52 protein-coding genes (2 of these 52 cut by a window edge) are annotated in these 57002 nt (G+C 70.5%); 22 read left to right on the forward strand and 30 right to left on the reverse strand.

Translation table 11 applies throughout. From position 1 onward, the window contains the following. From ftsH to dacB, 5 genes are all read right to left on the reverse strand, one after another. Positions 1 to 140: the 5' end (the start) of an ATP-dependent zinc metalloprotease FtsH gene (gene ftsH, locus ABZ027_RS07810; protein WP_356765763.1), read on the reverse strand. The gene continues 1900 nt to the left of window position 1, outside the view; 140 of the gene's 2040 nt are visible here — the first part of the coding sequence; its start codon is at positions 138 to 140; its stop codon lies beyond the left edge, outside the window. Between the two features lie 208 nt (positions 141 to 348). Continuing rightward, positions 349 to 909 (reverse strand): hypoxanthine phosphoribosyltransferase, encoded by a 561-nt coding sequence (hpt, locus tag ABZ027_RS07815; RefSeq protein ID WP_356765765.1) that lies wholly within the window; start codon positions 907 to 909, stop codon positions 349 to 351. 60 nt (positions 910 to 969) lie between these two features. Beyond that, positions 970 to 2001, reverse strand: a complete 1032-nt coding sequence (gene tilS / locus ABZ027_RS07820) for a tRNA lysidine(34) synthetase TilS (protein WP_356765485.1) — start codon at positions 1999 to 2001, stop codon at positions 970 to 972. Positions 2002 to 2194: 193 nt separating this feature from the next. Next, positions 2195 to 3322, reverse strand: coding sequence for a zinc-dependent metalloprotease (locus tag ABZ027_RS07825; protein WP_356765487.1), 1128 nt, complete (start codon positions 3320 to 3322; stop codon positions 2195 to 2197). Between the two features lie 80 nt (positions 3323 to 3402). Next, the gene (gene dacB, locus ABZ027_RS07830) at positions 3403 to 5064 is read right to left on the reverse strand and encodes a D-alanyl-D-alanine carboxypeptidase/D-alanyl-D-alanine-endopeptidase (RefSeq protein WP_356765489.1); all 1662 of its coding nucleotides are present in this window, start codon (positions 5062 to 5064) and stop codon (positions 3403 to 3405) included. 79 nt (positions 5065 to 5143) lie between these two features. On the opposite strand from dacB, the gene ABZ027_RS07835 reads away from it, so the two are divergent. Further along, a complete protein-coding gene (locus ABZ027_RS07835; protein ID WP_355780971.1) occupies positions 5144 to 5635 on the forward strand; it encodes an inorganic diphosphatase in 492 nt (163 codons plus the stop codon). Between the two features lie 112 nt (positions 5636 to 5747). Then, a complete protein-coding gene (locus ABZ027_RS07840) occupies positions 5748 to 7421 on the forward strand; it encodes a threonine/serine exporter family protein (RefSeq protein ID WP_356765767.1) in 1674 nt (557 codons plus the stop codon). Positions 7422 to 7458: 37 nt separating this feature from the next. Here the strand turns inward: ABZ027_RS07840 and ABZ027_RS07845 are convergent, their stop codons facing one another. Further along, the gene (locus tag ABZ027_RS07845; protein ID WP_356765491.1) at positions 7459 to 8436 is read right to left on the reverse strand and encodes a VTT domain-containing protein; all 978 of its coding nucleotides are present in this window, start codon (positions 8434 to 8436) and stop codon (positions 7459 to 7461) included. Positions 8437 to 8577: 141 nt separating this feature from the next. Between ABZ027_RS07845 and ABZ027_RS07850 the strand changes: the two genes are divergently transcribed. Further along, positions 8578 to 8943, forward strand: a complete 366-nt coding sequence (locus ABZ027_RS07850; RefSeq protein ID WP_356765493.1) for a YbjQ family protein — start codon at positions 8578 to 8580, stop codon at positions 8941 to 8943. 19 nt (positions 8944 to 8962) lie between these two features. Here the strand turns inward: ABZ027_RS07850 and ABZ027_RS07855 are convergent, their stop codons facing one another. After that, a complete protein-coding gene (locus ABZ027_RS07855) occupies positions 8963 to 9724 on the reverse strand; it encodes a MerR family transcriptional regulator (protein WP_356765495.1) in 762 nt (253 codons plus the stop codon). 368 nt (positions 9725 to 10092) lie between these two features. Between ABZ027_RS07855 and ABZ027_RS07860 the strand changes: the two genes are divergently transcribed. After that, complete coding sequence (locus tag ABZ027_RS07860; protein WP_356765497.1) at positions 10093 to 11373, forward strand: ion channel protein; 1281 nt, start codon at positions 10093 to 10095, stop codon at positions 11371 to 11373. A gap of 30 nt (positions 11374 to 11403) precedes the next feature. After that, positions 11404 to 12816 (forward strand): glutamate decarboxylase, encoded by a 1413-nt coding sequence (locus ABZ027_RS07865; protein ID WP_356765499.1) that lies wholly within the window; start codon positions 11404 to 11406, stop codon positions 12814 to 12816. Positions 12817 to 12883: 67 nt separating this feature from the next. On the opposite strand, the gene ABZ027_RS07870 is transcribed toward ABZ027_RS07865, so the two are convergent. From ABZ027_RS07870 to ABZ027_RS07885, 4 genes are all read right to left on the reverse strand, one after another. After that, a complete protein-coding gene (locus ABZ027_RS07870) occupies positions 12884 to 13645 on the reverse strand; it encodes an ABC transporter permease (RefSeq protein ID WP_356765500.1) in 762 nt (253 codons plus the stop codon). Continuing rightward, positions 13642 to 14595 (reverse strand): ATP-binding cassette domain-containing protein, encoded by a 954-nt coding sequence (locus ABZ027_RS07875; RefSeq protein WP_356765502.1) that lies wholly within the window; start codon positions 14593 to 14595, stop codon positions 13642 to 13644. The genes ABZ027_RS07870 and ABZ027_RS07875 overlap by 4 nt, the downstream gene beginning before the upstream one ends. 94 nt (positions 14596 to 14689) lie before the next feature. After that, positions 14690 to 15331, reverse strand: coding sequence for a PadR family transcriptional regulator (locus ABZ027_RS07880; protein WP_356765504.1), 642 nt, complete (start codon positions 15329 to 15331; stop codon positions 14690 to 14692). Positions 15332 to 15369: 38 nt separating this feature from the next. Beyond that, complete coding sequence (locus tag ABZ027_RS07885; protein WP_356765506.1) at positions 15370 to 15918, reverse strand: DinB family protein; 549 nt, start codon at positions 15916 to 15918, stop codon at positions 15370 to 15372. Positions 15919 to 16132: 214 nt separating this feature from the next. On the opposite strand from ABZ027_RS07885, the gene ABZ027_RS07890 reads away from it, so the two are divergent. Continuing rightward, a complete protein-coding gene (locus ABZ027_RS07890; protein ID WP_356765508.1) occupies positions 16133 to 16786 on the forward strand; it encodes a class I SAM-dependent methyltransferase in 654 nt (217 codons plus the stop codon). A gap of 34 nt (positions 16787 to 16820) precedes the next feature. Here the strand turns inward: ABZ027_RS07890 and ABZ027_RS07895 are convergent, their stop codons facing one another. Further along, positions 16821 to 18281, reverse strand: a complete 1461-nt coding sequence (locus tag ABZ027_RS07895) for an aldehyde dehydrogenase family protein (protein ID WP_356765510.1) — start codon at positions 18279 to 18281, stop codon at positions 16821 to 16823. 111 nt (positions 18282 to 18392) lie between these two features. After that, positions 18393 to 19217 carry a helix-turn-helix transcriptional regulator gene (locus ABZ027_RS07900; RefSeq protein ID WP_356765769.1) on the reverse strand — a complete coding sequence of 275 codons (825 nt, stop codon included), beginning with the start codon at positions 19215 to 19217 and terminating at the stop codon, positions 18393 to 18395. 345 nt (positions 19218 to 19562) lie between these two features. Here ABZ027_RS07900 and ABZ027_RS07905 point away from each other — a divergent pair, with 345 nt between their 5' ends. Beyond that, positions 19563 to 20057 carry an ATP-binding protein gene (locus ABZ027_RS07905; RefSeq protein ID WP_356765512.1) on the forward strand — a complete coding sequence of 165 codons (495 nt, stop codon included), beginning with the start codon at positions 19563 to 19565 and terminating at the stop codon, positions 20055 to 20057. A gap of 92 nt (positions 20058 to 20149) precedes the next feature. Here the strand turns inward: ABZ027_RS07905 and ABZ027_RS07910 are convergent, their stop codons facing one another. Continuing rightward, positions 20150 to 20416, reverse strand: coding sequence for a DUF397 domain-containing protein (locus tag ABZ027_RS07910; RefSeq protein ID WP_356765514.1), 267 nt, complete (start codon positions 20414 to 20416; stop codon positions 20150 to 20152). Between the two features lie 423 nt (positions 20417 to 20839). Here ABZ027_RS07910 and ABZ027_RS07915 point away from each other — a divergent pair, with 423 nt between their 5' ends. After that, on the forward strand, positions 20840 to 21355 hold the full coding sequence (locus tag ABZ027_RS07915) for a hypothetical protein (protein ID WP_356765516.1): 516 nt from the start codon (positions 20840 to 20842) through the stop codon (positions 21353 to 21355). A 121-nt stretch (positions 21356 to 21476) separates the two neighbouring features. Then, a complete protein-coding gene (locus tag ABZ027_RS07920) occupies positions 21477 to 22007 on the forward strand; it encodes a DUF4232 domain-containing protein (RefSeq protein ID WP_356765518.1) in 531 nt (176 codons plus the stop codon). A 32-nt stretch (positions 22008 to 22039) separates the two neighbouring features. On the opposite strand, the gene ABZ027_RS07925 is transcribed toward ABZ027_RS07920, so the two are convergent. Next, positions 22040 to 23236, reverse strand: a complete 1197-nt coding sequence (locus ABZ027_RS07925; RefSeq protein WP_356765520.1) for a DUF2786 domain-containing protein — start codon at positions 23234 to 23236, stop codon at positions 22040 to 22042. 79 nt (positions 23237 to 23315) lie between these two features. Here ABZ027_RS07925 and ABZ027_RS07930 point away from each other — a divergent pair, with 79 nt between their 5' ends. Both ABZ027_RS07930 and ABZ027_RS07935 read left to right on the forward strand, forming a co-directional pair. Then, complete coding sequence (locus ABZ027_RS07930) at positions 23316 to 24116, forward strand: Clp protease N-terminal domain-containing protein (RefSeq protein WP_356765522.1); 801 nt, start codon at positions 23316 to 23318, stop codon at positions 24114 to 24116. Positions 24117 to 24169: 53 nt separating this feature from the next. Then, positions 24170 to 25855: a bifunctional 3'-5' exonuclease/DNA polymerase gene (locus tag ABZ027_RS07935; RefSeq protein ID WP_356765524.1), complete on the forward strand. Its 1686-nt coding sequence runs from the start codon at positions 24170 to 24172 to the stop codon at positions 25853 to 25855. Positions 25856 to 25955: 100 nt separating this feature from the next. On the opposite strand, the gene ABZ027_RS07940 is transcribed toward ABZ027_RS07935, so the two are convergent. From ABZ027_RS07940 to ABZ027_RS07950, 3 genes are all read right to left on the reverse strand, one after another. Next, positions 25956 to 27989, reverse strand: coding sequence for a BTAD domain-containing putative transcriptional regulator (locus tag ABZ027_RS07940; protein WP_356765771.1), 2034 nt, complete (start codon positions 27987 to 27989; stop codon positions 25956 to 25958). A gap of 369 nt (positions 27990 to 28358) precedes the next feature. Next, the gene (locus ABZ027_RS07945; protein WP_356765526.1) at positions 28359 to 29252 is read right to left on the reverse strand and encodes a glycosyltransferase; all 894 of its coding nucleotides are present in this window, start codon (positions 29250 to 29252) and stop codon (positions 28359 to 28361) included. Between the two features lie 9 nt (positions 29253 to 29261). Next, a complete protein-coding gene (locus tag ABZ027_RS07950) occupies positions 29262 to 29615 on the reverse strand; it encodes a hypothetical protein (RefSeq protein ID WP_356765528.1) in 354 nt (117 codons plus the stop codon). Positions 29616 to 29748: 133 nt separating this feature from the next. Between ABZ027_RS07950 and ABZ027_RS07955 the strand changes: the two genes are divergently transcribed. The 6 genes from ABZ027_RS07955 (at position 29749) to ABZ027_RS07980 (ending at position 38253) form a co-directional block, all read left to right on the forward strand. Then, a complete protein-coding gene (locus ABZ027_RS07955) occupies positions 29749 to 30786 on the forward strand; it encodes a LacI family DNA-binding transcriptional regulator (protein ID WP_356765530.1) in 1038 nt (345 codons plus the stop codon). Between the two features lie 98 nt (positions 30787 to 30884). Continuing rightward, entirely contained in the window at positions 30885 to 32192 is a 1308-nt protein-coding gene (locus ABZ027_RS07960) for a sugar ABC transporter substrate-binding protein (protein ID WP_356765532.1), read from the forward strand. A 96-nt stretch (positions 32193 to 32288) separates the two neighbouring features. Further along, complete coding sequence (locus ABZ027_RS07965) at positions 32289 to 33221, forward strand: sugar ABC transporter permease (RefSeq protein ID WP_356765534.1); 933 nt, start codon at positions 32289 to 32291, stop codon at positions 33219 to 33221. A gap of 1 nt (position 33222) precedes the next feature. After that, positions 33223 to 34137 (forward strand): carbohydrate ABC transporter permease, encoded by a 915-nt coding sequence (locus tag ABZ027_RS07970; protein WP_356765536.1) that lies wholly within the window; start codon positions 33223 to 33225, stop codon positions 34135 to 34137. A 70-nt stretch (positions 34138 to 34207) separates the two neighbouring features. Then, positions 34208 to 35749, forward strand: a complete 1542-nt coding sequence (locus ABZ027_RS07975) for a glycoside hydrolase family 32 protein (protein ID WP_356765538.1) — start codon at positions 34208 to 34210, stop codon at positions 35747 to 35749. Continuing rightward, positions 35704 to 38253: a GH32 C-terminal domain-containing protein gene (locus ABZ027_RS07980; RefSeq protein WP_356765540.1), complete on the forward strand. Its 2550-nt coding sequence runs from the start codon at positions 35704 to 35706 to the stop codon at positions 38251 to 38253. The genes ABZ027_RS07975 and ABZ027_RS07980 overlap by 46 nt, the downstream gene beginning before the upstream one ends. A 168-nt stretch (positions 38254 to 38421) precedes the next feature. On the opposite strand, the gene ABZ027_RS07985 is transcribed toward ABZ027_RS07980, so the two are convergent. After that, positions 38422 to 39480 carry a LacI family DNA-binding transcriptional regulator gene (locus ABZ027_RS07985; RefSeq protein ID WP_356765542.1) on the reverse strand — a complete coding sequence of 353 codons (1059 nt, stop codon included), beginning with the start codon at positions 39478 to 39480 and terminating at the stop codon, positions 38422 to 38424. A gap of 148 nt (positions 39481 to 39628) precedes the next feature. Here ABZ027_RS07985 and ABZ027_RS07990 point away from each other — a divergent pair, with 148 nt between their 5' ends. From ABZ027_RS07990 to ABZ027_RS08005, 4 genes are all read left to right on the forward strand, one after another. Further along, the gene (locus ABZ027_RS07990; RefSeq protein WP_356765544.1) at positions 39629 to 40759 is read left to right on the forward strand and encodes a substrate-binding domain-containing protein; all 1131 of its coding nucleotides are present in this window, start codon (positions 39629 to 39631) and stop codon (positions 40757 to 40759) included. A gap of 95 nt (positions 40760 to 40854) precedes the next feature. Continuing rightward, a complete protein-coding gene (locus tag ABZ027_RS07995) occupies positions 40855 to 41889 on the forward strand; it encodes an ABC transporter permease (protein WP_356765546.1) in 1035 nt (344 codons plus the stop codon). Continuing rightward, complete coding sequence (locus ABZ027_RS08000; RefSeq protein ID WP_356765548.1) at positions 41886 to 42668, forward strand: ATP-binding cassette domain-containing protein; 783 nt, start codon at positions 41886 to 41888, stop codon at positions 42666 to 42668. The genes ABZ027_RS07995 and ABZ027_RS08000 overlap by 4 nt, the downstream gene beginning before the upstream one ends. 16 nt (positions 42669 to 42684) lie before the next feature. Continuing rightward, positions 42685 to 43713, forward strand: a complete 1029-nt coding sequence (locus ABZ027_RS08005) for an aldose 1-epimerase (protein WP_356765550.1) — start codon at positions 42685 to 42687, stop codon at positions 43711 to 43713. Between the two features lie 97 nt (positions 43714 to 43810). On the opposite strand, the gene ABZ027_RS08010 is transcribed toward ABZ027_RS08005, so the two are convergent. The 5 genes from ABZ027_RS08010 to ABZ027_RS08030 form a co-directional block, all read right to left on the reverse strand. Further along, positions 43811 to 45856: an RICIN domain-containing protein gene (locus ABZ027_RS08010; RefSeq protein WP_356765552.1), complete on the reverse strand. Its 2046-nt coding sequence runs from the start codon at positions 45854 to 45856 to the stop codon at positions 43811 to 43813. Positions 45857 to 45946: 90 nt separating this feature from the next. Then, positions 45947 to 47467, reverse strand: a complete 1521-nt coding sequence (locus ABZ027_RS08015) for an alpha-N-arabinofuranosidase (protein ID WP_356765554.1) — start codon at positions 47465 to 47467, stop codon at positions 45947 to 45949. A 105-nt stretch (positions 47468 to 47572) separates the two neighbouring features. After that, complete coding sequence (locus tag ABZ027_RS08020; RefSeq protein WP_356765556.1) at positions 47573 to 48469, reverse strand: carbohydrate ABC transporter permease; 897 nt, start codon at positions 48467 to 48469, stop codon at positions 47573 to 47575. Then, positions 48466 to 49467, reverse strand: a complete 1002-nt coding sequence (locus tag ABZ027_RS08025) for a sugar ABC transporter permease (protein ID WP_356765558.1) — start codon at positions 49465 to 49467, stop codon at positions 48466 to 48468. Before ABZ027_RS08025 ends, ABZ027_RS08020 begins: the two co-directional genes overlap by 4 nt. 105 nt (positions 49468 to 49572) lie before the next feature. Continuing rightward, positions 49573 to 50952 carry an extracellular solute-binding protein gene (locus ABZ027_RS08030; protein WP_356765560.1) on the reverse strand — a complete coding sequence of 460 codons (1380 nt, stop codon included), beginning with the start codon at positions 50950 to 50952 and terminating at the stop codon, positions 49573 to 49575. Between the two features lie 468 nt (positions 50953 to 51420). On the opposite strand from ABZ027_RS08030, the gene ABZ027_RS08035 reads away from it, so the two are divergent. Beyond that, on the forward strand, positions 51421 to 52461 hold the full coding sequence (locus ABZ027_RS08035; RefSeq protein WP_356765562.1) for a LacI family DNA-binding transcriptional regulator: 1041 nt from the start codon (positions 51421 to 51423) through the stop codon (positions 52459 to 52461). A gap of 100 nt (positions 52462 to 52561) precedes the next feature. Here the strand turns inward: ABZ027_RS08035 and ABZ027_RS08040 are convergent, their stop codons facing one another. The 6 genes in view from ABZ027_RS08040 to ABZ027_RS08065 are tightly spaced (at most 15 nt apart) and all read right to left on the reverse strand, a layout consistent with a single transcriptional unit that may run on beyond the window. Beyond that, on the reverse strand, positions 52562 to 53257 hold the full coding sequence (locus ABZ027_RS08040; protein WP_356765564.1) for a 4'-phosphopantetheinyl transferase superfamily protein: 696 nt from the start codon (positions 53255 to 53257) through the stop codon (positions 52562 to 52564). A gap of 15 nt (positions 53258 to 53272) precedes the next feature. After that, a complete protein-coding gene (locus ABZ027_RS08045) occupies positions 53273 to 54319 on the reverse strand; it encodes a C45 family peptidase (protein ID WP_356765566.1) in 1047 nt (348 codons plus the stop codon). After that, positions 54316 to 54930, reverse strand: a complete 615-nt coding sequence (locus ABZ027_RS08050; protein WP_356765568.1) for a GNAT family N-acetyltransferase — start codon at positions 54928 to 54930, stop codon at positions 54316 to 54318. The genes ABZ027_RS08045 and ABZ027_RS08050 overlap by 4 nt, the downstream gene beginning before the upstream one ends. 2 nt (positions 54931 to 54932) lie before the next feature. Further along, entirely contained in the window at positions 54933 to 55196 is a 264-nt protein-coding gene (locus ABZ027_RS08055; RefSeq protein WP_356765570.1) for an acyl carrier protein, read from the reverse strand. Beyond that, positions 55186 to 56715 (reverse strand): AMP-binding protein, encoded by a 1530-nt coding sequence (locus ABZ027_RS08060; RefSeq protein WP_356765572.1) that lies wholly within the window; start codon positions 56713 to 56715, stop codon positions 55186 to 55188. Before ABZ027_RS08060 ends, ABZ027_RS08055 begins: the two co-directional genes overlap by 11 nt. Next, positions 56712 to 57002 carry the 3' end of an amino acid adenylation domain-containing protein gene (locus tag ABZ027_RS08065; RefSeq protein WP_356765574.1) on the reverse strand. It continues 3039 nt past the right edge of the window, so only the last 291 of its 3330 coding nucleotides appear in the window; the start codon falls outside the window, past its right edge; its stop codon occupies positions 56712 to 56714. Before ABZ027_RS08065 ends, ABZ027_RS08060 begins: the two co-directional genes overlap by 4 nt.

Below are 57002 nucleotides of genomic sequence, written 5' to 3' on the forward strand. Positions count from 1 at the left end.
TTGATCGCCTGGATCACCTGGCCGGTGTCCACCGTCTTGTAGCCACCGGACGAGCCGACGACCTGCATCAACACGACCACGGCAAGGACGGCCAGCACGATCCACATGACCGGCCCACGGAAGTATCGCTTCACGTCCATCCATACGGAGCGGTGCCGCCCCGTCCCTCCTGCCATAGTGAGTTTGATAAAGACAGTTCTTCTGACGGTACCCCAGCATTGTGGACCGAAGCCGCACGGGAGGGCTGTCGAACCCGTCTGCATGCTCCAACGGCGCGAAACCCGCTGGGGTTCCCGATCGTCTTACAGGGCTTGGGCCGTCTGGCTCAGCCGCTGTCCACGCGCCGGCTCAACCGCCGTACACGTGGGGCGCGAGCGTACCGACGAACGGGAGATTGCGGTACTTCTCGGCGTAGTCGAGTCCGTAACCGACGACGAACTCGTTGGGAATGTCGAAGCCGACCCACTCCACGTCGATGGCGACCTTCGCGGCGTCCGGCTTGCGCAGCAGGGTGCACACCTTGAGGGACGCGGGCTCACGCGAGCCGAGGTTGGAGATCAGCCAGGACAGGGTCAGGCCGGAGTCGATGATGTCCTCGACGATCAGCACGTCCCGGCCCTTGATGTCGGTGTCGAGGTCCTTGAGGATCCGCACCACACCGGAGGACTGGGTGCCCGCGCCGTAGGACGACACGGCCATCCAGTCCATGGTGACGGGGGTGGACAGCGCCCGTGCGAGGTCGGCCATGACCATCACCGCGCCCTTGAGGACACCGACGATGAGCAGGTCCTTGCCCGCGTACTCCGCGTCGATCTTCGCGGCCAGCTCGGCCAGCTTCGCGTCGATCTCTTCCTTGGTGATGAGCACCGACTGGAGGTCGGAACCCATGTCTTTCGCGTCCACCCGCATCACTTTCGGTCGTCCAACCGGCTGAGCGGCCCCTCCACGACGTCCTCACGGAGGACGGGATCAGCCTTGCCGAATCACCAGTCTGCCACCCTGCCGCCGGGCGACGACCTTGCCGGGGAGATTGATGGCTCCCTGGCCTCGCCAGCCGGTGATCAGACGGTCGACTTCCTCGACGTGGCGGGCGAAGAGCGACCCCGCGGGGGCGCCGGCCTCGATGGCCGCGCGGCGCAGGACCCGGCGGCGCACGGCGGGCGGCAGGGCGTAGAGCTTGGCGCACTCCAGGCCGCCGGCGGCGTCCCGTACGGAGGCTTCGGCCTGACCGGCCCACGCGTCGAGGGCGTCGGCGTCGTCGCGGGAGAGCTGGGCCGTGCGCGCGAGAGCCTCCACGACGCCTTTGCCGAGCGCCTTCTCCAGGGCGGGCAGACCCTCGTGACGCAGCCGGGAGCGGGTGTAGGCCGGGTCGGCGTTGTGCGGGTCGTCCCAGACCGGCAGGGACTGGACCATGCAGGCCTTGCGGACGGTCTGCCGGTCGAGTTGCAGGAAGGGGCGGCGGTAACGGCGGGCCGCCCCCGGCCCCCCGGACACCGCCGCCATCCCGGACAGCGAGCGGATGCCGGAGCCGCGGGCGAGGCCGAGCAGGACGGTTTCGGCCTGGTCGTCGCGGGTGTGGCCGAGCAGGATCGCGGTGGCACCGTGGCGTTCGGCGGCGGCGTCCAGGGCGGCGTAGCGGGCGTCTCGGGCAGCCGCCTCGGGGCCGCCTTCGCGGCCGACGGTCACGGCGGTGGCGTCGACAGGGTCCAGGCCGAGTTCGCGCAGCCGTAGGACGACCTCGTCGGCGCGCTGGTCGGAGCCGGGCTGGAGGCCGTGGTCGACGGTGACACCACCGGCTCGGATGTCGAGCTTGGGGGCCTCGAACGCCAGGGCGGAGGCGAGGGCCATGGAGTCGGCGCCGCCCGAGCACGCCACGAGCACGAGCGGCGACGGCGGGCGCTCGTGCGAGCTGTGCTCGGAGGTCTGGTGGTCGTTGAGGATGTCGTGGAGGACGCGGCGGACCGCCAGGCGTATCGCCGCGACCGCAGGATGGGGACCCATGTCCGGTTCCCTTCATGAAGTTTTCGGGGGGTGAGCTCGAGCTCGGTCACTCAGAGTGTGTAGATGGTGACAGAACCGGGCCGTTCCCCGAGCATTGCACGCCTACCCTTCGCTCACGGTCCCTCGGACGGGTGATTGAAGGGGCGTTCGCCTGCCGTCGGCCGGATTCGTTTCACGACCGCGGTGCCCGGGTTCACGACTCGGCCTTGCGGTGCACCCGCGCGACCCAGTCCGCCGGTTTGGCGATCTCCGCCTTCGTCGGGAGGGTGTTCGGGGAGGTCCACACCCGGTTGAAGCCGTCCACGCCGACCTGGTCGACGACGGCCCGCACGAAGCGTTCGCCGTCGCGGTACTGCCGGAGTTTGGCGTCCAGGCCCAGGAGCTTGCGCAGCGCGAGGTCCAGTCGGGAGGCGCCCTTGGCGCGCCGCTGCTGGAACTTCTCGCGGATCTCCGCGACGGTCGGGACGACCTGGGGGCCCACTCCGTCCATGACGAAGTCGGCGTGGCCCTCCAGGAGGGACATCACCGCGGTGAGGCGGCCGAGGATCTCCCGCTGGGCGGGTGTCTGCACGATCTCCACGAGGGACCTGCCGCCCTCGTCCTCCTCGCCCTCCGGGCGCCCGCCCGCGAGGGACTGGGCGGCGTCCCGGACGCGTTCCAGCACGGTCATGGGGTCGACCTCGGTCTCCCCCAGGAACGACTGGATCTCTCCCTCAAGGTGGTCGCGCAGCCAGGGCACGGCCGTGAACTGCGTGCGGTGGGTCTCCTCGTGGAGGCACACCCACAGCCGGAAGTCGTGCGGCTCCACGTCGAGTTCGCGCTCCACGTGGACGATGTTCGGGGCGACCAGGAGCAGTCGGCCGCCGCCGGGGGCGCCGCCGGCCGGGAGGTCCCGGGTGGCCGGGGCGAAGGTCTCGTACTGGCCGAGGACACGGGAGGACAGGAAGGACAGGAGCATGCCGAGTTCGACGCCGGTCACCTTGCCGCCGACGGCGCCCAGGACCACACCGCCGGGGGTGCTGCCCCGTCGTTCCTGCATCTTGTCGAGAAGCGGCTTGAGGATCTCCCGGAACCCGGCGACGTTCGCCCTCACCCAGCCGGGGCGGTCGACGACGAGGACCGGGGTGTCGTGCGACTCCTCCGTCGCCATACGAGTGAAGCCCCGGACGTGTTCCTCCGAGGCCTTGGCATGCCGGCGCAGTTCCGCGACGACGGCCCTGGCCTCGTCGCGGCTCACGTCGGGGCCCGGCCGTACGAGCCGGGTCGCGGTCGCGACCGCGAGATTCCAGTCGACCATCTCGGCACCACCGATGCTCGTCATGCGTCAACCGTACGTGAGCGGCCCCTGTTGGGGCAGGCCGTGAGGTGGCCGGACCGGTCTTTGTGCGCGCGGGCGCCCGGTCACCGGCAACCGCATGCGGCCAGGGCGGTGGCCGCCCGGTCCAGCGCCGCCTGGGCCGCCGCCGGATCGGTCGTGCCCGACGCCAGGAACGCGAAGGCCAGCAGCCGGCCGTCCTGGTCGACCACCGTTCCGGCCAGGGTGTTCACGCCGGTCAGGGTGCCTGTCTTCGCTCGTACGAGGCCGGCCGCGCCGTTCGCGTAACGGCTGCTCAGGGTGCCGCTGAAGCCCGCCACGGGCAGGCCGGTGAGGACCGGGCGCAGGTCGGGGCGGGACGGGTCGCCGGCCTTGGCGAGCAGGGAGGTGAGCAGGTCGGCCGTGAGCCGGTCGGCGCGGTCGAGGCCGCTGCCGTCCTGGAAGTCGGCGCCCGACAGCGGGAGCCGGAGTTTTTTCAGCTGGGCGGTGATCGCGCGGTCGGCGCCGTCGAAGTCGGCGCGTTCGCCGGTCGCGAGGGCGGTCTGCCGGGCGAGGGCCTCGGCGATGTCGTTGTCGCTGTTGGTCAGCATCCGTTCGACGAGGGCGGACAGCGGGGGTGAGGAGACCGTGGCGAGGGACTGTGCGCGGGCCGTCGCTCTGCCGGGGGCGGGGGCGGTCGTCCTGATCCCGTGGTCCTCGAGGAACGCGGCGAACGTGCGGCTCGCGTCCTTCTGCGGGTCGGTCACGCGGAGCACGGGGCCCCTGGTGGAGTCGTCCGTGCGGGCCTCGTCGGCCATCAGGGCGGTGACGGGGGCGAGGTTCTCGTTGACTCCGATGGGGTGAAGTACGGGGCCGGTGTACAGGGTGGTGTCGTACGACAGCGTCACCGCGCGGATGTCCCGCTTCTTCAGGGCGGCGGCGGTCTCGGCGGCGAGGGTGCGCAGGCTCGCCCAGCCCTCGGCGTCCTGGCGGGCGGTGAGGGTGGGGTCGCCGCCGCCGACGAGGACGAGGTTCTTGCCGCCGGGTTCGAGGGCGGCCCGGGTGGTGAGGCGGTGGTCGGCGCCCAGCGCGGACAGCGCGGCCACGGCGGTGGCGATCTTCGTGGTCGAGGCGGGGGTCAGGGCCAGGTCGGCGCCCACGCCGTAGAGCCGCTTTCCGGAGGTGACGTCCACGACCACGCCCGCCTGGCGGTCGCCGAGCGCGGCGTCCTTCAGGAGCGGGGCCAGGGTGGCGGACAGGCCCTGCCCGGTGGGCTCGGACCTGACGGTGTTCGAGGCGCGGCCGAGGGCGGCCAGTACGGAGGCGGCGCTGGGGGCGGGCCGCGGCGCCCCGCCCGGCACACCGGACGCCTCGTCGTGATCTGCGCCACCCGTGTGTTCCTGGGCCGCCGCCCGGTCCCGCTCGGCCGTACGCTGACCGGTGGAGTCCCAGGGTCCGGCCACGGTCACCACCGAGGCGGCCAGCGCCAGCCCGGCGGTGGCGGCTGTCGCGGTGTACTGCCAGGTCTTGGCGGTCTTCGGCCCCGGGATCCGGGCGAGCTGTGGACCCGCGGCCCGTGCCAGCCGCACGACCTGCGGTTTCGCGGCCTTCGCGGCGCGGGCGAGGCGGGGTCGTAGGGTGTCCGCGGTTCGCGGAACTCGGGACCGTACGGCTTTCTTGGCACCTGCCAGACGGGGTCGGACGGCGTTCGCGACCCGCGTCACATGCGGTTTCGCGGCACGCCAAGGCCTCAGCTCTGGCACGACCACCAGCCCCTTTCGCGATCACACACCTGCGTGAGGGACACTTAACCACCAGAACTATGTGTTGATCATGGAGGAGCCACCGGTGGAGTTCGACGTCACGATCGAGATTCCGAAGGGTTCACGGAACAAGTACGAGGTGGACCACGAGACCGGTCGGATCCGCCTGGACCGTCGCCTCTTCACCTCGACCAGCTACCCGGCCGACTACGGCTTCGTCGAGAACACCCTCGGCGAGGACGGCGACCCGCTGGACGCGCTGGTCATCCTGGACGAGCCGACCTTCCCCGGCTGCCTCATCCAGTGCCGCACGATCGGCATGTTCCGGATGACGGACGAGGCCGGCGGCGACGACAAGCTGCTGTGCGTGCCCGCGCACGACCCGCGCGTGGAGCACCTGCGGGACATCCACCACGTCTCCGAGTTCGACCGCCTGGAGATCCAGCACTTCTTCGAGGTCTACAAGGACCTGGAGCCCGGCAAGTCCGTCGAGGGTGCCAACTGGGTGGGCCGTACGGACGCCGAGGCCGAGATCGAGCGGTCGTACAAGCGGTTCAAGGAGTCCGGCGGCCACTGATCGCCGATGCGCCCCGCGGGCCGCGTGACCCCTTCCGGGGTGGCGCGGCCCGTTCGCGTGCCGGTGCGCATACTGAGGAACGCCGAACGTGTCGTACAGGGAGCGCTACGCAGTGACGTACGGGGAGGACCGCAAACCCCAGTCGGACGAGGCGAAAGGTGTCTTCGACTCGGAGATCACGTCCGAGTTCGCCCTTCCCGACGGGCTCGCCGTGCCCAAGGCAGGCGTCGAGTCGGAGACCACCTCCGAGTTCGCCATGCCCGACGGGCTCGACGTGCCGCAGGCTCCCGTCGCGGAGCCGGAGGGGTCGGCGTTCAGCCCGCCGAGGACCTACAGCTCCAAGCACGCCCCGCCCGCGTTCACGCCGCCGAGCGGCATACCCGTGGTCAGTCTGACCAAGGACCTGCCCTGGCAGGACCGGATGCGCACGATGCTGCGGATGCCGGTGGCCGAGCGGCCGGCGCCGGAACCGGCGCACAAGACGGAGGAGGAAGAGGGCCCGGCCGTCCCTCGCGTGCTCGACCTGACGCTGCGTATCGGCGAGTTGCTGCTGGCGGGCGGCGAGGGCGCGGAGGACGTCGAGGCGGCGATGTTCGCGGTCTGCCGGTCGTACGGGCTGGACCGCTGCGAGCCGAACGTCACCTTCACGCTGCTGGCGATCTCGTACCAGCCGTCCCTGGTGGACGACCCGGTGACGGCCTCCCGGACCGTGCGCCGCCGGGGCACCGACTACACGCGTCTGGCGGCCGTGTACCAGCTGGTGGACGACCTCAGCGACCCGGAGACGGCGATCTCCCTGGAGGAGGCCTACCGGCGGCTCGCCGAGATCCGCCGGAACCGGCACCCGTATCCCGGCTGGGCGCTGACGGGGGCGAGTGGTCTGCTCGCGGGCGCTGCCTCCGTACTGGTCGGCGGTGACCTGCTCGTCTTCGTGGCGGCGGCGCTGGGCGCGATGCTCGGCGACCGGCTTGCGTGGTTGTGCGCGGGGCGCGGGCTGCCGGAGTTCTACCAGTTCACCGCGGCCGCGATGCCGCCGGCCGCGATCGGGATCGCGCTGACCCTGGCGGACGTCGACGTGAAGGCGTCCGCGGTGATCACCGGTGGGCTGTTCGCGCTGCTGCCCGGACGGGCTCTGGTCGCGGGCGTGCAGGACGGTCTGACGGGCTTCTACATCACCGCGTCCGCGCGTCTGCTGGAGGTCATGTACTTCTTCGTGGGCATCGTCGCCGGAGTGCTGGTGATGCTCTACGTCGGCGTGCAACTGGGCGCCCATCTCAACCCCGACGAGGCGCTGACCACCACCCCGCGGCCGCTGTGGCAGATCGGCGCGTCGATGCTGCTGTCGCTGGCCTTCGCGGTGCTGCTCCAGCAGGAACGATCCACCGTGCTGGCGGTGACGTTGAACGGCGGTGTCGCGTGGTCGGTGTACGGCGCGATGCACTCGGCGGGCGAGATCTCGCCGGTCGCCTCGACGGCGGTGGCGGCGGGGCTGGTGGGGCTGTTCGGGCAACTGCTGTCCCGGTACCGGTTCGCGTCCGCGCTGCCCTACACGACCGCGGCGATCGGGCCGCTGTTGCCGGGTTCCGCGTCGTACTTCGGGCTGCTGTCGATCGCGCAGAACGACATCGACGGGGGGCTGGTGTCGCTGTCGAAGGCCGCGGCGCTCGCCATGGCCATCGCCATCGGGGTCAACCTCGGCTCGGAGATCTCGCGGTTGTTCCTCCGGCTGCCGGGCGCGGAGAGCTCGGCGGGGCGCCGGGCGGCGAAGCGGACACGAGGGTTCTGAGCCGCCGGGGGCCCGCCTGCGCGCGGGGTGTGGTGCCTCAGTAACCCTCGTTGTCGTACGGGTACTGCTGGTTGTTGTTGCCCTGCTGGGTGCCGTACGGCTGCTGGTGGCCCTGGTGGTGGGGGTGCTGCTGGGCGTACGGCTGCTGCTGCGGGGGCTGGCCGTACTGCTGGCCCTGGTCGCCGTAGCCGTACTGCTGCCCGTTCTGGTCGCCGTAGCCGTACTGCTGCCCGCCCTGGTCGCCGTAGCCGTACTGCTGCCCGCCCTGGTCGCCGTTGCCGTAGTGCTGCTGGGGCTGGGGCTGGTCGGTCGGGGGGATGCGGCGGAGTTGGGTCGTCGCGTCGTCCATGACCGGGGGGTGCTGCTGGGTGGGGGCCTGGGGCGGGGTCTTGCCGGCCTTGGAGCGGGCCCGCAGGAACTCGATCAGGATCGGGATCACCGAGACGAGGACGATCGCGATCAGGATGAGCTCGATGTGCTTGTTGACGAAGTCGATCTTGCCCAGCCAGGAGCCGAGCAGGGTGACACCGGCTCCCCACAGGACCCCGCCGAGGACGTTGAAAGTCACGAACGAGCGGTAGCGCATGCCGCTGACGCCGGCGATGATCGGCGTGAACGTCCGCACGATGGGCACGAAGCGGGCCAGGACCAGGGACTTCGGGCCGTACTTCTCGAAGAACTCGTGCGCCTTGGTGACGTTCTCCTGCTTGAAGAGGCGGGAGTCCGGGCGGTTGAAGAGCGACGGGCCGACCTTCTTGCCGAACATGTAACCCGCCTGGTCGCCCAGGATCGCGGCGACGCAGATGAGGGCGATCGCGCCCCACAGCGGGAAGTTCAGCTTGCCCGAGGTGATCAGCAGGCCGGCGGTGAACAGCAGCGAGTCGCCCGGCAGGAAGAAACCGATCAGCAGTCCGGACTCGGCGAAGACGATGAGCAGGAGACCCCAGATGCTGTATGTGTCCAGCAGATAGTTGGGGTCCAGCCAGCTCGGTCCGAGCGCAAGCGTCGTCGTCACGGTTCCGGGCTCCTGAGGGGTGGAGGAAGGTACGGCGTCCTGGGTGGGGCCGCACAAAAGTATCAACGCCACGCGCCCGCCCCAGGTTCCACAAGCGGCTTCAGGATGCACTGTGCGCCGACTGCGACAAAGCTGTGAGTCATGGGCATCGAAGAATACGGCGGCGGCCAGGGACCCGAACCGGACGTCCTGGTGGTGACGACGAACGACGCACCCGGCTATCGGGTCCAGGAGGTACTGGGCGAGGTCTTCGGGCTGACCGTGCGCTCCCGGCACCTCGGAAGCCAGATCGGCGCGGGCCTGAAATCGATGGTCGGTGGTGAGTTGAAGGGGCTCACCAAGACGCTCGTGGAGACCCGTACCCAGGCCATGGTGCGGCTGGTGGAGCAGGCCCGCGCGCGGGGCGCCAACGCCGTTCTGGCGTTCCGCTTCGACGTGACGGAGGCGGCGGACGTGGGCACCGAGGTGTGCGCCTACGGGACGGCGGTGGTCCTGGCCCGGGAGTAAGTCCCCCCGGGCCAGGACATCAGGAGGTGTGTCGGGCGGCGTTCGCCCTGATCGCGTCCCTGAGGTGTTCGGCTAGCCCCGGGCGCATGGAGTCGTAGAACGCCTTGAAGCGCTCGTCGGACACGTACATGTCGGCGAGGCCCTGGTGGAGTTCGTACGAACAGTCGTAGAACCACCCGCAGATGTGCTGCCGGTGTTCCTCGGCCATGGCCACGGCCGGGTCGCCGGTCGGTGGTTCACCGGCGTCCATCAGGGCGGCGTAGCGCACGCTCCAGGCGTTGACCTCGGCCTGCATGCGCTTCCAGTCGTCCTTCGTGTAGCGGGCGGCCCGGCGCTGTGACTCGGCGTACTCGTCCGTGCCGCCCCAGCGCTGTTCCGCCTCCTCGGCGTACTGCTCGGGGTCCTTGTCGCCGAAGACCTCGAACTTCTCCTCGGGTGTCAGGTTGATGCCCATCGTGCGTGCCTCCATGGCGTGCTCCACGGCCGCGGCCATCTTCTGCAGCTTCTCGATCCGGGCGGTCAGCAGGTCGTGCTGGCGGCGCAGGTGCGCGCGCGGGTCCGCGTCCGGGTCGTCGAGCAGGGCGGCGACCTCGTCGAGCGGGAAGCCGAGCTCCCGGTAGAACAGGATCCGCTGCAGCCGGTCGAGGTCCTCGTCGCTGTAGCCGCGGTGACCCGCGTGGCTGCGCTCGCTCGGGACGAGCAGGGCGATGTCGTCGTAGTGGTGCAGCGTGCGCACCGTGACTCCGGCGAAGCCGGCGACCTGTCCGACGGAATAGCTCACTGGGTTTCTCCGAGAATGCCTTGGCCTTCAGGCCGGTCGGGTAAGCTGCACGCTGTACGTTGCGAGAACCAAGCGCGTACATCGTGTTGATCGAGAGCCAAGACAGCACATACACCTCCAAACTTTGCCGTACCAAACCGGGCTGGTTTCAACCCGGCTGGTGCTGATCGCGGAAGACCTGTTGGGTCGCTGACCCGCAGGCAGCGTGAGCCAGGAATCCCCCTGCTTCAGCTGGGGGAGGATTCAATTCGTCCGCTCCCTTCTCGGTACGCGCTCCACGCTGAGGCCTCACGTGGCGTGAGGTGCAAGCCGGAGGCCGCGGGATTCCTCCGGATGTTCTGTCGGTTTTGTCCGTTTATGGTGAGCCAGTGGCCCAGGACACCGCGCAGGCACCCCCCGCACCGTCGGCCCCGGCCCGTGCCCTGCTGCCGTTGATCCTCCCCGCTCTCGTGGTGGGCGTGGGCGCGAGTCTGCTTCTCGTCGGGGTGAGCGAGGCGGCCGAGGAGCTCCAGAAGGTGCTCTGGCAGACCGTGCCGGACGCCCTGGGGGTCGGCAGGTACTCGGTGCTGTGGATGCTGGTCATGCTCACCGCGACGGGCGTGGCGGTCGGGCTGGTGGTGTGGAAGGTGCCCGGGCACGCCGGGCCCGACCCGGCCACCACCGGCCTCGACGCACCGGTGCTGCCGCCCGTGGTGCTGCCCGGGCTGGTGCTGGCGGCCGGGCTGACGCTCGCGGGCGGACCGAGCCTTGGGCCCGAGAACCCGATCATCGCCGTGAACGTGGGACTCGCCTTCTGGCTCGGGCACCGGCTGTTCCGGCGGGCGCCCGGCGCGCTGTGGGCGGTGCTGGCGGAGGCGGCGACGATCGGGGCGCTGTTCGGCACGCCGGTGGCGGCGGCCCTGGTCATCTCCGAGGCGCTGGCCGGGAGGCACCTGCCGGGGGCGCTGTGGGACAGCGTCTTCGCGCCGCTGGTCGCCGCCGCGGCCGGGGCCCTGACGACCACTCTGGTGGCCCGTCCGTCCTTCGACCTCCATCTGCCCGCCCTCGGCCCGCCCGGCTGGGCCGACCTGCTGGCCGCCCTGGTCGTCGCGTCGCTGGCGGCCCTGCTCGGCATGACCGCCGTGTACGCCTTCCCGTACGTCCACGGGGCGTTCGCCCGGCTCGGCCATCCGATGCTGGCCCTGCCGGCCGGCGGGCTGGTGCTGGGGCTGCTGGCGGCCCTGGGCGGCCATCTGACGCTGTTCAAGGGACTGGACGAGATCGCCGAGCTGGCCCGCGATCCCGACGGCTGGTCGGCGGCACAGTTCGCGACGATGACGGTGGTGAAGCTGGCCGCGCTGCTGGTCGCCGCGTCCTGCGGCTTCCGGGGCGGGCGGATCTTCCCGGCCGTGTTCGTCGGCACCGCCTTCGGCCTCGGCGCGCACGCCCTGGTGCCGGCCGTCCAGCCGGCGCTCGGGGTCGCCGCGGGCGTCCTGGGCGTGCTCCTCGCCATCACCCGGCAGGGCTGGGTGAGCCTGTTCACGGCCGCCGTGCTGGTGGTCTCCCCCACGATCCTCGCGCTGCTCTGCGTCGCCTCGCTGCCGGCCTGGCTGCTGGTGACGGGACGGCCGCAGATGCAGCTGCGCGCGGACGGAACTCCGCTCCGCTGACCGCCGTTGACCCTCACAGGAGGCACGCTCATGCCGTTGCACGAAGGTCCCCAGAAGCCCGACGAGCGTCCCAGGTCCGTCAACCCGTTCTTCGGGGAGGCCAACCCGGTCGGTGGCATGACCGAGGCCCCGCCCACCCACCGGCTCCCGGACGCTCCGCTGCCGCCGACCACCGCCTACCAGCTCGTGCACGACGAGCTGATGCTGGACGGCAACTCGCGGCTGAACCTCGCCACCTTCGTCACCACCTGGATGGAGCCGCAGGCCGGCGTCCTGATGGGCGAGTGCCGGGACAAGAACATGATCGACAAGGACGAGTACCCGCGCACCGCCGAGCTGGAGCGGCGCTGTGTGGCCATGCTCGCCGACCTGTGGAACGCGCCCGACCCGTCGGCCTCCGTCGGCTGCTCCACGACCGGGTCGAGCGAGGCGTGCATGCTCGCCGGCATGGCGCTCAAGCGACGGTGGGCGCGGCGCAACGCCGACCGCTACCCCGCGCGGGACGTCCGCCCGAACCTCGTGATGGGCGTGAACGTCCAGGTCTGCTGGGACAAGTTCTGCAACTTCTGGGAGGTGGAGGCCCGTCTGGTCCCCATGGAGGGCGACCGCTTCCACCTGGATCCGCAGGCCGCCGCCGAGCTGTGCGACGAGAACACCATCGGGGTCGTCGGCATCCTCGGCTCCACCTTCGACGGCTCCTACGAACCGATCGCGGACCTGTGCGCCGCCCTCGACGCCCTCCAGGACCGGACCGGCCTGGACATCCCGGTGCACGTCGACGGGGCGTCCGGCGCGATGGTGGCCCCCTTCCTCGACGAGGACCTGGTGTGGGACTTCCGGCTGCCGAGGGTCGCCTCCATCAACACCTCGGGCCACAAGTACGGGCTGGTCTATCCCGGCGTCGGCTGGGCGCTGTGGCGCGACAAGGAGGCCCTCCCCGAGGAACTGGTCTTCCGGGTCAACTACCTGGGCGGCGACATGCCGACCTTCGCCCTGAACTTCTCCCGCCCGGGCGCCCAGGTGGTCGCGCAGTACTACACGTTCCTGCGGCTGGGCCGCGAGGGCTACCGCGCCGTGCAGCAGACCACCCGGGACGTGGCCCTCGGCCTCGCCGAACGGGTGGCGGCGCTCGGTGACTTCCGGCTGCTGACCCGGGGCGACGAGCTGCCGGTGTTCGCCTTCACGACCGCGCCCTACGTGCAGACGTACGATGTCTTCGACGTCTCCCGGCGGATGCGGGAGCGGGGCTGGCTGGTGCCCGCGTACACCTTCCCGCCGAACCGTGAGGACCTGTCCGTCCTGCGGGTGGTGTGCCGCAACGGCTTCTCGGCCGACCTCGCCGAACTGTTCGTGGAGGACCTGAGCCGCCTGCTGCCGGAGCTGCGCGCGCAGTCACAACCGTCCGTGCGGGACAAGGGGGCGGCGACGGGGTTCCATCACTGACGGGACCGCGGTACCGACCCGACCGGCCCGCCAGGGCCTGCCCCGCCGGGCAGGCCCCTGAGGCGAGCTACTTGCTCAACGCCCCGAACTTCCGTACCGCCAGCGGGAAGAACACCACCAGCAGCGCCACCGGCCAGAGCAGCGCCGCCCCCACGTGCCCCGACTCCGCGCCCGGTGCGCCGACCAGGTCGCGTACCGCTGTCGCCGTCTGGGACAGCGGGTTCCACTCGACCACCGAGGCCAGCCAGCCGGGCATGGAGTCGGGGACCGCGAAGGCGTTGGAGAGGAAGCCGACCGGCCAGACCAGGATCTGCACGGCCTGGACCATTTCCGGCTTGCCGGCCACCATCGCGAGGTGGATGCCGATCCACAGCATGGCGAAACGGAACAGCAGCAGCAGACCGACGGCGCCGAGGAACCCGGCCACGCCGCCGTGCGCACGCCAGCCGAGGGCGACGGCGACGCCGATCATCGCCGTCAGGCTCAGCGCGGACTGGAGCATGTCGGCGACCGAACGGCCCACCAGCACCGCGCCGTTGGCCATCGGCATGGACCGGAAGCGGTCGATGACCCCCTTGTTGAGGTCCTGGGTGACGGCGAGCATCGTGCTCTCCAGCCCGAACGCCATGGTGAGCGCGAGCATCCCGGGGACCAGGTAGTCGACGTACTCGCCCTCGACGCCCCGGCCGCCGCCGACGAGGTAGCCGAACATCAGCAGCAGCATCACGGGAAAGACCAGGCCCACCAGAACCTGCACCGGCTGCCGTGCCCAGTGGGCCAGCTCGCGCCGGGTCATGGTCCAGGAATCGGTCAGCGCGTAGGTGCTCACACGGCCTCCTTCGCTCGGTGGTCGTCGCCGGTGAGGTGCAGGAACACCTCGTCCAGCGTGGGGCGGCGCAGGGACACGTCCTCCGCCTCGATGCCGGCCTCCTCCAAGGCCCGTACGACACCGGAGAGGGCCGCCATGCGGTCGGTGACCGGGGCGCTGAGCAGCCGGCGGTCGGCGTCGACCGAGACCCCGGCGGCGGCGACCGGCAACAGGGCCACCGCCGCGCCCAGTTGACCGGCGTCCCGCAGGACGACGTCGATGCGGTCGCCCCCGGTCGTCGCCTTCAGCTCGTCCGGCGTGCCGTCGGCGACGACCCGGCCCCGGTCGACGAGCGAGACGCGGTCGGCGAGCTGGTCGGCCTCCTCCAGGTACTGAGTGGTCAGCAGGACGGTCGTACCGCCGCCGACGAGGGAGCGGACCGCGGCCCACACCTCGGCGCGGCCCCGCGGGTCGAGACCGGTCGTCGGCTCGTCCAGGAAGAGCACCTCCGGCCGGGTGATCAGGGAGGCGGCCAGGTCCAGGCGCCGACGCATGCCGCCGCTGTACGCGCTGACCGGCTTGCGGCCGGTGTCCGCGAGGCCGAAGCGCTCCAGGAGCTCGTCGGCGCGCTCGCGTGCCCGGCGGGCGCCCAGGTGGTACAGGCGGCCGAACATGTCCAGGTTCTGCCGGCCGGACAGCTCCTCGTCCACGGCGGCGTGCTGGCCGAGCAGGCCGATCCGCAGGCGTACGTCGTAGGCCCCGCGGACCACGTCGTGGCCCGCCACCTCGGCGCGGCCCTCGTCCGGGTACAACAGCGTGGTGAGGATCCGCACGGTGGTGGTCTTGCCGGCGCCGTTCGGGCCCAGCAGGCCGTGCACGGTGCCGCGGGTCACGCACAGGTCGAGGCCGTCCAGGGCCGCCTTGTCGCCGTACCGCTTGCGTAATCCCTCGGCGACGATCGCGTCGGTCATCGGGCTCCCTTCGAGTCACGCGAGCAATGTAGTAAAACTTGACTACTGACTGTCGAGGGAGGCTATGCCCCTGCAGGCTGTTAGTCAAACTTGATTAGCCGACGTCTCCCTGATGCCGCTCCCCCGTCGCGTACGGGTTCTCCTCACCGTCCGCCAGCACGGCGCTGAACGGTTGCCCCTCCCCCGCGAAGGTGTACGCGCCGCCCCGGATGCGCTCGATGAGACCCCGGGTCCACTCGGCGCCGGTGTCGGCCGAGTGGACCCAGAAATTCATGATCTCGCCGATGTGACCGAGCTGACCGGGGCCGTCCGCGGGCGTGTAGTACTCGGTGACCGACTTGCGCCACGCCTCGATGCTGCGCACCCGTTCCTCCAGCAGGCCGAGCACCTCCTCGCGGCCCAGGTCGACCATGGTGCCCAGCGCCGCGGTGAGCACGTCGGGCCGCTGGTCGTAGGCGGTGAGGTACTGGCGCACCAGCGAGAGGTACTCCTCGGTGCCGGCCTCGGTGAGCTCGTACTCCGTCCGGGGCGGCCCCCCGGCCGTGGACGGCGCGATCTCGTGCTCGTGCAGCAGCCCTTGCTTCGCCATCTGTTTCAGGGCGTGGTAGATCGAGCCGGGCTTGGCGTTGGACCACTCGTGCGCGCCCCAGTACTCCAGGTCGTTGCGCACCTGGTAGCCGTGGGCCCGCCCGTGCTGACGGACGGCGCCGAGCACGAGGAGACGGATCGCTGACATGCGGTCCAGATTAGGCCGCCGCATGGACGCACCACAGGTCAGCCCCAGGTGGTGCCCTGCTCCTTCGCCACCAGTTCGAAGGCGGTCGCCCCGTCCAGGGACTCACGGATGATGTCGGCGTGGCCGGCGTGCCGGGCCGTCTCGCGGATCAGGTGCAGGACCACCCAGCGCACGGAGACGGCCTCGTCCGGCGGGAACCAGGGCTCGTTCGGGAGCGGGAAGGTGTCGTCGAGGCTCGGGACCGCGCGGACGAACGCCTCCGTCTCGGCGGCGACCTTCTCCCAGTACGCGAGCTGCGACTCGACCGTCTCGCCCTCCGTCAGCAGGAAGTTCTCGTGCCAGTTCGACTGGTCCCGCTTGATCGCCGGCGGCTCGCCCTTGGCCCGTGCGATCCAGAACTGTTCGACCTCGGCGACATGCTTGAGCAGACCGCCCAGGGACAGCTCGCTGGCACTGGGCTTCCTGGAGGCCTGCTCGTCCGTCAGTCCGAGCAGGGCCCGGCGGATGCCGCCGCGCTGCTCGGCCAGGAAGGAGAGCAGCGCCCCGCGCTCGTCGCCCCGCGCCTCGGCTCGCACGTGAGTGACCATGATCGGCCGCCTTTCGTCACCATCGGAATGCGCCGGGGCTTTCCCCGACACCGACGAAGCTACGGGGGCTTGCGGTCAGGATCTGTCCGCAACGGGCCGCGGCAGCGGGATAAGGCAGGGACGGGTTCAGGGCGGGTTCAGGACGCGCGAACCGGCCCCAGGAAGATCAGTGATTCCCCGGTTCGCCCCGACGTCACGAACTACTGTCGCGAGCATGGCCGAACCCGATGCGCTCACCGCGACCCGCGAGGCTTACGACGACGCCGCCTCCACGTATGCGGAGCTGTTCCGCGACTCGCTGCGCGACAGCCCCCTGGACCGCGCGATGCTGGGTGTCTTCGCCGAGGCCGTACGGGCGAGTGGGGACGGGCCGGTCGCGGACCTGGGGTGCGGTCCTGGCCATGTCACCGCTCATCTGGAGGAGCTGGGGCTGTCGGCGTTCGGCGTCGACGCCTCGCCCGCGATGATCGAGTTGGCTCGGCAGGCCTGTCCGGGCCTGCGGTTCGAGGTGGGCTCGATGGCCGCGCTGGACATCGCGGACGGCGCGCTGGGCGGCGTACTCTCACGTTGGTCCGTCATCCACACCCCGCCGCCGGAACTCCCCGGAATCCTGGCGGAGTTCCACCGCGTGCTGGCACCCGGCGGCCACCTGCTGATCGGCTTCTCGGCCACCGACGATCCGTCTCAGCCGACGCAGGTCTTCGATCACGCCGTCGCGCCGGCCTACCGGTGGTGGCCCGATCATCTCGCCGCGACGCTGCGCACGTCCGGGTTGGCCGAGGTGGCCCGCATGGTCCGGGAACCTCAGCCAACCGACCGACGCCAGTTCCGGGAGATCCACCTGCTCGCCCGCAGATCCGAGTCGTGAGCAGGGCTCACCGCCCGCCCCCTCTACAGAAGGTCTAGAAGGGGAACCCGCTCCGCCCGTGCTGTACCGAGATCCACTTCACCGTGGTGAAGGCGTCCGCCGTCGTGTCGCCGTTCAGGCGGCCGATGCCGGAGTGCTTCTCGCCGCCGAAGGGGACGACGGGCTCGTCGTGGACCGTGCCGTCGTTCACGTGGAACATGCCGGTGTCGATCTGCTGGGCGAACGCGACGCCCCGCTCGATGTCACCGGTGTGGACGGCCCCGCTCAGGCCGTACGGGGTGTCGTTGACGAGGCGGACGGCCTCGTCCGCGCCGTCGAAGGGGATGAGGAAGACGACCGGCCCGAAGACCTCCTGCTGAAGCAGGGCGGAGCCGGCCGGGACGTCGGTGATGACCGAGGGCTCCACCAGGTTGTTCGTCTTCGTGCCGTGCACCAGCGCCGTGGCGCCCTCGGCGACCGCCTGCTCGACGACCCCGGAAACGGCGTCCGCCTGCGAGGAGTTGATCAGCGGGCCGATGACGGTCTCGGGGTCGCGGGGGTCACCGGACTTGAGGGTCCTGACCTTGGCGACGAACTTCTCGGTGAACTCGTCCGCGATCGAACGGTCCACGAGGACCCGGTTGGCGGCCATGCAGACCTGCCCCTGGTGGACGAACCGGCTGAAGACCGCGGCGTCGACCGCGTAGTCGACGTCGGCGTCGTCGAGGACCACCAGCGCGCTGTTGCCGCCCAGTTCGAGGATCGAGCGCTTGAAGTTCGCGGCGCAGACGGTGGCGACATGACGGCCGACCGTGTCGGACCCGGTGAAGGAGATGACCTTCGGGACGGGGTGCTCGATGAAGGCGTCACCGATCTCGGCGATGTCCGTGATGACGACGTTGAGCAGGCCGCCGGGGAGCCCGGCGTCCTCGAAGATCTTCGCGACCAGGGAACCACCGACGATCGGGGTGTTCTGGTGCGGCTTGAGGACGACGCCGTTGCCGAGCGCGAGCGCCGGGGCCACCGACTTGATCGACAGCAGGAACGGGAAGTTGAAGGGGCTGATCACGCCGACGACGCCGACCGGCAGGCGGTAGAGCCGGTTCTCCTTGCCGTCGACCGGCGACGGGAGGATCCGGCCCTCGGGGCGCAGCGCCAGGTGGATCGACTCGCGCAGGAACTCCTTGGCGAGGTGCAGCTCGAAGGCGGCTTTCAGCCGGGTGCCGCCGAGTTCGGCGACGATCATCTCGCTGATCTCCTGCTCGCGCTCCTCGATCAGGCTCAGCGCCTTCTCGAAGACCCCGCGACGTGCGTACGGGTTGGTCGCGGCCCATTCCTTCTGGGCGCGGGCGGCCGCCCGGTACGCCTCGTCGACCTCGTCGACCGTGGCTATGGTGATCGACGCCAGCTTCTCGTCGTCGTACGGGTTGAAGTCGATGATGTCCCAGGAACCTGTTCCCGGGCGCCACTCACCGTCGATGTACTGCTGAGCCAGGTCGGTGAAGTAGGACGACATGTGATCCCCAAGTCGCTAGCAGACAACGATCAACGCCACGGTCTGATCACACGTCATCGTACGTGTGTGCCTGGCGAGTTGGGGACGGAGTGCAACCTTCTGGGGATAACCCTAGGAAAGCTGGAGGAGGCCCCGGAGAAGGTCCCGGCTCTGGTCCGTTCCGGGACTGTCCTGCTGGAGTTCCTTCAGCGCCTTCTCGTACTGGGCCACGTCCTCGTGTTTGTCCAGGTAGAGCGCGCTGGTGAGCTGCTCCAGGTAGACGACGTCCGAGAGGTCGGACTCCGGGAAGGACAGGATGGTGAACGCGCCGCTCTCACCGGAGTGGCCGCCGAAGCCGAACGGCATGATCTGCAGCCGGACGTTGGGGCGTTCGGAGATCTCGATCAGGTGCTGGAACTGGCCGCGCATCACCTCGCGGTCGCCGTAGGGGCGGCGCAGGGCGGCCTCGTCGAGGACGACGTGGAACTCGGGGGCGCCGTCGTCCAGGAGGTACTTCTGCCGCTCCAGGCGCAGCGCCACGCGCCGCTCGACGTCCTCCGTGCTCGCGCCCTTCATGCCGCGCCGCACGACCGCGCGGGCGTACGCCTCGGTCTGCACCAGGCCGTGCACGAACTGCACCTCGTACGCGCGGATCAGGGACGCCGCGCCCTCCAGGCCGACATAGGTGGGGAACCAGCTCGGCAGGACGTCGGAGTAGCTGTGCCACCAGCCCGCGACGTTGGCCTCCTTGGCGAGGGAGAGCAGCGAGGCGCGCTCCGCCTCGTCCGTGATGCCGTACAGCGTCAGCAGGTCCTCGACGTCGCGTGTCTTGAAGCTCACCCGGCCCAGTTCCATCCGACTGATCTTGGACTCGGAGGCGCGGATGGAATATCCCGCCGCCTCGCGCGTGATGCCGCGTGCCTCACGCAGCCGCCTGAGTTGCGAGCCGAGCAGCATCCGCCGCACCACCGATCCGGGCTCTCCCGCGCTCACGTTCGCCAGCCTCCCCAACCGTCTTCAGGTGCCGCAGTCTGCCACTAAAACACTCCGAGCAGTACTCGTCCGATTACAGAGAAGGGAAGAACCCGAAGTTTCCGCATGGACGTGGGGCAGGTTCTGGGAGGAGAACGGACAGGAGAGAGGGAGAAGATGGCGGAAAAAATGGCCAACAAGCGGCACAGGAGAGCCCAATTCGGTCACGTGCACGTGCATCTGCACCTTGCATCTGCACCGCGCATCCGAAACCATGGTCGTGCGCCACCGCTGCATCGCAACGACCGCGAATTCCCGGGAGTGCCTCGCATGGGAACGAATGGATCGACCATGCTCAAGCCATTACGGCAGGGCCTTCCGCCGCTGGATCCCGCGGCCGTGTCCGACGCCGCCTCCTGCGCCCTGCCCGCCCGCTACGAAGCGGTGCGCGAGGCGCGGCGGTTCACCCGCGGAACACTGCACCAGTGGGACCTCGACGAGCGCTTCGACGACGTGTGCCTGGTCGTCTCCGAATTGGTCACCAACGCCCTGCGGCACGCGCTGCCGGCCAACGTCCCGCGCGCCCAGCAGTGCCCGCCCGTGCGGCTGCACCTGATGCGCTGGACCGAGCGGCTGGTGTGCGCGGTGCGTGACCCCAGCCAGGAGAGCCCGGTCGCGCGCGACACCGACGACTTCTCGTCGGAGTCCGGCCGCGGCCTGTTCCTCGTCGACTCCTTCAGTGACAGCTGGGGCTGGCACCCGCTCGCGAGCACGGTGGGCGGCAAGGTCGTGTGGGCCCTGTTCCGGCTGCCCACCGCCGAATGAACCCTGGCGGCACATCCTGACGTGCGAGTTCTACGCGCGTTACGGTCCGTCAGCCGCCGCTCGCCCTCGGTCGCGGCGACGCGGGGCGCAGGTCAGCCCGCTATCAGGTGGTCGAACTCGCCGTCCTTGATGCCCAGCAGCATCGCCTCGATCTCGGCGCGGGTGTAGACCAGCGCCGGACCGTCGGGAAAGCGTGAGTTGCGGACGGCCACATCCCCGCCGGGAAGGCGGGCGAACTCCACGCAGGACCCCTGCGAGTTGCTGTGCCGGCTCTTCTGCCAGGCCACCCGCAGATGGGCGGCGGCCATACCGTTGTACACGCCGGACGCGTCGGCAACGTCGTACACGTCGTGGTCCACAGGTCGCTCCCCGGTGGTGCACTGGCTGGTGAGGCCATTGATGCAGGTGGTCAATTGACCCGGATCATAACCTTGTTCATGTGCAGACGCATGAACGGATGCATCTGCAGATGCACGTGCACGCGGGGTGTCCCCGTGGTTACAGCTTCGGCGGTCGTCCCGTCGGCCCGTTTCGCCGACGCCACGCACGCCCGGGCCTGCCTCGGAAGAGTCCCCCTCCTGGAAGAGACGTACGTTTCGGCGTTCGTGTTCCACCCTCGGGGGAGATCGTCCGGAATGGACCACCTTTCGGACGACGGTTGGCGGCGCGAGGGACAGAGGCAGCCTGAAGGTCCGGGTGCGGGGCTCCGGGGCCGGAGGTGCCCTGGTAGCTTGCTGCGGTCCTCCCGGCCAGCCGGGCCGACTACAGCTTGGGAGCCTCCAGTGACCTGGTCGACTTGGGACACACACCGGTGGACGCGGGTCGCGGCCACGGCCGCCGCCCTGGTGGGCGCACTCGCGCTGACCGCGTGCAGCGGCGACAGCGGATCCGAGGACGAGCCCTCCACCGGCTCCGGCACGTCCGCCTCCGCCTCGGCGAGCGCCGACACCGGCGGCGGCGACGGCGGGTCCGCGGGCAGTTCAGGCGGGCTTCAGGGCAGCTGGCTCGCCACCACCGGCGGCAAGGCCGTGGCGCTGGTGATCACCGGTGACCAGGCCGCGCTGTTCACCACCGGCGGCTCCGTGTGCAGCGGCACCGCGAAGAAGGCGTCGAGCGCCCGGACCATCCGTCTCACCTGCACGGACGGCGACAAGGACCGAGCCTCGGGCGTGGTCGACGCGGTGACCGGCGAGTCACTGAAGGTGACCTGGAAGAGCGGCCTCGGTACGGAGGAGTACACCCGGTCGGAGGGCGGAACGCTGCCGACCGGGCTGCCGACGGCGAGCCTGGGGTCCTGAGCCGGCGCGGGGGCGCCGACCGCGGCGCCCACCTGGGTACGTGGCGCCCCCTTCGTACGTGACGTTCCCCTCGTACGGGATGATCCTCGCGTACCGCCGTCTCGCCCCCAGAGGACCCCACATGCGCGTCATTCCCCTCGCCGTCACCGCCCTCACCGCGGCCCTCCTGCTGACCGCCTGCGACAGCGGCGGGAGCGACGACACCGGCAGCACCTCCGGCAAGGCCGGGGGCGCCTGCGAGGTCGGTCAGCTGGGCGTGGAGGTCGGTCCGGCGAACGCCGCACCGGCCGCCGGGGACACGGGCAACATCCCGGTCTCCCTCACCAACCAGAGCGCGCCGTGCGCCCTGAACGGCTCCCCCGGGGTCACCCTGAAGGCCGGCGACACCGTCACGACCGTCCCCGCCGCGAGCGGCGCCAAGCCCGAGAAGCTGACCCTCGCCAAGGGCGAGAGCGTGACCTTCACGCTCACCTACGTGCGGGGTGGCGCGGACGGCGCGAAGAGCCTCGCCGCCAAGAACCTGGAGGTCAGCCTGCCCGGGGACGCCGACACCACCAAGAGCTTCCGGTGGTCGTACGGCGCGGTCGCGCTGAAGGGCGGCGGCAAGGCGCCGGACGCCTCGGTGGGGCCGTTCACTCGTGCGGGTGACTGAGCCGGGGGGTGGTCCCGGCGATCGCGTGGGTGTCAGCGCAGCGGCCGCCGGGATCTGACCTGGGCGCGGTCGGCGGCCTGGGCGCCCTCCGTCCAGCCCGCCTCGTCGCTCACGCCGCGCAGTCGGGTCGTGCTGGTCCGCGGGAACATGCGGTCGAGGCGGTCGGTGACCGCGACCTCGCGGGAGGCGAGGACCGGGAGCAGGTCCTCGCTCACCGGGGTGGCGGCGGCCTCGCGCAGGCGGATGCCGACGCGGTGGGCGTAGGCGGCGAGGAACGACTGCCGGAAGGTCTTGGTGCGCTTGCGGCCACCCGCGCGCTGGGCCGCCTCCGCCTTCGTCATCGCGGTCTGGGCCTGCACCAGCAGTGAGGTGTGGAGGAGTTCGACCGCCTCCAGATCCGATTCGAAGCCGACGACGGTGGAGAAGCCGAAGGGCTCGTTCCACACGGCCCGGCAGTGGTTGGCGGCGGCGACCGCGTCCAGCAGCACCGCCTTCGCCTGCTCGTACGGCGGCTCGACCCCGATCCGGCAGGCGCCGGGCGCGTCCGCAGCGCGGGTTTGGTCGCGGTCCGCGAGGAGCGCCTCGTCGACACTGTGCCGGGCCATCAACTGCTGCGCCCTCTCGCTGAGCGCCTCGGCCTCCGCCGGGAAGTCGGTCGCCTCCGCCTTGGCGAGGAGCCCGCGGATGCGCGTGAGCATGCGGGACTCGATGCCGTGCCCGGAACCCTGGCCCGACCCTGAGCCCCGTCGCGGCTCTTCGAGGGGTTCCAGCGCGGGCAGCCGCAGGAGCAGGCGGTACAGCTCCAGTACTGCGGTGGCGTGCGCGAAGCGGTCCGGGCGGGGCGCGGTGGCGCCGGCGCCCGGGGACCCGTGGAGCTGAGCGAGTTGAGCGAGTTGGGCGGTCCAGCGTCGGCCGCGGGGGCGGTCGTTGGGGGACTGCGTGTGGATCAGCCCGGCCGCCAGGCGTACATGGACGTCGTCCAGTTCGCGGCCCACGATCCGTACGACATCCGCGGGCTGCCAGCCGCGCCGCCAGGCGGAGGCCACGAACTCCTCGCCGCGCCGGACCAGTTCGGCGTCCGCCGCGGGGTCGGCCGCGAGCAGGGAGGCGCCGGTGTCGAGCGCGTTGTCGGAGTCGGCGTACAGGGCGACGCGGAAGGCGCGTTCGACGGTGCCGGCCGGGGCGGCGGAGTCGTCGGCCCCGCGGTCCGCGTTGTTCGTGCTGCTCACTCGGCGATCGTCTCATCCCACTCGATCCAGGTGTCAACCCGAGGTTGACAGGGCAGGGGTGTCAACTTACGGTTGACACATGACGACGAACCCGAACACCACGTCATCCGTACGCCTCGACGACCTCATCTCGGCCATCAAGAAGGTCCACGCCGAGCCGCTCGAACAGCTCCAGGACGCGGTGATCGCCGCCGATCACCTCGGGGAGGTGGCCGACCATCTGATCGGGCACTTCGTGGACCAGGCCCGGCGCTCGGGTGCCTCCTGGACGGACATCGGCAAGAGCATGGGCGTCACCCGGCAGGCCGCGCAGAAGCGGTTCGTACCTAAGGAGTCGGCCGACCTCGACCCCAGCGCGGGCTTCGCCCGGTACACCCCGCGCGCCCGCAACGTGGTGATGTCCGCCCACAACGAGGCCATCGCCGCGCGCAACACCGAGGGCCGCCCCGAACACCTGGTCCTCGGCCTGCTGGCCGAACCGGAGGGCCTGGCGGCCAAGGCGATCACCGCACAGGGCGTCCTCCTGGACGCCGTACGCCAGGCCGCCGGCGCCGCGCTGCCGCCCGCCGCCGACGAGGTGCCGGAACTCGTCCCGTACGGCTCCGACGCCAAGAAGGTCCTGGAGCTCACCTTCCGCGAGGCACTGCGGCTCGGGCACAACTACGTCGGCACCGAGCACATCCTGCTCGCGCTGCTGGAGTTCGAGAACGGCGAGGGTGTCCTGTCGGGCCTCGGCGTCACCAAGCCGGCGACGGAGGACAACGTCACCGCGGCACTCGAGAAGATCAAGGTCAACTTCGAGGAGCAGGGCGAACAGTCGAGCGGCGAGCAGGGCGAGGAACAGGGCGGCGAGCAGAGCGAGGAGCAGAGGGGCGAGTAGGGCGAGGGACAGGGCTGAGGCCCGTTGTCAGACCCCCCTGCCACACTCGCACCATGACCGACCGATGGGCTCTCGCTCCGGCCGAGGACGGTGGCGTGGAGTTCGCCCCCCTCGGTCCCGGTGGGGTGCTCGCCGGGCCGGTGCGGCGGGCGGCGGACGCCGCCGAGGCCGTACGCGGCCTGCCGGAGGTCACTCGCTGGGTGTGGCGGTCGACGGCCGAGACGTATCCGCGCCTGCTCGCCACGGGGGTGCGAGTGGAGCGGTGCTACGACGTGGAGGACGCGGAGCTGCTCCTCCTCGGTCACGAGGGTCGCTACGGCGAACCCCGGTCGGCGGCCGCCGCCCTGGCCCGGCTGCGCGGCGGCCCCGTCCCGCCCGATCCTCCGCAGCGGTCCGCGGAACCGGGTTCGCAGTCGCCGCTGTTCGAGCCCCAGGCCGCGCACGTGCCGCTCACCGACCTCGTCGAGGTGTACGCCGACCAACAGCGGCGGCACGACACCACCGCGCACCCTGACCGTATGCGGCTGCTGACCGCGGCCGAGTCCGCGGGCATGCTCGTGGCGGCCGAGATGAACCGGTCCGGGTTGCCCTGGAGCGCCGACGTGCACCGCGCGGTGCTGCACGAACTGCTCGGCGAGCGGTACCCCGGCGGTGGTGAACCCCGCCGCCTGGCCGAGCTCGCCGACGAGGTGTCCGCCGCCTTCGGCCGCCGGGTCCGCCCCGACCTGCCGGCCGATGTCGTCAAGGCGTTCGCACGTGCCGGGATCAAGATCAAGTCGACTCGGCGCTGGGAGATCGAGTCGATCGAGCATCCCGCCGTGAAACCGCTGATCGAGTACAAGAAGCTGTACCGCATCTGGGTCGCCCACGGCTGGTCCTGGCTCCAGGACTGGGTGCGGGAGGGCCGGTTCCGGCCCGAGTTCCTGGCCGGCGGGACGGTCACGGGCCGCTGGGTGACCAACGGCGGTGGTGCCCTGCAGATCCCCAAGGTGATCCGGCGGGCCGTGATCGCCGACCCGGGCTGGCGGCTCGTCGTCGCCGACGCCGACCAGATGGAGCCGCGGGTACTGGCCGCCATCTCCCGCGACCCGGGGCTGATGGAGGTCGCCGGCCGCGAGAGCGACCTCTACCAGTCCGTGTCCGACCGCGCCTTCTCCGGCGACCGCGCCCAGGCCAAGCTCGCCGTGCTCGGCGCGGTCTACGGCCAGACCTCCGGCGACGGCCTCAAGAACCTCGCCGCGCTCAGACGCCGCTTCCCGCGCGCGGTGGCCTACGTCGACGACGCGGCCCGGGCCGGCGAGGAAGGGCGGCTGGTGCGTACCTGGCTGGGGCGGACCTGCCCGCCGGTGGCCGGGGCGACCGAGGACTCGGCGGAGGAGGCGGGCATCCCCCTCGCCGAGGAGGACTCCGAGGACCGTCAGTGGGTGCCGGGGTACGCCTCTACCAACGCCCGCGCCCGCGGCCGGTTCGCGCGCAACTTCGTCGTCCAGGGCAGCGCCGCCGACTGGGCCCTGCTGCTGCTCGCCGCGCTGCGCCGCACCTGCGCGGACATGGCGGCGGAGCTGGTCTTCTTCCAGCACGACGAGGTCATCGTGCACTGCCCCGAGGAGGAGACGGAGACGATCGTGGCGGCGATCCGGGAGGCCGCGGACCTCGCGGGACGCCTGACGTTCGGCGAGACCCCCGTTCGGTTTCCGTTCAGCACGGCGGTGGTGGAGTGCTATGCGGACGCGAAGTGACCTCGTGTGCCTGGGCGTTCCTCCCCGCGGCGGAAAGTTGCCCACCTGGTGGCCGCCCTCGCCGAGTCCTCAGCGAGTTCGTGGGCGCTTGTCCCCGTCCTCAGCGTGTACCTGGGTGCTTCTCCCCGTCCTCGGCGAGTTCGCGGGCGAAGTCGCGGACCAGGTCGTGGGGGGTGTAGCGGCGGTACGCCGTCTCCTCCAGGAGGGCCACGTCGACGAGGCGGTCGAGGGCTGCCTCGGCGCGCTGCTCGTCGGTGCCGAGGAGACGGGCGAGGAGCGGGGTGCCATAGGCGGGGAGGTCGAGGGCGCCGATGCGGGACAGGGCGAACGCCGCGTCCCGGTCGGCCCGCCGGTCGGAGGCAGCGAGCGCGTCGTGGGCGACGGCCAGGGAGCGGCGGACGCTCAGGTCGTCGTACTCCAGATGATGCAACCGCCCTTCGGTGGCGGTGAGTTGACCGGCGAGCGCGTCGGGGGTGAGGGCGCGGCGCGCGGCCAGGCGGGCGGCGACGATACGCAGGGCCAGGGGAAGACGGCCGGTGAGTTCGACGAGGGGGTGGGGAGCGTGCAGGGCGTTGCGTCCGGAGGCCGCTCGTAGGAGGGCCGCGCTGTCCTCCGCGCTCAGCGGGGTGAGCGGGAAGCGGTGGACGCCGCCGTCGAGGGCGGTGAGCGGCGAACGGCTGGTGACGATCACCCCGCACCCGGAACCCGCGGGCAGCAGCGGCCGTACCTGTGCGGCGCTCGCGGCGCCGTCCAGCACCATCAACGTGCGGGTCGGCGCGAGCAGCGAACGCAGCAACGCGGCGGCCGCGTCCGGGTGTTCGGGGACGGCTCGGGGTTCCGTGCCGAGGTCGCGGAGCAGGGTGGCTAAGGCCTGGACCGGCGTGCGGGGGGCCATGCCGGGGGTGGCGCCGTGCAGATTGACGTAGAGCTGGCCGTCGGGGAAACGTTCCCGCAGCTCATGGGCGACGTGCAGGGCGAGGGCGGTCTTGCCGACGCCCGCCATACCGCTGATCACGGCGACGGCCCCGGTGGGGGTACCGGGGGCGGTGGAGCGGGCGCCGGGGGCGAGGGTGCGGCGTATGTCGTCGAGTTCGGTGGCGCGGCCGGTGAAATGGGCGGGTGGAGGGGGGAGTTGAGCGGGGCGGGGCCGAGGCTGGGGTTGGGGGTGGGGCTCGAGTTGGGGCTGGGGGTGGTCTTCGCGCGTAGCGTTGGTTCGGGAAACGGGGTGCGGGGGTTCGCGGTTCTCGTCCGCGTCAGCCAGGTCGCCGGAAGCACCGGCACCACCTGCGACACCCGCGCCCACGCGGCCCGTGTCACCCGCATCGGCAAGCGTCACCGCGCCCCGGAGGATCTCGACGTGCGCTTCCCGTACCGACGGGCCCGGTTCGACGCCGAGTTCCTCGATGAGGCGGGTGCGCAGGTCGCGGTGGACGGCGAGTGCTTCGGCCTGGCGGCCGACGCGGTGCAGGGCGAGCATCAGCTGGCGGTGATAGGCCTCCCGCAGCGGATGTTCGACGGTCAGTGCCGACAACTCCGGCACCAGCGCGCCGACTCGTGTGCCGCCGCGGGCGAGTTCGGCGTCGTAGCGCCACTCCAGGAGCAGCAGCCGCGCCTCCCGCAGGCGCTGCGCGAAGGCGTACCCGCCCAGCTCTGCGGGCAGTCCGCTCAGCGGCTCGTCCCGCCACAGTGCGAGTGCCGCCGCGCACTCGCGCACGACCCGCTCCCAGTTCCGGGCGGCATGCGCGCTACGGGCGGCGGCGACGCGGCGTTCGAAGACATGGACGTCCAGCTCCCCCTGCTCCACGCTCAGCAGATAGCCGGGCGGCACCGCGCGCAGCCGTCCCGGATCGTCGAGCAGTCGGCGCAGCCGGGTGACGTGGTTGTGCAGCGAGGCCTGTGCCGACGCGGGTGGGGCGTCACCCCACAGCGCGTCCTTGAGTGACTGGACGGAGACGACGCGGCCGGCTTCGAGCAGCAGCGCGGCGAGCAGGACCCGCGTTTTGGGGCTCCGGATCGCCCGGACGTCGGTATCGGGGGCACTGTTTTCACCAACGCCACCGTTGTCGCCGACACCGCCCTGGCCGTCGTACAGGACAGGTTGACCCAGCAGTCCGAACCGCAGTCCGAACCGCAGCCCGCACGCCTTCACGCCCCCACTGCCTTCCCGCACGCCGCGTCCACTTGCGTTCCCGGCGGAGCCCCCCCGGCTGGAATCCGCCGCTGCTCCGCCGTCCCGCACCATCGTCCGACGACTTCACATGGACCGGCGGACAACTGAACGGCGAACCGTTGGCCACATGTTAGCGATTCGTTGGTGTGGCCTGATGTGATCCCTGCATCGGAGCTGGCCCGACGGTGCGCGCGTACGACGCGCAACTCGGGGGAGTGTCGCCGTCGCGGCCGGGTTCGAGGACACGAGCGGGTCCCGGTCGTCGGAGGTGAGCGGCCGGGATCCGCGTCCGTGTGCGCCGCGCCCGACCGGCCGCAGCCCGCCGAGGCGGCGTCAGATCACCGGCGGACGGCCCAGGCGGGTCAGCCGCCACACCGTCCCCCAGCGCATCGGCCGCCGCTCCCCTGCCGGTTCCCGCAGCCCCTCGACGAAGCCGCCGAACCAGGCACGCAACCCGTCCGTGGACCGCACCCGCAGCAGCGTGAGCAGCATCCACACGCCCAGATGCACGGGGATGAGCGCCAGCGGAAGCCGACGGCGGACCAGCCAGACCCGGTTGCGGGCGTTCACCCTGTAGTAGATGGCGTGCCGGGCGGGCGAGGTCTTCGGGTGCTGGAGCAGCAGCTCGGGCGCGTACAGGATCCGCCAGCCGTGGTCGGCGGCCCGCCAGGCGAGGTCGGTCTCCTCGTGGGCGAAGAAGAACGCGGCCGGCCAGTCGCCGATCTGGTCGAGCATCGTCATGCGGAAGGCGTGCCCGCCGCCGAGGAACCCGGTGACGTAGCCGCCCCGCAGGGGGTCGGTGGAGCCGACCCGGGGCACGTGCCGCTGCTGGGTCTGACCGTGCTCGTCGGCGATGCGGAAGCCGACGATGCCGAGGCGCGGGTCGGCCGTGAACAACTCCCCCACGTGGCGCAGCACATCGGGGTCGACGAGCAGGCCGTCGTCGTCGAGCTCGACGACGATGTCGACGTCCGCGAACTCACGGAGCCGGGCGAGCGCCACGTTCCGTCCACCGGGGCAGCCGAGGTTCTCCTCGACCTCGACGGCGGTGACCTCACCGGGCAGCGAGAGCCGCCGGGCGAACTCGGGCAGCCGGCAGCCGTTGCCGACGATCACGATCCGGGTGGGAGCGAGGTCCTGCTTGGCCACGGACTCCAGGAGCGCGTCGACCTCCGCCGGCCGGTTCCCCATGGTCACCACGGCTACGGCGACTCTCGGCTCCGCCACGTCCTCACCTCATCCCGCCCGAACCAACCGCGCCCGCGATGCTAGCCGTTCACGGTAAGGACTTGATGAGTACGCCTGTTTGTCCGCCTGCTTGTCGATGGGCCGGGTCGGACACTGGTATGCGGCACATCGCCGCGGGCATGACGACGGGGCGGCCACGTCGAGCTCCGGTCCGGGCAGGAACCCCGACCGGCCCATTCCCAGCCGCGCGAAAAGCCCGTCGGCCGCCTCCACCAGGGGCCGGCCGGTGCTCCGCCGCACCATCTCGCCCAGCAGGATGAACCCGAGTTCGGCATACCCGAACCGCTCCCCATGCCCCGTCCAGTGCTCGAAGACCACGCGGTCCGCGACCCCGACGGCCATCACGGCGAAGGTACCGGCCCGCACCATCACTCCGACCGCCTCACTGGACACGAGTTCGCAACAAGCCATTGACGCATGCGTCGGCCACGGTGCAGTCTGCTCGCCAACGGTCGCCAAAACGTTTGGGCAGGGTATGGGAAAGCGACGAATCGGGATCAAGGACGTGGCTGCTGCCGCGGGGGTGTCCGTGACGACCGTCTCCCACATCCTCAACGAGGTCGAAGGCGCGCGGATCCATCCCGAGACCCGGGACCGGGTCCTCAAGGCCGCCGACGAGTTGGGTTACCGCCCCAACGGGCTCGCCCGGGGGCTGCGGCTGCGGCGTTCGGGAACGGTCGGATTCGTCAGCGACGAGATCGCCACCACGCCGTTCGCCGGACGGCTGATTCTCGGCGCGCAGGAGGAGGCGGCCCGGCACGGTCTGGTCCTCCTGCTGGTCAACACCGGCGGCAGCCATGATCTGGAGCGCCGCGGCATCGACCTGCTGCTGGAGCGCCAGGTGGAGGGCGTTCTGTACGCGGCGATGTACCACCGGCAGGTGGAACTGCCGCAGCAGCTGCGTCAGGTGCCGACGGTGATCCTGGACGCGCAGAGCACCGGAGCCGACGTGCCGTCCGTGGTCCCCGACGAGCGGCAGGGGGGCCACACCGCGGTTCGTGAGCTGATCGCGCACGGACACCGGCGCATCGGGTTCGCCACCAACGTGGACGACATCCCGGCGACCCGCGGCCGGCTGGCGGGGTACCGGGCCGCGTTGCTGGAGGCCGGGCTGCCCTGGGATCCGTCGCTGGTGGTGGCCGGGGCGTCCGACGCACGCGGGGGCTACGACGTGGCACTGGACCTCTTGGACCGCCCGGACCGGCCGACCGCGCTGTTCTGCTTCAACGACCGGATGGCGATGGGGGCCTACCGGGCCGCCGACGACCTGGGGCTTTCGATCCCCGGTGAGGTGTCGGTGGTGGGCTTCGACAACCAGGAACTGATCTGCGAGGGCGTGTACCCGGCTCTCACCACGGTCGCTCTGCCGCATTACGAGATGGGTGTCCGGGCGGTCCGTCTGCTGCTCGGTCTCATCGAACCGCCGACCGGGGCCGCGGCCTCGGCCGAGCAGGAAACGTTGCCCTGTCCGCTGGTGGCCAGGGCATCGGTCGCCTCACCGCCCGGATCGTGAGTCCGGGCGGCAAGGCTCTCACCGTTGCGGCGGCCGTCAGCACCGGCCGCTCGGACGGGGTCGCACACCCCGTCCAGTGATATGGAGGAACCCGTCCCATGGCAAGCAGAACCAGGCACCTCGCATGCGCGAGTGTAGCCACCCTGGCCGCCACCGCGCTCGTGGCCAGCTGCGCGTCCGCGAACGCCGGCAGCGGCTCGGGCAGCAGTGGCGACACCATCACCCTGTGGACCCACAACGCCGGCAACGCCGCCGAGTACGGCGTCGTGCAGCAGATCGTCAAGGACTTCAACGACGGCCAGAGCAAGTACAAGGTCAAGATTCAGGCGTTCCCGCAGGGTTCCTACAACGATTCGGTGGTGGCCGCGGCCTCCGCCAAGAAGCTGCCGTGCGTCCTCGACGTCGACGGGCCGAACGTCCCCAACTGGGCCTGGGGTGGATACCTCGCACCGCTGGATCTGTCCAAGGGCCAGGTCGCCGTGAAGGACCAGCTGCCCAGTACGGTCGGCAGATACCAGGGCAAGACCTACGCGTCCGGGTTCTACGACGTCGCGCTGACCCTGTACTCCCGCAAGTCGGTCCTGAAGAAGTACGACATCCGCGTCCCCACCCTCGACAAGCCCTGGACCAAGGCCGAGTTCACGGACGCGCTCGCCAAGCTGAAGGCGAGCGGCAAGTTCAAGAACGCGCTGGACCTCGGCACGGGTGACCCGGGTGAATGGTGGCCGTACGCGTACTCCCCGATGCTCCAGAGCTTCGGCGGCGACCTGATCGACCGCTCGACCTACAAGACCGCCAAGGGCGCACTGAACGGCGAGAAGGCCGTCGAGTGGGGCAAGTGGTTCCGCTCGATGGTCACGGACGGCTACGCGCCGCAGAAGTCCAGCAAGAGCCCCGGCGACGACTTCCGCAACGGCAAAACCGCCATCCAGTGGGACGGCAGCTGGTCGGCCCAGGCCAACATCGACAAGTTCGGCGGCGACCTCGCGATCCTCCCGCCGGTCGACTTCGGCGACGGACCGAAGATCGGCGGAGCATCCTGGCAGTGGGGCATGAGTTCGACCTGCTCCAACAAAGAGGGCGCCCAGGCGTATCTGAACTTCGCACGGCAGACGAAGTACTTCGTGGACTTCGCCAAGGCCACCGGCACCATCCCCGCCACGAACGCGGCGGCGAAGCAGGTGAAGGGCTACGAGGCGGGCGGTCAGTTCAACGTCTTCCTCAAGGAAGCGCAGAAGTTCGCGGTGGTCCGGCCCGTCACCCCGGCCTACCCCTACATCTCCACGGTGTTCTCCAAGACCGCGATGGACATCCTGGCCGGCGCCGATGTCAAGGGCGCCCTCGACCAGGCCGTCAGTCAGATCGACAACAACCTGTCGACCAGCGGCTACTCCACCGGCAGCTGACCGCGTCCGCCCGTCCCAGGCGGACGCGGTTCCTCCCTCCGCGTCCGCCGGGGCACGTACCTGCCTGGATGTCCCATGCCCACCACAATGTCGTCAATGTCCACCCGTTCGAGCGCCGCCGGCGCCCCACCTGCCCGACCTGCGATGCGGCGGCGCGCACGGCGCAGAGAGAGCCTCACCGCACTCGGCATGGTGAGTCCCGCCGTATTCCTGCTGGTGATGTTCATCGTCATCCCGGTACTGCTGGCCTTCGCCCTGGCGTTCACCAACGCCCGCCTGGTGTCGCCGACTCCGGCCCAATTCACGGGCCTGCAGAACTTCCGCACCCTGCTGGACGACCCGCTGTTCTACAAGTCGCTGCGGAACACCTTCTACTTCGCGGCGATCGTCGTCCCGCTGCAGGGCGGGCTGGCGCTGGTGCTCGCCCTGCTCGTCAACGCCAAGGTCAAAGGCGTCAACTTCTTCCGCACCGTCTACTTCCTCCCGGTCGTCACCTCGATGGTCGTGGTCTCCATCCTGTGGACGCTGCTGTACCAGAAGACCGGGCTGGTCAACGAGATCATCTCCCACCTCACCTTCGGCCTGGTGCACGGACCGGACTGGCTGAACGACCCGTCCACGTCCATGCCCGCCATCATCGTCATGTCCGTCTGGCAGGGCGTCGGCTTCCACATGATCATCTGGCTGGCCGGACTGCAGACGATCCCACAGGACCTGTACGAGGCAGCCGACATGGACGGGGCCACCCGCTGGACGCGCTTTCGGCACGTGACCTGGCCCGGCCTCAGCGCCACCCGCACCTTCGTGCTCATCACCATCACCATCAGCGCGTTCGCCCTGTTCACCCAGGTCAGCGTGATGACGCAGGGCGGGCCCCTGGACTCCACCAGCACGGTCGTCTACCAGGCCGTACGGACCGGATACAGCCAGCAGCAGACCGGATACGCGTCCGCGATCTCGCTCGTCTTCTTCGTTCTGGTGCTGGCCGTCTCCCTCGTCCAGCGCTTCCTCACCCGGGAGAAGGACTGACATGACCTCCATATCCCCCGCTCCCGCCCGTCCGGGACGCCGCCGGAGGACGTCGCCGCGCCGGATCGGCCTGCAGACGGCGCGTATCGCGCTCGCGTTGTTCTTCTCGTTCCCGATCGTCTTCATGCTGGTGTCGTCGCTCAAGCCCGACGAGCAGATCTTCGGCGACCTCGACGGCATCAGGGCGTTCCTGCCGGTCGGCCACCTGTCCCTGGACAACTACAGCGGGGTCTTCGACCGGGTGCCCGCCATCCGGTTCCTGCTCAACTCCGTCGGGATCTCCGCCGTCACCGTGGCGCTGAGCATCTTCGTCAACAGCCTCGCGGCGTTCGCGCTGTCCCGGATGCGGTGGCGCGGCAAGAAGATCGTCCTCACCGCGGTGATCGCGACGCTGATCGTGCCGTTCGAGACCTTCGCCCTGCCGATGGTCTGGTGGGTCAACAAGCTGCCCTGGCTACAGCTGGAGGGCGGCCGGATCGTCGTGACCGAGGGCTGGCTGGACACCTACCAGGTGCAGATCCTGCCGTTCGTCGGCAACGCCCTCTTCATCTTCCTGTTCCACCAGTACTTCCAGAGCATCCCCAAGGAACTCGACGAAGCGGCGGTCATCGACGGAGCGAGCTGGTTCGGCATCTACCGACGGATCGTCATGCCGCTGTCCGGTCCCGCCGTCGCCACCGTGGCCATCCTGGCCTTCCTGCCGATGTGGAACGCCTACCTCTGGCCGCTGATGGTCGTCCAGAGCGAGCAGCTGCGGCCGGTCATGGTCGGCATCGACTACTTCTTCCAGCTCAAGCCCTCCTGGGGCCAGATCATGGCGTACTCGTCGATGATCACCGTGCCGGTGCTCGCACTGTTCGTGGCCTTCCAGCGCGCCTTCGTCAGCAGCATCGCCTCCAGCGGCGTCAAGGGCTGAACCCCGCCGGTCTCACGCCCCCTCTTCCGCCACCCCCCTGTGCCTCGCGCACCCCTTCGAAAGGCCCCGTGTGTCCACGCCGCCCGTCGACCCCCACCTGCCCGCCGTACACCTGCGCCCGCCCCGCAACTGGATCAACGACCCCAACGGGCTGGTCTTCCACGACGGCCACTACCACGTGTTCTTCCAGTACAACCCGTACGGCCCGCAGCACGCGAACATGCACTGGGGCCACTTCCGCAGCCCCGACCTGATCACCTGGGAAGAACTCCCCGTCGCACTCGCCCCCACCCCCGGCGGCGACGACGCCGACGGCTGCTTCTCCGGCAACGCCGTCTCCGTCGACGGCCGGCTGGTGGCCTTCTACTCCGCCAACCGCACCGGCCGCTGGTGGCAGCCGGTCACCACCGCCGAATCGCAAGACGGCGGCCACACCTGGGCCAAGCGGCCACAGGCGCTCATCCCCCAACCGCCCGCTGACACCACCATGTACCGCGACCCCTATGTCTGGCAGCAGGACGGCCGCTGGCGGATGCTGGTCGGCTCGGCCCTCGCCGACGGTCGGGGCGCCGCCCAGCTGTACGAGTCGGCGGACCTGGACCACTGGCAGCACCTCGGCGCTTTCGCCGCCGACGCCCCGAGGCCGCTGCCCGGCGGCACCGACACCGGTGTCGGCTGGGAGTGCCCCCAGTACGCCCTCTGGCCGACCCCCGACGGCCGCGAGCGGCGCGGCCTGCTCATCGTCAGCGCCTGGGACACCGACAGCGGTCCCCGGACAACCGCCGCCTACCCCGGCCACGAGACCCCCGACGGCACCTTCCACCCGTCCGCACCCGTACGCCTCGACCACGGCCCGGACTTCTACGCCCCCGCGCTGCTGCGCGCCCCGGGCGGGCGCCTGCTGCTGTGGGCCTGGTCGTGGGAAGCCCGCGAACCCACCTGGGTACGGGAGGCGGGCTGGGCGGGCCTGCTCACCCTCCCCCGCGAGATCTCCCTCGCGGCCGACGGCACCGTCCACCAGCGGCCCGCCGGGGAGGTCGCCGAACTACGGGGTGAGCGGCTTCTGCACGCCACCGGCCGTGCCCAGGCGGACTGGACCGTACTCGGCGAACTCGGCGGCACCTTCGACCTCACCGCCCGGCTCACGCCTTCGTCGGGCCGGCCGGGCGGTCTCCGGCTGAGCACCTCGGCCGACGGAGACGAACACCTGGACGTCACGGTCGACACCGACGCCGGCGAAGTGGTCGTCGACCGCTCCCACGCCTCCCGCGACCCACGGGCAGTCGGCGGCGCCTACCGCATCCCCTGTCCGGCGGCCCGCTCCGGGGCGCCGGTCGAACTGCGCATGGTGGCCGACCGGTCCGTCCTCGAACTCTTCCTCAGCACCGGAGAAGCCCTGACCCTGCGTTTCTACCCGCTCTCCCCCGCCCCCTGGTCCCTGCACGCCCAGTCCGTCGACTTCACCGTCCAGGCCTGGAATCTCGGGGCCCCCGCGAAGCCCGTACCCGGCACCGCGGCCGAAGACGCCCTCCACGCGCACCGCCCGCTTCCCGCAGAAGGAGCACCATGTCCACAAGCACCCGTCCCCGCCGCAGACTCCTCACGGCTCTGACCATCCTGTCCGGGCTTGGCCTGCTCGCCGCCACGCCGGCCGCCGCCGACACCCTCTACCACGAGCGGTACCGGCCCCAGTTCCACTTCACCCCGGCCCAGAACTGGATGAACGACCCCAACGGCCTGATCTGGTACAAGGGCCGGTACCACCTGTTCTTCCAGTACAACCCGTCCGGCAACGACTGGGGCAACATGTCCTGGGGCCACGCCGTCAGCACGGACCTCGTCCACTGGAAACAGCTCCCGGTCGCCATCCCCCAGGACGACGAGGAGATGGTCTTCTCCGGCAGCGTGGTCCTGGACAAGGACAACACCACCGGCTTCGGGACCAGGGCCAACCCGGCCCTGGTCGCCGTCTACACCAGCCTGGTGAAGTCCACCGGCGTCCAGCGGCAGTCCCTGGCGTACAGCACCGACGGCGGCACCACCTGGACCAAGTACTCCGGCAACCCGGTACTCGACCTGGCTTCCGCCAACTTCCGCGACCCGAAGGTCTTCTGGTATGCCCCCACCCGCAGCTGGTTGATGGCCGTCGCCCTCTCCGACCAGCACAAGATCTCCTTCTACAGCTCTCCCGACCTCAAGCACTGGAACCACCTGAGCGACTTCGGCCCGGCGGGCGCGACCGGCGGGGTGTGGGAGTGCCCGGACCTGTTCCCGCTGCCCGTGGACGGCGACCCGAAGAAGACCAAGTGGGTCCTGGCGGTCAACCTCAACCCCGGTGCCATCGCGGGCGGCTCGGGTGCCCAGTACTTCGTCGGAGACTTCGACGGCAAGAAGTTCACCGCCGACGACAGCGGCCCCTACACCGCGCCCGGCGGCACCTCGCTGCAGGACTTCGAGTCCGGATCCTTCGGCGAATGGACCGCCACCGGGAACGCGTTCGGCACCGCGCCGGCCACCGGGGCGCTGGACGGCCAGAGTCCGGTCACCGGCTTCGACGGCAAGGGCTTCGCCAACAGCTTCCACGGCGGCGACGCCCCCACCGGCACGCTGACCTCGCCCGCGTTCACGGTGACCAGCAACTACATCAACTTCAAGGTCGGCGGCGGCAACCACCCGTACCGGCCCGGCTCCGTCCTGGGCGACGCGCCGGCACCGACCGGGGAGACACTCGCCGACTTCGAGGGCGGCACCTACTCCAGCCCCATCGGCGACTGGACCACCACCGGCGACGCGTTCGGCACCGCGCCGGCCCAGGGCACCCTTCCCAACCAGCAGGAGGTCTCCGGCTATCTCGGCAACGGACTCGCCAACAGCTACCTGAACGGCGACGCCTCCACCGGCACCCTGACCTCACCGGCCTTCACCATCGACAAGAAGTACCTGGACTTCCTCATCGGTGGCGGCTACCACGCCGCGAACTCCGACGCCCCCACGGCCATCGAACTCGTCGTCGACGGCAAGGTGGTGCGCTCCGCCACCGGCGCCAACGCCGAGGCCCTGAACTGGGCCTCCTGGGACCTGTCCGACCTGCAGGGCAAGCAGGCCCAGATCAAGGTCGTGGACGCCAACGCGGGAGGCTGGGGCCACGTCAACGTCGACCAGGTCGTCCTCTCCGACACCCAGGCACAGCCCCGCTCCGAGGAGACCGGCGTCAACCTCCTCGTCGACGGCAAGATCGTGCAGAGCGCCACCGGCGCCAACTCCGAGAACCTGGACTGGGCCTCCTTCAACACCGCCGCCTACAAGGGCAAGCAGGTCCAGCTCCAGGTCGTCGACGCCAACACCGGCGGCTGGGCACACGTCCTCGCCGACCAGTTCACCGCCGCCGACAAGCCCGCCCTGTCCAGCACCCAGCGCGCCCACTGGCTCGACTACGGCCAGGACTTCTACGCCGCCAACACCTTCAACGACGTCCCGGGCGGACGGCGCGTCATGACCGCCTGGATGAACAGCTGGAACTACGGCGGGAACATCCCCACCAGCCCCTGGCGCAGCGCCGACACCTTCCCCCGCCAGCTCTCGCTGCGGACCGTGAACGGCGGGACCCAGCTGATACAGCAGCCCGTCAGCGAACTGAAGACCCTTCGCGGCACCGAAACCGACGTCCCCGCGACCACCGTCACCGACGGCACCACCCCCCTCGGCGTGCACGGCAGCACCCTCGAACTCAAGGCCGACCTGACCCCGGGCACGGCCGACCGCTTCGGCCTCGACGTCCGAACCGGCGCCGGACAGCGCACCCGGATCGGCTACGACACCGGCACCGGCGAGATCTACCTGGACCGCACCGCCTCGGGCGCGACCGACTTCGACCCCACCTTCTCCAGCACCGAGCACGCCCCCCTCGCCCTCGACGGCAAGCCCCTGCACCTGCGTGTCCTCGTCGACGCCTCCTCCGTCGAGGTCTACGCCGAGAACGAGCGCGGCGAACAGGTCGTCCTCACCGACCAGATCTTCCCCGACCCCTCCAGCACCGGTGTCGACGTCTTCGCCGACAACGGAACCGCCAGCCTCACCCGCCTTCAGGCGTGGCGGCTGGCCTCCATCTGGAAGTGACTGACCGCCCGGGTGTGTTGCCACGGCACGTCGGTGCCGGGCGGCGCACCCGGCGGTACGTGAACGCGGCAGGCGTCGCGAGGTCGATATGGCTGCCGCCGGGCCGGGGGCTGATCAGTCGCCGGTGTCGGTTCAGTCGGTTGTGTCGGTTCAGTCGCCTGGGTCCATTCAGACCTGGCGGGAGCCCCCGGCCGCGATCTCGCCCGAGCCCCGCTGGATCAGCCGGGTCGGCACGGTGACCGTGCGGGTGGGGGACGGGTCGCCGTCCAGGCGGCGGAAGAGCATGTCGGCGGCTGTCCGGCCCAGTTGCTCGACGTTCTGGGCGATGACGGAGATGCCCGGGCTGAGGATGTCGGCCAGCGGGAAGTCGTCGAAGCCGACGTGGGCGACGGTGTCCTGGAGGCCGAGGGCACGCAGGGCGCGTACCGCCCCTATGGTGACGAAGTTCTGGCTGGTGAACAGCGCGGTGGGCGGGTTGGGCAGGGACAGGAGCCGCTCGGTGGCGGCGATCGCGGATTCCTCGCTGGCCCCCGTGTGCCGGACGATGTCGTCGTCGTACTTGATGTGCGCGACTTCCAGGGCGTGCCGGTAGCCGTCGAAGCGCTGGGCGGCGGTGGGGATGGACGCCCGGTCGCCGAGGTAGGCGATGCGGCGGTGGCCGGTCGCCAGCAGGTGGTTGACGGCGGTGACGGCACCCTGGCGGTTGTCGGAGACGACGGCGTCGGCGTCGAGCAGGCCCGCCTCGCGGTCGACGAAGACCATGCAGGTGCCGGAACGCTGCTCGCTGATCAGGTAGCTCTGGTCGCGTCCGGCCGGGACGATCACGAGCCCGTCGACCCGCCGGTCGATGAGCGCCCGGGTCAGCTCCCGCTCACGGGCCGGGTCCTCGTCGAGGCTGCCGACCAGCACCAGCACTCCGCGTTCCCGCGCCACGTTCTCGACGGTCCGGGTCAGGGCGGCGGAGAAGGGGTTCGCGGCGTCCTCGACGAGCATGCCGATGGTGGCCGTACGGCCGTCCCCGCGGCGCAGGCTGCTGGCGGTCAGGTTGGGCCGGTAGCCGAGTTGGTCCGCGGCTTCGCGGACCCTGGCGGCGATCGCCGGATCGACCGTGGGGACGCCGTTGACCACGCGCGAGACCGTCTTGATGGCCACTCCGGCCAGCGCGGCAACCTCGCGCATGGTGGGCCGGCTTCGGGGCGACCGTGAAGGCGGCTCGTCCTGAGTCATCGTTGTCTCCAAGCGGTTTCACGTTACCGACTCGTTGCGTGGCCATGTTTACCAGTGTCTTGACGCGCTCGTCCATGGGGGACCACTATCCCGTCAGTCAACGTTGTCTCGGCATCGGCCGACGACGGTCCCCGGAAGGGTTTCCAGCATGAACATGCCAATCAACCAGGTGCCGGGCCGCCGGAGCCGGCGTACCACCGCGGCGATGACGGTCGGTCTGACGGTCTGCCTCACGGCGGCCCTCGGGGCGTGCGGCTCCGGCTCATCCGGAAGCTCCTCGTCCGCCTCGGGCGGCGGCGACAAGGTCGGCGTCTCGCTGATCCTGAAGACGCTCACCAACCCGTACTTCGTGAGCATGCAGAAGGACGCCAAGGCCCAGGCCGCCAAGGACAACGTGGGACTCACCGTGGCGGCGGGCAGCACCGACGGTGACACCCAGACCCAGATAACCGCCATCGACAACGCCATCTCGCGCGGCGACAAGGGCATCCTGATCACCACCAACGGCGACGCGGTGAACGCCGCGCTGAACCGCGCCAAGCAGGCCGGCCTGTTCGTGATCGCCCTGGACACCGCGCCGAACCCGGCGAACGTCGCGGACATCACCTACGCCACCGACAACCACCAGGCCGGCAAGCTCGACGGCCAGTACGCCGCGGCCGCCCTGAACGGCAAGCCGGCGGTCATCGCCATGCTCGACCTGTTCAACAACCAGGTCGTGTCCGTGGACATCGACCGCGACCACGGCTTCCTGGAGGGCATGGGCATCGCCCCCGGCAGCAAGACCGAGAACGGCAAGGAAGCCAAGAGCGGCAAGTACACCGGCGGCAAGGGCGGCTCGTACACGATCGCCTGCCACCAGCCCACCCAGGGCGCCATCGACGGCGGACGCACCGCGATGGAGAACTGCCTGTCCGCCAACCCGAACATCAACGTCGTCTACGCCATCAACGAGCCCGCCGGCGAGGGCGCGTACAACGCGCTGAAGGCGGCCGGCAAGGAGAAGAGCGTCGCGATCTACGCGATCGACGGCAGCTGCTCCGGCCTGAAGAACGTCACCAGCGGCAAGTTCGCCGCCGACGCCGTCCAGTACCCGGGCAAGATGGCGTCCCTGGGCGTGAGTTCGATCGCCAAGCTGGCCCGCGGCGGCAGCAAGCCCAGCGTCACCAACGGCAAGACCTTCTACGACACCGGCACCGCCCTGGTGGCCGCCAAGTCCGTGGGCGGCCTGACCGTGCAGTCCCCCTCGCAGGCCGCCTCCGCCTGCTGGGGCAGCTGACACCCGCACCGCCTGCGACGCCGGAGGCCGCCGGCGTCGCACCCGCACCGCACGACCCATGAGCCCGTACCAGGGAAGAAAGCGGAAGGACCCCTGTGACCACTCACGTGGACAGTCAAGCCACACCGGCACCGGCGGAGGAGTTCCTCAACCGGCCCGCCACGCCGGCCCAGCGCATCCACTCGGTGCTGCACCGTCAGCCGGCCCTCAGCCCGGCCATCGTCCTGGTGCTCGCCGCCATCGTGTTCTCCCTGGTGAACGAGCGCTTCTACGCGTTGCAGAACCTCTCGCTGGTCGCCCAGCAGGTCGCCGTCATCGGCTCACTCGCCGTCGGACAGACGGTGATCATCCTGACCGCCGGCATCGACCTGTCCATCGGCGCCGTGATGGTGCTGGCCTCGCTGATGATGTCGAAGCTGGTCGCGGACAACGGCTGGCCCGGCGGGCTCGCCCTGCTGGCCGGGGCGGTCGTCGCGATCGTCGCCCAGGCCGTCAACGGGCTGCTGGTGACCAAGATCAAGCTGCCGCCGTTCATCGTCACCCTCGGCACCCTCAGCGTCTTCACGGCGATCACCCTCATCTACGCCAAGGGCCAGACCGTGGCCCTGAAGCCGGGCAACATCCTCATGTGGAGCGGACAGACCGTCTCCGTCGGGCAGTTGAGCCTGACCAACGGCGTACTGATCATGATCGCCCTGTACGTGGTGGTCGGCTACGCGCTGCGCTACACCGCGTGGGGGCGCCACCTGTACGCCGTCGGCGACGACATCGAGGCCGCCCGGCTGGCCGGCATCTCCGTCAACCGGGTCCTGCTGAGCGCCTACATGCTCGCCGGGTTCACCATCGCGGTGGGCGCCTGGATCCTGGTCGGCCGGGTCGGCGGCGGCGACCCCAACAGCGGTCTCAACGCCAACCTTCAGTCCATCACCGCCGTCGTCATCGGCGGCACCAGCCTGTTCGGTGGACGCGGGGTGGTCTTCGGCTCGCTGATCGGCGCGCTGATCGTGCAGGTCTTCGTCAACGGCCTCGCGCTGGCCGGCATCGACCCCAACTACCAAGTGCTCGCAGTCGGCGTCCTGGTGATCGCGGCTGTCTCCGTCGACCAGTGGATCCGGAGTGTGAAGTCGTGACGACCGCCACCGCCCCCGTTCTCGAGGCCAAGGGCCTGGTCAAGGTCTTCGGCCGGGTCGTCGGCCTGAACGACGTCGACCTCACCCTCCACCCCGGCGAGGTCCTCGCCGTGATCGGCGACAACGGCGCCGGCAAGTCCACTCTGATCAAGTGCCTCTCCGGGGCCCTCGTGCCGGACCAGGGCAGCATCCTGGTCGACGGCAAGGAGATCACCTTCAAGCGGCCGCAGGACGCCCGCGACGCCGGCATCGAAACGGTCTACCAGACGCTCGCCGTGGCCCCGGCGCTGGACATCGCCAGCAACCTCTTCCTCGCCCGCGAGATCCGCCGCAAGGGGATCCTCGGCTCGGTGTTCCGGATGCTGGACACCGGCGAGATGAAGAGGCAGGCCGCCGACCACATCAAGCGGCTCGGCATCGGCACGCTGCAGAACATCAACCAGGCGGTGGAGACGCTCTCCGGTGGGCAGCGCCAGTCCGTGGCCGTCGCCCGGACCGCGGCGTTCGGCGGCCGCGTGGTGATCCTCGACGAGCCCACCGCCGCGCTCGGCGTCCGCGAGACCGGACAGGTCCTCAAACTCGTCCGCGACCTGCGCGACCAGGGTCTCGGCGTCATCCTCATCAGTCACAACATGCCCAACGTCTTCGAGGTCGCCGACCGCATCCACATCCAGCGCCTCGGCGGCTGCGCGGGCGTCATCACCCCCCAGTCGCACTCCATGGAGGACGCGGTGGCCATCATGACGGGCGCGAAGAAGCTCGTCCCAGACGCGAGCTGAAGGGGACATCGGCTCGATGACCGCCGAGTACCGGATCGCCGAGGACCGCCTCGGCGGCGAACCCACCCTTGTCGTCTCCGCTCCGAACGGCTCCGTCCGCGTCGTCCTGGCCCTGCGCGGCGCGACGCTGCTGAGCTGGCAGGTCAGGCGCGGAGCGGCAGGGGGCACCCGGACGACGGAACTGACCGAACTGACGGACGGGTACCGCGACGAAAAGGAGCTGCTGGCCCAGGACGGCGTACGGGCGGGCCTGCTGGCCCCCTTCCCCAACCGCGTCGCCGACGGCCGCTACCGTTTCCGCGGCGACGACCACGACCTGCTGCCGGGTCGCCGCACGGACCGCCTGATCTACCACGGGTTCGCCCGCGAGTCCCCTTTCGAGCTCGTGGACGCCACCACGACAGCCGACTCCGCGCGGCTGCTGCTGCACAGCACCGCCATCAGACCAGGCCGGTACCCCGGCTACCCGTTCGCCGTCGACCTCTCGGTCGAATACACCGTCAGCGAACGCGAGTTGGGCGTCGAGATCCGCGCGAGGAACGTGGGCGACACCACCGCCCCGTACGCGGCCGGCTGGCACCCCTACTTCACCCTGTCCCGGCCCATCGACGACCTGGTCCTGCACATCCCCGCGCAGACCCTGATCCGCACGGACGCGTCCCTCATCCCGCTGCCCGGCGAGGACGCCCTGCTCCCCCTCGACGACTCCCCCGGCATGGACTTCCGGACCCCGAGACCACTGGGCCCCGCCGTCATCGACGCCTGCTTCACGGACCTGCTCCCCGGCCCCGACGGCCGGGCCGAGACCGTTCTGAGCGACCCGGCGAGCGGGGACGAGCTGCGGGTGTGGCAGTACGGCGGACATATGCACGTCTTCACCGGCGACACCCTGGCCCGCGACCGCCGCACCTCCATCGCCCTGGAACCCGTGGAAGCGACAACCGACGCCTTCAACCGTCCCGAACACGCCGCCGCGCTGTCCCTGGAACCCGGCGGGCAGCGCCGGTTCCGCTTCGGGGTCGGATACGTGTCGTCGGGAGCCTGACACCCCTTCGGGTCGGGGCCGGCGGACGTCGCGAAAGAGGGACGCGCCGCGGGCCCGGGACAGGGTCCCGGGCCCGCGGCGTCAGAAGGCGGTGAGCTCAGTTGACCCGCACGATCTGCCAGAGCTCGTCGTCGGCGCCGTTGTCCGCCGACTGGACGATCAGCGCGCCGTTGGCTGTGGAGGCCGAAGCGACGTCCGCGACCAGGCCGCTGGCGGAGTTGACGAGCTTGTAGTAGCCGCCTCCCGCGTCCGTGAGCGTCCACTTCTGGGAGCTCGCGGTGGACGACGAGTTCTGGACGACGGCCGCCCCGGCCGAGGTCGAGCCGTTGTTGTCGAGGAACAGACCGCTGTTGACGTTCTTCACGGTCCACGCCCCGCCGCTCTGGGACTGGAACGTCCACAGCTGGCAGTTGTTGGCGGTGTTCACCCACTGGCCCGCCTGCTTGCCCACCGTGGTGGAGGCGCCGGGGATCTCCAGGAACTTGCCGCTGTTCTTGTCGACCAGGCGGTACTGGCCGACCGCCAGGTTCGGCAGGGCGGTCTGGGTGAGGTTCCAGCGCTGGCAGGCGCAGCCGGTGGCGGCCCACTGGCCGGCGGCTGTGCCCACGGTGGTGGAGGCGCTGGGGATCTCCAGGTACTTGGCGCTGATCCGGTTGATCGCGGTGAAGCCGCCGGCCGGGTCGGGAGAGACGGCCCACTCGTGGTCGAGGGTGCCGTTGTCGTCCCACTGGAGGACCTTGGCGCCGTTGGCGGTGGACTGGTTCTGCACGCCCAGAACCTTGCCGCCGGCCACGTTGAAGATCTTGAAGTAGCCGGAGGTCTGCTGGACGAACTTCCACTTCTGGTCGCTCGCGTTGTCCGCGTTCTGCTGGGTGGCGCTCACGCCGTTGGTGGTGGATCCGCCCGCGATGGTGAGCATCAGGTGGCTGTTGGCGTTCGACGCGGTGTAGGTGGCGCCGTCGGAGATGCCGCCGCCCAGGTCGATGGTGCCGTAGGTGATCGGGTTCAGGCCGGTGCTGGTGAGGTGGCCGCCGCTCAGGACCAGCAGGCTGTGGCCGTCGGCCAGCGGGAGCAGGCCGCGGCTGTAGCCGCCGGGGACGGTGGAGGCGATGCGGGTCCAGGTGTTCGCGGCGCCGTTCTGCGTGTTCAGGAACAGGTCGTCACTGCTGTTGGCGCTGACCACCAGGGTGCCGTTGGCGCCACCGGTGGGCAGCCAGGTGATGTAGGGGGAGCTCTTGGGCTGGGTGCCGTCGGTCGCCTTGAGCGGGATGGCGGCGGCGGAACCGAACGCCTCCGGGTCGGAGGACATCTTGTAGTAGACGGCGAAGCCGCCCTCGGGGGCGCCCCAGAACTCGTACGTCATCACGTACTTGCCGTTGGGGAGCTTGGCGATCACCGGCATGCCCGGGCGGTCGCCGTACGTCGACGTCGCCACGTCATTGACGACGGAACCCCAGGTCAGGCCGTCCGTGGAGACCTGGTGGACGATCTTCTGACCGTTGTTCGGGTCGCGCTGGTCGGAGTAGTACACGATCAGCTTGTTGCCGGAGACCATCAGGAACGGCTCCCACACCGGCGTCTTGCCGTTGGTGGGGTCGGCCTCGCCGCCGGAGGCGATGGCGCTGACGTAGGACCAGGTGACGCCGTGGTCGGTGCTGGCGTACAGGTCCAGTTCGGTCGACGACAGGTCACTGGGGATGGAGTTCCCCGCGGCGAGGATCGTGCCGGCCGGGAAGGTGCCGATCTGGGTGGGCAGTTCGTACAGGAACGGCTGGTAGCGCATGCCGAAGCCGTTGTGGGTGTCGCTGATGCTGGAGATCTGCGCCCAGCTGTTGCCGTTGTCGGTGCTGCGGTAGACCGGGAAGACGGGGGTGCCCGAGCTGTACTGCTCGAACGTGGCGAGCAGGGTGCCGTTGGACGATCCGCTGTTCTGCAGGCGCACCGCCCGCGGGTACAGCGAGCCGGGGGACGGCGCGCCCGACGGCGGGGTGTACATCGTCTGGGAGGCACGGGCGACGGCGTGCGCCTGACCGGAGGCGGGCAGGACGAGGGCGACGGCTGCGGCGAGCAGGGCCAGCAGCACGGTGACGGCTTGGACGCGTGGAACGGCGCGGTGTCCGGCGCCTTGGGTGGTGGTGGACATGTGCGGCTCCCATAACTGTCAGGGGGGAGGTGGTGCTGGGGAACCGCCGCTCCCGAACGGGCCCGGTGCGGGAGCGGCGATGTCAGGGGGTCAGACGGCGCGGCGCAGCCGGATGACGTTCCAGGAGACGGGCTGAAGCTGTACGGCGAGACGGCCGTCGACGACCGGTGCGGTGTCGGCGACGCGGGGGCGGACCCGGTCGGGGTGGCGTCGGGTGTTGGTGGCGGTGGTGTCCGGGTCGCTGAGCACCGAGTGCTCGACCGGGGCATAGCCGGGGAACGCCCGCAGGTCCAGGGCGAGTTCGACGGACTCGCCCTGGTGCCGGTTGACGGCGAGGACGGTCAGTTCGTCGGCGCCCTCTCCCCCGGCCAGGTGGGTGGCGACGGCGTCGACGACGGGGACCTCACCGAAGCGGGCGGTCTCGTACACCGGCGTGCGGGGCTCCACCCGCAGGACGGTGCCACGGGCGTGGCGGGCCGCCTGGGCGAAGGGGTGGAAGGTGGTCTGGCGCCAGCTGGGGCCGCCGGGCTCGCTGCGGATGGGGGCGATGACGTTGACGAGCTGGGCGAGACAGGCGGCGGTGACGCGGTCGCTGTTGCGCAGCAGGCTGATCAGCAGCCCGCCGACCACGACGGCGTCGGCGACGTTGTACTCGTCCTCGATCACGCGCGGGGCGACGGCCCAGTCGGTGGGCTTGTCCTGGGCCTCGAAGCGGGTGTTGTACCAGACGTTCCACTCGTCGAAGGAGAGGTTGATCCGCTTCTTCCTGCGCTGCTTGGCCCGGATGTGGTCGGCGGTGGAGACGACCGATTCGATGAAGCCGTCCATGTCGACCGGGGAGGCCAGGAAGCTGCCGAGGTCGCCGTCGAGTTCCTCGTAGTAGGCGTGGCAGGAGATGTAGTCGACCTGGTCGTAGGCCTCTTCCAGGACCGTGGCCTCCCAGGCGCCGAAGGTCGGCATCGAGGAGCTGGAGCTGCCGCAGGCCACCAGCTCCAGGCCCGGGTCGACCATGCGCATGGCGCGGCCGGTCTCGGCGGCCAGGCGGCCGTACTCGGCGGCCGTCTTGTGGCCGGTCTGCCAGGGGCCGTCCATCTCGTTGCCCAGGCACCACATCCGGATGCCGAAGGGGTCCTGGGCGCCGTTCTTGATCCGTTGGTCGGACCAGGCGGTCCCGCCGGGATGGTTGCAGTACTCCAGCAGATCCAGGGCCTCCTGGACCCCGCGGGTACCGAGGTTGAGGGCCATCATCGGCTCCACGCCGGCCTTGGCGGCCCAGGCGTGGAACTCGTGCAGGCCGAAGGCGTTGGTCTCGGTGCTGTGCCAGGCGAGGTCGAGGCGGGTGGGGCGCTCGGCCACCGGGCCGACGCTGTCCTCCCAGCGGAACCCGGAGACGAAGTTGCCGCCGGGGTAGCGGACGGTGGTGACGCCCAGTTCGCGGACCAGGTCCAGCACGTCGCGGCGCAGGCCGTCCTCGTCGGCGTGCGGGTGACCGGGTTCGTAGATGCCGGTGTAGACGCATCGGCCCATGTGCTCGACGAACGAGCCGAAGATGCGGGGGCTGACGTCGGCGACCCGGAAGGCGGGGTCGACGGTCAGGGAGGCGTGCAGCATGAGTCGCTCCGGGAGGACGGGAGAAGGCGCGCGGGGGCGGACCGCGGGGCGGGGGCCTGCGCGGGAGGGAAGGAGGACGCGGGGGTAAGTGGGCGCGGGGTGAGGTCATTTGAGGCTGCCGACGGTCAGTCCGCCGCGCCAGTACCGCTGGAGGAGGAGGAACGCCGCGATCAGGGGCAGGATCGCCACCAGCGACCCCACGACGACCAGCGTGAACAGCGCGTTGGCGCCGCTCTGCACCATCGCGCCGGCGTACCAGGACTGGAGTCCGACGGTGAGCGGGAACAGCTTGTCGTTGTTGAGCATGACCAGCGGCAGGAAGAAGTTGTTCCAGGTGCCGACCATGGAGAACAGCAGCACGGTCACCAGCGCGGGCTTCAGCGTGGGCAGGGCGACGTTGAACAGGACGCGCAGTTCGCCGGCCCCGTCGACGCGGGCCGCCTCGAGGAGTTCGTCCGGCAGGGAGTCCTGGACGTACACCCGCACCAGGTAGACACCGAACGGGTTGAGCAGCGAGGGCAGGATGACCGCCCACATGGTGTCCGTCAGGGCCACCTTGCTCAGCAGCAGGTAGGTGGGGATGGCCAGCGCGGTCGCGGGGACCATGATCGCGCCGAGCAGGCTGGAGAACAGCAGGTTCCGGCCGGGGAAGCGGTACTTGGCGAAGGCGTAGCCCGCGAGGGTGGCCACCGCGGTGGCGCCGACGCCGCTGACGCCCGCGTAGATCGCGGTGTTGCCCATCCAGCGCAGGTACTCGCCGTCGTTGTACGTGAACAGCTGCCGGAGGTTGTCGAAGAGGGAACCGGGCGAGTGGAACCACAGGGCGGCGGTGGAGAACAGCGCGTCGTTGTTCTTCGTCGAGGCGACCACCAGCCACCAGAACGGCATCAGGAAGTAGAGGATCATCGCCACCATCACCACGTTGACGGTGACACGCCCCTTGGAGACGCGCGCCGTGCGGCGGCGGTGGCGGGCGGCGGGGCTGGCTACGGCGGTCGTCACTTCAGTCCGCTCCTTCGGCGTGCGGCGAACAGGAACAGGTACGAGCCGACGAAGACCACGGCGCCCAGAGCGAAGGAGATCGCGGCGGAGTAGTTGAACTCGGAGTACTGGAAGGCGAGGTTGTAGGCGTAGAGGTTCGGCGTGTAGTCCGGGGTGATCACCGAGGACGCGATCGGCCTGAGGACCCGCGGCTCGGTGAAGAACTGGAGCGTGCCGATGATGGTGAACATCAGCGTGAGCACCAGTGCCGAGGACACCATCGGGATCTTGATGCGCAGGGCGGTCTGCACCGGACCGGCTCCGTCGAGCTTCGCCGCCTCGTAGACCTCACGGGGCAGTCCCTGCAGGGCGGCGTACAGGACGATCATGTTGTAGCCGGTCCACTGCCAGGTCACGATGTTGCCCAGCGAGGTCAGCATCAGGCTGTGCGAGAGCAGGTTGACCGAGCCGAGGCCCAGCGCGTGACTGAGCGACTGGACGGGGCCGAACGTCGGGCTGTAGAGGAAGCCCCACATCAGGGCGCCGATCACCGCGGGCACGGCGTACGGCATGAACAGGGTCATCCGGAACACCTTGGCGAGGCGGCTGCCGACCTCGTCGATGAGCAGGGCCCCGAGGAGCGCGAGCCCCAGCATGAGGGGTATCTGCACGATGCCGAAGAGCGCCACGCGTCCGAGGCCGGACAGGAACTGGTGGTCGGTGAACGCCTGCTGGTAGTTGGCGAACCAGCTGAAGTGGTCGCCGCCGACCAGGGTGGAGGTGCGCAGGCTCAGCCAGAAGGCGTAGGCGAGCGGGGCCACCAGGAAGGCGAGGAACAGCAGAGTGAACGGGGTGACCAGGAACAGGCCCATCGCCTTGTGACGGGTGCGGGAGGACAGCCTCCCGGTGCGCGGTCCGGCATCGCGACCGGACGTCGCGGCGCCACGGCCCCTCCGGACCGGTGTCTCAGGGGGCGCGGCCACGGCGGCCGCTGCGGATCCCTGCCTGAGCAGGCTCATCACATCTCCTTGCGCGTCTTGAGGCCCCCGACGGCGGCTGGACGTGCGGCGCTTCGGCGCCGCCGGGGGCGGTACGGAGGGATACCGAGGGATACCGGCGGTGGGCTACTTGTCGACCTTGAATCCCTGCTTGGACGCGTAGGAGGTCACCTGCTGCTGGACGTCGTCGGCGACGGACGACCACGGGGTCTGGCCCTGGATGGCCTTGCCCACCTCGGTGGTCTGGGTGTTGTAGGCGTAGTCCTGGAACGGGCTCCAGTCGAAGGTCCCGATGCCGTTGGCGGCGGGCACGAAGACCTTGTTGACCTGCTGGCCGCCGAAGAAGTCGTACTTCTTGTCCTGGAAGTACGCGCCGTTGAGGACGGAGTTGACGGTCGGGAACAGGTAGGCCTGGTCGATGCCGATCTTCCAGGCGGCCTGCGAGGTGCCGAACAGCTCCCGGGCGACCTCGGTGGCCTCCTTGGGGTGCTTGGTCTGGCTGGTGACCGAGAACGCCGAACCGCCCCAGTCGCCCTGGGCGTTGGCACCGGCCGTCCACTGCGGCAGCGGGGCCGCGCGCCACTTGCCCGCGGTCTTCTTGGCCACGCTGGAGAGGTAGCCGGGGCCCCAGCCCGCGGCGAGGTAGGTGGCGTACTTGCCGCTGCTGAGCCCGTTGTAGAAGTCGGTGGTCGCGTACGACGCGGTGTCGACGAGCTTGTTCTTCACCAGGTCGCCCCAGTAGTCGTACACCTGCTTGGCGCCCGCGTCGTTCAGCTTGACCCCGATGCCCGGCAGCTTGCTCGCGGAGTAGTCGTACGGGCGGGAGCCGGCCTGCCACTGCAGGCCCTGGAGCCAGCCCGCGGCCGTCTCGTCGCTGCCGAAGTCGGTCATGTACGCGTTCGGGTTCGCCTTGTGCAGCTTGGCGGCCTCCGTCTTGTACTCCGCCCAGGTGGTCGGGATCTTCAGGCCGTACTTCTTGAAGAGGTCCGCCCGGTAGAGCATCGCCATGGGGCCGGCGTCGACCGGGACGGCGTAGACGTGGTCGCCGTCGGAGACCTGCTTCCAGGCCCAGTCGACGTAGTCGCCCTTGTCGTCGTCGGCGCCGTACTTGCTCATGTCGAGCAGGCCCTTGGTGAGCTGGATGGTGGGCAGCTCCTGGAACTCCAGCATGACGACGTCCGGGGCGCCCTGGCCGGCCTTCAGCGCCGTCTTCAGCTTGGTGTACTCGTCCTGGCCGACACCGGCCTGGACCCAGTCGACCTGGACGTCCTTGTGGGTCTTGTTGAACTGGGCCACGACCTGCTTGAACTCGGGGTACCACGCCCACACCTTGATGTGCACGGGGCCGCTCCCTGCGGCATCGGAACCGCTGCCGCCGCCGCTGCCACCGCCGCAGGCGGCGAGCAGCGCGGTCGCGACGGCGGTGGACACCGCGGCGGTCGCGACCCGGCGGACGGAACGGGGCGCGCGGCGGCCGCCGCCGGTCGGAAGGTGTCTGCTGGACATGGGCGTTCTCCTGGGTGAGGTGCGAGGTGCGGAGCGGGAGCGGAGGAGGGAGAAGCGGTACGGGGCTGTCGGCCCGGCGGCTCGGAGGGGGGCGGGGCCCACCGGGTCGGCCAGGGCTCCGTGCGTGCGACGGCAGGCAGTTATGTTCGAAATTCCGGACGGTGTCCGGGTGTTGGGCCGGGGAGCAGCGGTGTTCCTGTCTCCGGCCGGCCAACGACCCTGCGAGTGAGGGGGCTTGCGCCGCGCCGGGGGTTTGCCTCGGTCGCGGAGGGGGCGCTGCTTGATCACGCGGTGCGGATCGGCTCTGCTACGCTTTTGCAGCGCTGCAGAAGTGTTAACCAACAAGTTGCCGCGCTGCAAGAGGTAACTTCATGGAAACTTCAAAGAAAGCTTCAACGGCCGGAGATCGATAGATCCGGCATACCGGACAAAAGGTGAGCCATGGGAAGAGGCGTCACACTTCGCGATGTGGCGGAACGCGCCGGCGTCTCCAGCCGCACCGTGTCCAACGTCGTCAACGGCTACGCACCGGTCGCCGAGGCCACCCGTGCCCGGGTGCAGCGGGCCGTGGACGAGCTCGGCTACCGGCCCAACGTGCTGGCCCGCAACCTCGCCGCCGGGCGTTCCGGGCAGATCGCGGTGGTCGTGCCGTACCTGGACACGCCGTACTTCTCCGAACTGCTGCAGGGCATCATCCGCGCCGCCCGCGTCCAGGGCTACAACGTCCTGATCGACCAGACCGACGGCGACGCGGAGCACGAGAAGCTGTTCCTCACCCGCGGCTCCGAGCGACTGCTCTTCGACGGGGTCATCTTCAGCCCCCTGGGTATGGCCCAGGCGGACCTGGCCGGCCGTGACCCGAGCCTGCCTCTCGTCGTACTCGGCGAGCGGGTCAGCGACGGCGGCTTCGACCACATCGGCATCGACGACGTCACCGCGTCCCGGGAGGCCACGGAACATCTGATCGGCCTCGGCCGCCGCCGTATCGCGGCGATCGGCGACCAGCCGTACCGCACCGGCGAGGCCGCCCAGCTGCGCACGCGGGGCTTCCGGCTGGCCCACGAACGCGCCGGGCTGCCCGTCCACGAGGAACTCGTCGTCTCCACGCCGCGCTTCAACCGCTCCGACGGCGCCACCGCCATGGCCCACCTGCTGGATCTGGCGGAGCCGCCGGACGCGGTCTTCTGCTACAGCGACCTGGTGGCGCTGGGCGCCCTGCGCACGCTGGCCTCCCGTGGCCTGCGCGTTCCCGAGGACGTCGCCGTCGTCGGCTACGACGACATCGAGGACGGCCGGTACGCCAACCCGTCCGTCACGACGATCTCGCCGGACAAGAAGATGATCGCCGAAACAGCGGTCGAGCGGCTGCTCAACCGGATCACCAGCGCGACGCCCGTACCGGGTCTGGAGATCCGGGCCGCCCATCGACTCGTCGTGCGCGAGAGCACCGTGGGCCGGGCCGCCGGGCTCGAGGCTCATCAGGTGCCACGGCAGGCGTCGGCCGGGTAGCCGACATGATGCCGCTGCCCGCGCCGACCTGGTCCGGCGGCGGACAGGTGAGGATCGTGCGGAAGACCGGCGGGATGAACAGCCCGTTCTTGTGGTCCGCCTAGCAGACCTGTTCGTACCGGCCCGTACTGACGCACGGCGCGATCGTCCCGGTCACCTCGCCCCGCACCACGACGGCCACGACAGCCGCGGGCGTGCCGGTCCGCGCGGGCAGCACGTCCGTACGGCCGGACCAGGCGCCCGGGCCCGGGCCCGGGCCGCGGATGCCGCGCAGGGTGACCTCGCCGGTGGCTTCGAAGCGGAGGTCGACATCGCGTGCGCCGCGGGACAGGCCGCGGCCGGTCGCCTTGACCGCCGCCTCCAGGAGCGTCCACGCCGGGAGGAACGACTCGGGGCGGGCGGCGGCCGGAAGATCCGGATAGACGGTGGCCAGGACGTTCAGGGGGCTCGGCACCGGCCGCCGCACCTCGATGTCCACGCCGATGGACCCGCTGCCGGACGCCCCGAGCAGCAGCAGGCCCCCCGAACGCGACCAGCTGATGTGCAGGCCCGCGTGGTCCGGCAGATACGGCTTGCCGTCCGGCAGACGCGCGATGCGCAGTTCGGCCGGCGGCACGCCCAGCCGCTCCCCCAGCAGGTGGCGCACGGCCAGCCGGGAACGCAGGAAACGGCGTGCCGGGAGCGGGTGCGCGAACTGGGCGCCGCGCCACCGCTCCTCCTCCGTCAGGACGCCCTCGTCCGCCCGGTCCGGCTCGTCGGCGTCCAGGTCGTCCAGGTCCACCAGCCACGTCCGCACGCGAGTGCTCCCTCCCTACAGGCTGAACACCTGTGTCCGTGACAGTGCCGGGTCGCCGGGGCGTACGTGCAGCTCACCTCGGTCGGGCAGCAGAACGACGGCGGCGACGGTGCGTTCGGCACGGATGTCTCCCCGGTCCGGGACGCGGATCGGGGTCTGGGACAGCAGGGCGAAGTGTTCCTCCGGGTCGGCGCCGGGGGGCAGTTCGCCGAGTCCGGCCGTGGCCGTCTTCAGTCTGCGGACCGAGGAGTTGCGGGCGAAGACGTTGATCTCGTCGGCCGGTACGAAATCGGGGTGCAGGAAGTGGTTCGTGTGCGCCACCTCCGTGTCCTCGATGGTCCTGAGCTCGTCCCCGAGGGCCTCCACGCAGACGGCGCGGTCCCGGTCGCACAGCACCAGCGTGCGGGAGCTGGCCAGCGGCAGGGTGCGCAGGATCTCCAGGGCCTCGGTGACGTCCCGCGCCGTGTCCAGGAGATGACGGATCGCGAGGTAGGGCGGTACCCCTGGGCGCCACTCGCCGCCCAGGACCAGGTTGAGGCCGACCGCGAGGCCGTCGCTGTTGAGGCCCAGATAGCCGAGCAGGCCACCGAAGCTGAGGACGAGCGAGCGGCGTCCCGCCTCGCCGCGGGCGACGTCCAGGACGGCGATGTGGTCGTCCAGGTCGCCGTTGAGGTCGATGGTCTGCGCGAGCACCGGAGCGTCGCGGGCCGTGCGGGCGTACGTCGTGCAGTCGCCCGCGGTGGGCACCTTGCGGTAGCCCATGATCTCCCGGCGCAGCTGGAGCAGCCATGCCTCGTCCTCGGTGATCCGGGCGCCCGAGGCGAGGCCCGCGATCTCCTCCGCCTGGTCCGGCAGGGCCGCCGTGACCGCCGCCCGGTAGGCGGCGATCGACGGCAGCAGCGCGTCCTGGGTGACCGGCTGGGGCATGACCTTGTTCAGGCGGGCCAGCGAGTCGTCGAGGAAGGTGCGCAGCGGACCGGCGAGGGCCTCGCCATGAGCGCGTCCGACCGCGAAGGGGTCACCGGACGCGCGGATGAAGGGGATGCCCCCGCCCGCGGTCATCCGACGGTTTCCGGCTGGGAGACCTTCGGCTTGGTGGCCAGTTCGCGCTGCACGCGCGGCCATTCGGCGCGCAGCACGCTGTAGAAGATCGCGTCGCGGCGGCGGCCGCCGGGCATGTAGTTGAAGCTGCGCAGGGTGCCTTCCTCGACGGCGCCGATGTTGCGCAGTCCGCGGCGGGCCTGGGTGTTGAGGATGTCGGTCTTGAACTCGACCCGCTCGGCTCCGAGCGTGTCGAAGGCGTGTCGCAGCAGCAGGTACTTGGCCCAGCGGTTGATGCCCTGGCCGCGGAAGTCACGGCCCAGCCAGGACCAGCCGATCTCCAGGCGGGCGTCGGCCTCGGCCATGTTGCCGTAGCTCATGCTGCCCGCGACCCGGCCGCTCGCCCGGTCGGTGATGACGTAGACGACGCGGCGGCCGGCCGCCTGGTCGGCGAGGCAGGTGTCGAAGAAGGTCTCGAAGTCGGCGTCGGTCTCCACGGCGGAGACGAAGTAGCGCCAGATGTCGGGGTCCATGGCCACGGCCCGTACGTTCTCGCGGTCGGCCTCGGTGACCGGCCGCAGCAGGACGTGTTCGTTCTCCAGGACCGCTGCCGCGTTCTGTGCCCAGGTCATGGTCAGGCCACCTTGCTCGTGTGTCGGGTCAGGGCCTCGGTGACGCTGCGCAGGGTGGTCATCTCGGCGAGGTCGTGTTCGGTGAAGTTGGCGAGGTCGACGTCGGTCGCCTCGCACACCTCGGTCAGGAAGAGGACCTTGTTGAGGGAGGTCAGGCCGTAGGTGCCGGCCATGTCCGCGTCGAGGTCGAGGTCGTCGGGGGCGACCGGCGGGGTGAGCACCGCGGAGAGGTTGTCCCTGGCAGCGCTTTCGATGTCAGACCGCATGGATGCCTTCCTTGCTGTTGTGGATCCCGGCCCGGTAGGCCTCGAGGATCTGCTTGCGTTTCGGCTTGTACTGGGAGGTGAGCAGGCCGCCTTCGATGCTGAAGGGCTCCTGGGCGACGATCACCCTGCTGATCTGTTCGTCCTTGGTCAACGAGGCGTTGGTCAGGGCGAGCTGGGCCGCGATGGCGTCGTGGTCGGCGGGTACGCCGGCCGGGGAGACGACGGCGACCAGGTCGGTCTGCGCGGGGCAGAACAGGACGCACTCGGCGACGGCCGGGCTGGTGCGCATGCTCTCCTCGATCGGCCGGACGACGATCTTCTTGCCGTTGTCCAGGACGATGACGTCGTCGGCCCGGCCCCGGATGAAGAGGAAGCCGTCGTCGTCGAGGTACCCGAGGTCGCCGGTGCGTACGGTGCCGTCGGGGCCGAAGACCCGCTCGGAGTCGCCGGGGGCGGCGTACGCGTAGCCGTAACCCACGGGGTGGTCGCTGCGGACGCTGACGACGCCGTCCTCGCCGATCAGCACCTCCTTGCCCCGCAGGACCTGGCCGACGCTGCCCGCGCGGCCGGCGCCGGGGTGGTTCTTGGTGACGATGCAGGTCTCGTTGAGGCCGTAGCCCTCGTAGATGGGCAGGCCGGCCTCGGTGAAGAAGTCCAGCGTCGCCGCGGCGGCGGGCGCGGAGCCGGTCCACAGGTAGCGGACGCGGTCGCCGAACATGCGGGCGGCGGCATCCTGGAGGGTCTGGGTGCCGTCCGAGCGGCGCAGCCGTGCCTCGATCTGGCGTTTGGCCGTCTCGTAGAAGGCGGGTACGCCCATGACGACGGTGGGCCGGGTGCGGCGCAGCGCCGCGAAGGCCGCCTCGTAGGTGCTGATGGTGACGTCGTGGCCGTGGGCGAGCGCGGAGTAGATCCAGTAGCGCTGCTGGAGCAGTGACAGCGGCAGGAAGACGAACAGGTCGTCCCCCGGCTTGTGTTCGAAGATCTCCTGCACCGCGGACAGTGAGCTGTCGATGCTGCCGACGGTCGCGCCCAGGCCCTTGGGGGTGCCGGTGCTGCCCGAGGTGAACTTGATGGTCGTCACGTCCCGCGGTGCCCAGGTGACCGGGGGCAGGGGCTCGGTGTCCGCGTCGTCCGGTTCCTCGGCGAGGGCGCGGACCTCGCTGATCGGCACGGTCCCCGGGGCGTAGGTCTCCCGGTCGGTGAACAGCAGCGTGACGTCGTAGCGCTCGGTGAGCTTGTCGTCGGGGTCGAACTTGCCGGGTTCAAAGCCCGCCGTCTCGGCCTTCAGGAGCAGCGCGGCGAGGTCGAGCAGTACCCACTCCAGGCTGTTGGCGGCCAGGATGCCGATCCGGTCGCCCGGTCCGATGCCGCGGGCCCGCAGCCGTCGGGCCAGCCGGCCGGCCATCTCGTACAGCTCGGGCAGGTCGACGCTGTGGGTGCCGTCGAGCCGGGCGAAGGCGATCCGTCCGCCGACCGGTGGGTGGGAGACGATCTGGTTGATCGTCGAGTGGTCGGTCACTGGTCCTCCTGTCGGGGGGTGAGGGCGGCGGCCATGGCCCGGACGGTGTCCATGTCGGCGAACATGTCGAGCGGGATGGTGACCCCGAACCGCTTGCGGACGGCGGTGAGGATGCGGGCCGCGGCGATGGAGTCGCCGCCGAGGGCGCCGAGGCTGTCGTTGACGCCGACCTGGGTGCCGCGCAGCACCTGGGACCAGATCTCGACGAGGGCCTTCTCGGTGTCCGTCGCGGGCTCACCGCCGCCCGAGGTGTCGGTGACCCGTGCCGTGTCCTCGACGGGGACGTC

This window comes from Streptomyces sp. NPDC006332 (genome assembly GCF_040612855.1).
Taxonomy (GTDB): Bacteria; Actinomycetota; Actinomycetes; order Streptomycetales; family Streptomycetaceae; genus Streptomyces.

Bases quoted from the DNA above. Each gene is read 5' to 3' on its own strand.
- ABZ027_RS07980 (WP_356765540.1), top strand. From the start codon at position 35,704: ATGTCCACAAGCACCCGTCCCCGCCGCAGACTCCTCACGGCTCTGACC.
- ABZ027_RS07890 (WP_356765508.1), top strand. From the start codon at position 16,133: ATGGCCGAACCCGATGCGCTCACCGCGACCCGCGAGGCTTACGACGAC.
- ABZ027_RS07875 (WP_356765502.1), bottom strand. From the start codon at position 14,595: ATGACCGACGCGATCGTCGCCGAGGGATTACGCAAGCGGTACGGCGAC.
- ABZ027_RS07935 (WP_356765524.1), top strand. From the start codon at position 24,170: ATGACCGACCGATGGGCTCTCGCTCCGGCCGAGGACGGTGGCGTGGAG.
- tilS (WP_356765485.1), bottom strand. From the start codon at position 2,001: ATGGGTCCCCATCCTGCGGTCGCGGCGATACGCCTGGCGGTCCGCCGC.
- ABZ027_RS08010 (WP_356765552.1), bottom strand. From the start codon at position 45,856: ATGTCCACCACCACCCAAGGCGCCGGACACCGCGCCGTTCCACGCGTC.
- ABZ027_RS07900 (WP_356765769.1), bottom strand. From the start codon at position 19,217: ATGCTGCTCGGCTCGCAACTCAGGCGGCTGCGTGAGGCACGCGGCATC.
- ABZ027_RS08055 (WP_356765570.1), bottom strand. From the start codon at position 55,196: ATGCGGTCTGACATCGAAAGCGCTGCCAGGGACAACCTCTCCGCGGTG.
- hpt (WP_356765765.1), bottom strand. From the start codon at position 909: ATGCGGGTGGACGCGAAAGACATGGGTTCCGACCTCCAGTCGGTGCTC.
- ABZ027_RS08050 (WP_356765568.1), bottom strand. From the start codon at position 54,930: ATGACCTGGGCACAGAACGCGGCAGCGGTCCTGGAGAACGAACACGTC.
- ABZ027_RS07920 (WP_356765518.1), top strand. From the start codon at position 21,477: ATGCGCGTCATTCCCCTCGCCGTCACCGCCCTCACCGCGGCCCTCCTG.
- ABZ027_RS07970 (WP_356765536.1), top strand. From the start codon at position 33,223: ATGACCTCCATATCCCCCGCTCCCGCCCGTCCGGGACGCCGCCGGAGG.
- ABZ027_RS08045 (WP_356765566.1), bottom strand. From the start codon at position 54,319: ATGACCGCGGGCGGGGGCATCCCCTTCATCCGCGCGTCCGGTGACCCC.
- ABZ027_RS08005 (WP_356765550.1), top strand. From the start codon at position 42,685: ATGACCGCCGAGTACCGGATCGCCGAGGACCGCCTCGGCGGCGAACCC.
- ABZ027_RS07825 (WP_356765487.1), bottom strand. From the start codon at position 3,322: ATGACGAGCATCGGTGGTGCCGAGATGGTCGACTGGAATCTCGCGGTC.
- ABZ027_RS08025 (WP_356765558.1), bottom strand. From the start codon at position 49,467: ATGAGCCTGCTCAGGCAGGGATCCGCAGCGGCCGCCGTGGCCGCGCCC.
- ABZ027_RS07965 (WP_356765534.1), top strand. From the start codon at position 32,289: ATGTCCACCCGTTCGAGCGCCGCCGGCGCCCCACCTGCCCGACCTGCG.
- ABZ027_RS07865 (WP_356765499.1), top strand. From the start codon at position 11,404: ATGCCGTTGCACGAAGGTCCCCAGAAGCCCGACGAGCGTCCCAGGTCC.
- ABZ027_RS07880 (WP_356765504.1), bottom strand. From the start codon at position 15,331: ATGTCAGCGATCCGTCTCCTCGTGCTCGGCGCCGTCCGTCAGCACGGG.
- ABZ027_RS07930 (WP_356765522.1), top strand. From the start codon at position 23,316: ATGACGACGAACCCGAACACCACGTCATCCGTACGCCTCGACGACCTC.
- ABZ027_RS07895 (WP_356765510.1), bottom strand. From the start codon at position 18,281: ATGTCGTCCTACTTCACCGACCTGGCTCAGCAGTACATCGACGGTGAG.
- ABZ027_RS07960 (WP_356765532.1), top strand. From the start codon at position 30,885: ATGGCAAGCAGAACCAGGCACCTCGCATGCGCGAGTGTAGCCACCCTG.
- ABZ027_RS07955 (WP_356765530.1), top strand. From the start codon at position 29,749: ATGGGAAAGCGACGAATCGGGATCAAGGACGTGGCTGCTGCCGCGGGG.
- ABZ027_RS07990 (WP_356765544.1), top strand. From the start codon at position 39,629: ATGAACATGCCAATCAACCAGGTGCCGGGCCGCCGGAGCCGGCGTACC.
- ABZ027_RS07850 (WP_356765493.1), top strand. From the start codon at position 8,578: ATGGGCATCGAAGAATACGGCGGCGGCCAGGGACCCGAACCGGACGTC.
- ABZ027_RS08015 (WP_356765554.1), bottom strand. From the start codon at position 47,467: ATGCTGCACGCCTCCCTGACCGTCGACCCCGCCTTCCGGGTCGCCGAC.
- ABZ027_RS07950 (WP_356765528.1), bottom strand. From the start codon at position 29,615: ATGGCCGTCGGGGTCGCGGACCGCGTGGTCTTCGAGCACTGGACGGGG.
- ABZ027_RS07985 (WP_356765542.1), bottom strand. From the start codon at position 39,480: ATGACTCAGGACGAGCCGCCTTCACGGTCGCCCCGAAGCCGGCCCACC.
- ABZ027_RS07905 (WP_356765512.1), top strand. From the start codon at position 19,563: ATGGGAACGAATGGATCGACCATGCTCAAGCCATTACGGCAGGGCCTT.
- ABZ027_RS08030 (WP_356765560.1), bottom strand. From the start codon at position 50,952: ATGTCCAGCAGACACCTTCCGACCGGCGGCGGCCGCCGCGCGCCCCGT.
- ABZ027_RS07885 (WP_356765506.1), bottom strand. From the start codon at position 15,918: ATGGTCACTCACGTGCGAGCCGAGGCGCGGGGCGACGAGCGCGGGGCG.